Genomic DNA, 53,235 nt, shown 5'->3' with positions numbered 1-53,235 from the left:
CGAGAGCGCTGAACCAAGCCAGCCGAGGAGCGCCAAGCGCTCATCGAAAAACACGAGCCCCGCACCATAGAGCGCCATCAACATAAGTGCAGCAACCGCGCACACGCCTTCGCGGCTGAGCCAGCTTGACCGCCATTGGCTAAACGCCTTCCATGCGCGTTCGGGATGCCCGAGGTGAAAGGTCGAAGCCATGAGCCCGCCCACAGCCAGTGCATAGCCGATGGCGAAAAAGGCAAAGGCAACCCAGCCCGTGACCGCAGGCAGGCCCAGACCCAGCCAGAAAAGCAGGCCAAAACCCAAACCTGAGAGCGTGGTAAAGACGATGACGGAAGGGGCGGGATGCATCAGAGCTTCTCCAAGGTCTTGTCGAGCCAGCCAATGAAGCCCTTGGGTTCCTCAATCACGGGGGCCAGGAACGGTGCCAGAATGTCGATCTCGCCCACTGGTTTGGGTTGATCGAGCCGGTCCTTGGGGCGCGGCGGCAGGTATTTGTTGACGGGTTTGGTGCCCTGTTCCGGCATAAGGTCTAGGCCGCCGCGTTCGGCGGTCAGCTTTGAGACATTGCTTTCGGGATCGGCAAAATCGCCGAAATGGCGCGCACCGGCGGGGCAGGTCCGAACGCAGGCGGGAACGCGGTCTACCTCTGGAAGGTTCTCGTTATAGATGCGATCCACGCAAAGTGTGCATTTCTTCATGACACCTTCGGCTTGATCCATCTCGCGCGCGCCGTAGGGGCAGGCCCAGGCACAGAGACCACAGCCGATGCAATCGGTCTCGTTGACCAGAACGATCCCATCCTCCACCCGCTTGTAGCTGGCCCCGGTGGGGCAGACGGTGACGCAGGGCGCATCGTCGCAATGCAAGCAGGATTTGGGGAAATGGATCAGTTGTGCAGCGGGGTGCGGCATGGCAGAGGTTGCCAGCGGCTGCACCTCATAGCTGTGAACCCGGTTCAAGAAGGTGCCGGACGGATCGGCACCGTAGGGCTGCTGATCCGACAGTGGCGCACCGTAGTTTTCGGTGTTCCAGCCCTTGCAGGACACCACGCAGGCGTGACAGCCGACGCAGGTGTCAAGATCAATCACAAGGCCCAGTTTGCGGGTGGTGGATGCGGGAAGCGTTGTCATGCGCGGCGCTCCTCATTGATATGGGGCCGGATGCTCACCGGTTCTTCGCGGCTCTTGTCCCATGTGGCGATGAACCAGATGAACGAACCGACACTGAAGGCGACAAAGGCCAGAATGGCCAGCAATGTCAGAGTTTTGCCGCTCATTTCCCGACCTTCCATTCCAGATGGTCCGGGCCGTGTCCGACCGGCGATTTGATCGGGGCAAAGGCGGGCTGCGCCTCTGATGGCGCGGCGGCCTTGGCGATCTTGACGCGCAGGTCGAACCACGCCGCCTGTCCGGTGATCGGGTCAGAGTTGGACCATCTGAGGCCATCACCCTTGGGTGGCAAAAGCTCGTGGATGAGATGGTTGAGCAGGAAGCCGCGCGTCGCCTCGGGGGCATCGTCAGAGAGCGCCCAAGCGCCCTTGCGCTTGCCGATAGCGTTCCAAGTCCAGACCGTGTTCTCATTGAGTGCTGCCATATGGGCCACCGGCACGGTAATCTCGCCATGGGCAGAGGTGACACACGCCCAATCGCCGTCGCTAAACCCATGTTTCTCCCAGAGCTTGGTTGGCAAATAGAGCGGATTATGGCCGTGGATCTGGCGGAGCCATGCGTTTTGGGTGCCCCAAGAGTGATACATCGCCATCGGGCGCTGTGTCAGCGCGTGGACGGGGAATTCATCGGGATCGACATGCGCATCCTCGAACGGCGGATACCAGATCGGCAGCGGGTCCATCGTGGCCTTGATCCGCGCGCGCAGATGGTCTGGGGGTTGGCGGTCGCCGTGCCCTTCAGCGGCCAGTTGGAATTTGCGCATGGTTTCGACATAGAGATCAAAGACATAGGGCTGTGGCGTGTCAAAGAGACCCATGCCAACGGCCCAGGTCTGATAGGCCATGTTCCATGGTTTATAGTAATTCGCGCCGTCTGGGATGTGGCTGACGAAAAAGCCGCCGTTCTCGATGTAGCGGTTCAGCTGTTCGGGGTTGGGCGCACCGCGCCCGGTATCAGCGCCATCGCCGCGAAAGCCTGAAAGCGGACCGATGCCGAGCTTACGCTCGTGGTTGACGATGTAATCGGCGTAATCGGTATATTTCGCTGCGCCATCCTCGGCGGTGAAGCTGGGCAGCTTCATCTTGTTGGCCAGTTGCACCAGCACGGTTTGAAAGCCGCGCACATTTCGGTCAGGTTCGATCACCGGCCAACGAATGGCATCGGCGGCGGCATCCGCCTCGCAAATCGGGCGATCCAGCAGCGAGATACAATCGTGGCGTTCCAGATAGGTCGTATCGGGCAGGATCAGATCGGCATAGGCGACCATTTCAGAGCTATAGGCATCCGAATAGATGATGCGGGGAATGACATAATCGCCGCTCTCATCCTTGTCCGTCAGCATCTCGATCACGCCGCGCGTGTTCATCGAGGAGTTCCACGACATATTGGCCATGTACATGAACAGCGTGTCTATCTTGTAGGGATCGCCGGCATGGGCGTTGGAGATGACCATATGCATCAACCCATGCGCGGACATCGGATTTTCCCATGTAAACGCCTTGTCGATGCGGGCGGGCGTGCCGTCGGGCTTGAGCGCGAGATCTTCGGGGCCGCGCACAAAGCCCAGATGCGGGCCGTCGAGCGGGCAATCGGGTTGCACGCCGCAATGCGGTTTGGGATGGGCGCTGACGGGCTTTGGATAGGGCGGCTTAAAGCGGAAACCGCCGGGCACTTCGACGGTCCCGAGCAGGATTTGCAGGACGTGCAGGGCGCGTGCCGTCTGAAAGCCATTGGAATGGGCTGAAATCCCCCGCATGGCGTGAAAGCTGACCGGGCGGCCTGTCATGGTCTGATGTGTCTCGCCCCGGAAATCGGTCCATTCGTGATTTAGGGTGATTTCCTCTTCGAACGCCACGCGAGCAATCTCGGCGGCGATGCGGCGGATCTTGTCCGGCGTGACGCCGCAGCGCGCGGCCACCGCTTCGGGGGCGTATTGCGGATCGAGGTAGCGCTCTGCCATCAGGTGCATGACGGGACGGTGGGTGATGCCATCGGCCACGTGTGTGGCGCTGAGGTCGGGGCGCACACCGGGTTTATCAAAGGCGGTAAGCGCGCCGGTGGCCCGGTCGATCACCAGCGGTTTGCCATCGGCGTCGCGCAGGAAAAGGCCGTGTTCGGGCGATTTGGGGTCGGCATTCACCAGCACGGGCGCATTGGTGTAGCGGGCGAGATAGTTGAGGTCGATCTTGCCTGCCTGCATCAGTTCGTGAATGAGAGACAGGATGAAAAGCCCATCAGTTCCGGGGGTTATGCCGACCCAGTCATCGGCCACGGCATTGTAACCCGAGCGGATCGGGTTCACGCCAATGACGCGCGCGCCGCGCGCCTTGATCCGGCCAATGCCCATCTTGATCGGATTGCTGTCATGGTCTTCGGCTACGCCGAAAAGGATGAAAAGCTTGGTATGGTCCCAATCCGGCTGGCCAAATTCCCAGAAGGCACCGCCCATGGTGTAGATGCCCGCCGCCGCCATGTTGACCGAGCAAAAGCCGCCGTGCGCTGCGTAGTTTGGCGTGCCGAAATTCTGCGCCCAAAAGCTGGTGAAAGACTGCGATTGATCGCGTCCGGTGAAAAACGCGAGCTTTGAAGGATCGGATTTGCGGATCGGTTCAAGCCAATCACAAGCGATTTGCAGCGCTTCGTCCCAAGAGATTTCCTGAAACTCGCCCGAGCCTCGGGGGCCGACACGTTTCAGGGGGGCGCGCAGGCGCGAGGGGGCGTTGACCTGCATGATGCCGGCAGATCCCTTGGCGCAGAGCACGCCTTTGTTCACGGGGTGATCGCGGTTGCCCTCGATATACGCGACTGTGCCGCCCTTGAGATGCACATTGATCCCACAACGACAGGCGCACATGTAACAGGTGGTTTTGCGCACCTCATCCGAGACATGCGGCGAGGTGTTGATGCGTGGCTGATGTGTCATGGCTGGCCTTTGTCCTCTGTCGGCGTCACGTTATGGTAGATGAAACCCAATCGCGACCATCTTCTTGATTATTTTCATTTCCTGAAAACATATCTCGGGAATTCTGAATTTAACGGTCTTTTTTCCCAATTTTCACCTCAGTCGTCAGACAGCAGGCGTTGCGCATCGCCTGCAATCATGCGTTCCTCTTGGGCGGGAATGATCCAGCAGGCGATGCCAGAGCTGTGGGCGTGCAAGCGGGTGTCACCCGCTGCATTGGCGCGCGCGTCGATCTGTGCCCCGAGCCAAGAAAGCCCATCCATGATCCGGGCGCGCACGGGGGCGGCGTTTTCGCCGATGCCGCCGGTAAAGGCCACGGCATCCAGCCCCTGCATTGCGGCGATGAGCGATCCGGCGTGCCGGATGGCCCAATAGCAGAAATGCTCTACCGCAAAGGTGCTTGCCGGGGATGGGTCTGCGAGCAGGGCGCGCATGTCCGAGAGGCCGCCCGAGAGGCCGCGCAGCCCGCTTTCCTTGTTCAGAAGCGTGTGGGTGGCGGCGATACCGTCCTCCTCGGCCAATCGCAGCACCGCGTTGCCGTCGATCATGCCGGTGCGGGTGCCCATGGTCAGCCCCTCAAGAGGTGAGTAGCCCATTGATGTTGCGATAGATTCCCCGTCACGGATGGCGCAGATCGACGCGCCGTTGCCAAGGTGAAAGGCCAAGAGGCGAGAGGGCAGGGGCGTGCCGGTCAAACCGGGCAGGCTGTCAACGAGAGAGGCATAGGAAATGCCATGAAAGCCATAGCGCCGGATGCCGCGCGCCTCGATCTGAGGCGGCAGGGCATAGCGGGTGGCGACCTCGGGGTTGCTCGCGTGAAAGGCGGTGTCGAACGCGGCCACCTGCGGCAAGTCGGGGGCGAGGGCGGCCAATGTCTCGATCGCAGCGATATTGTGGGGGTTGTGCAGGGGCGCGAGCGGCGTGCAGGATTTGATCGCGCGGAGCACCTCGGGGGTGATGCGCGTGGGCTGTGTCAGTGTCGTGCCACCATGCACCACGCGATGTGCGGCGGCGGCAAAGCGACTGATTGGAAAACCTTTTGTTTCAAGCGCTTGCAGGATGGCGTGCAGGGCGGTTGCATGGTCTGGGAATGCTTGGGTCGTTTTCACGTCGCCCAGTTTGAGCGTGCCGGGGCCGCCGATACCATCGGCGATCCCGGTCAATACTTGGGTGAGCTGGCCGTCAAAAACGGCGAGCTTGATCGAGGATGACCCGGCATTCAGGACCAGAACAAGATCGCTGTTGCCGGGTTTCGACATGGGTCAGACCTGCTGCTCGCGCATGTCGGCGGGGTCGATCCCGGCGACGGCCACGGGTTTCTTCATCGCGTCGCGGCGGAAGGGCTCGCCCAGTTCCTGATTGATCATGGCCTCGATAAGCGTGGTCTTGCCGTGTTCCATCTGATCCTTGATCGCGGTGTTGAGCGCGTCGGTCAGTTCCTCCATCGTGCGGGCGATGACGCCCTTGAGGCCACAGGCCTGTGCAATCCCGGCATAGCTAACCTGTTGATCCAGCTCTGTTCCGACGAAGTTGTCGTCGAACCAAAGGGTTGAGTTGCGCTTTTCGGCGCCCCACTGGTAGTTGCGGAACACGATCTGCGTTACGGCGGGCCATTCGCCGCGACCGATGGCGGTCAGTTCGTTGACCGCGATGCCAAAGGCACCGTCGCCGGCAAAGCCCACAACCGGCACATCGGGCTGGCCGATTTTTGCACCAACGATGGAGGGCAGGCCATAACCGCAGGGGCCAAAGAGGCCGGGGGCGAGATATTTGCGGCCCTCTTCAAACGATGGGTAGGCATTGCCGATGGCGCAGTTGTTGCCAATGTCGGAGGAAATGATCGCTTCGCGCGGCAGGGCGGATTGGATCGCGCGCCAAGCCATACGGGGGCTCATCCAATCGGGTTTGTCAGCGCGGGCGCGCTCGTTCCAGCTTGTGCCGGGATCGTCATCCTCGTGGTCCATCGAGCTGAGCTGTTGTGCCCATGTCGATTTTGTCTGTGCGATCAATGCTTTGCGGTCGGCGCGGTCGGTGTCGCCCGCGCTTTCACCCAAATGGGCGAGGATCGAAGTGGCGACTTTCTTGGCGTCGCCGACGATGCCCACGGTTACTTTCTTGGTGAGGCCGATACGGTCGGGGTTGATGTCGACCTGAATGATTTTTGCCTCTTTGGGCCAATAGTCGATGCCGTATCCCGGCAGGGTCGAGAACGGATTGAGGCGGGTGCCAAGGCAGAGCACGACATCGGCGCGCGAGATCAGTTCCATCCCTGCTTTTGAACCGTTATAGCCCAAAGGCCCGGCGAAAAGCGGGTGAGAGCCGGGGAAGGCGTCATTGTGCTGATAGCCGACGCAGACCGGGGCATCGAGACGCTCGGCCAGTTGGCGCGAGGCGTCGATACCATCCGCGAGCACCACGCCCGCGCCGTTGAGGATGACGGGAAACTTGGCCTCGGTCAGCAGTTTGGCAGCATCGGCAATCGCGCCTTCGCCACCCGAGGGGCGCTCAAACTCGACAATTGCGGGCAATTCGATGTCGATGACTTGGGTCCAGAAATCGCGGGGGATGTTGATCTGGGCTGGTGCGGATGCACGTTTTGCTTTGAGAATCACACGGTTAAGGGTTTCTGCGATGCGGGTAGGGTCGCGCACCTCTTCCTGGTAGGCGACCATATCTTCGAACAGTTTCATTTGTTCGACCTCTTGGAAGCCGCCCTGACCAATGGTCTTGTTGGCGGCTTGCGGGGTCACGAGCAGCAGGGGGGTATGGTTCCAATAGGCGGTTTTGACGGCGGTCACGAAATTTGTGATGCCGGGACCGTTCTGAGCGATCATCATCGACATCTTGCCGGTGGCACGCGTGTAGCCATCGGCCATCATGCCGGCAGAGCCCTCATGCGCGCAGTCCCAAAACGTGATCCCGGCCTTGGGGAAAATATCCGAGATCGGCATCATGGCAGAGCCAATGATCCCAAAAGCGTGTTGGATTCCATGCAGTTGCAGGGTTTTGACAAAGGCCTCTTCGGTGGTCATCTTCATCGGCTGGGTCCTCTGGATCGGGCGCGCAGTGGCGGTTAAAGGGATATCTGAAGCGAAACTAGCGGTGTGTGGGGGTTACTTCTAGGGCCAGAAGGCAACGTAGGGTAAGGCCAGAAGATTTTAAAAATGAGAATAGGGGTATCAAAAATTGGAAGTTATAGTTTTCTGGCTGCTCTGATGGATGAATGGCGAAATCATTTAATATGTTGATTGTAGTCAATAATATTTGAATTCATCTCCTAAGGGCCCTGTCCGAAGGCCGAGGCCAATTCCCGCGCGATATGGGCAATTCCTTGGGGGATGCGGTCTGAAGGGATCGAGGAATAAGCGAGACGATAGAAATTGCGTGGTCTGTCGGTGCCGTGAAAGAAAGGATGCCCCGGCTCGATCAACACGCCCGACTGCCGGAGGGCGTTATCAATCTGGCCCATGTCTATGTGATCCGGGGCCTGCATCCAGATGGAGGAGCCGCCAAAAACGCCACGCCCGGCGACGTCAAGACCGTGATCAGCCAAGGCGCTCTCCATCACGCTGCGCCGGCGCGCAAAGACCTGACCCATGCGGCGCACGAGGCTGTCGTAGTGACCAAGCGAGAGGAAATAGGCCGCTGTGCGCTGAATATGGCCCGGCGGATGGCGCAGAACCGAGGCGCGCAGGGCGCGACACTCTCGAATAAATGATTTGGAACCAACAAGGTAGCCAAGCCTTAGGCCCGGAAAGATCGACTTGGAGAAGGAACCCACGTAGATCACCCGCCCCTCGGTATCGAGGGATTTCAGGGCCGGAAGGGGTGCGCGGAGAAAGGAGACCTCGAACTCGTAGTCATCCTCGACGATCAGCGCCTCCATCTCGGCGGCGCGGGTGAGCAGCGCCTTGCGCCGCGCAAGGGGCATGGTGGCGTTGGTCGGGGCCTGATGGCTGGGCGTGGTAAAGATCACGTCGGCCTCATCGGGCAGGTTTTCCGGCGGCAGACCGTCGCGGTCGACGTCCACCGGCATGAGGTGACAACGCGATTGCATGAGAATGTCGCGCAGAGCGTGATAGCAGGGGTTTTCGATCGCGGCGGTGCGGCGTTGGGTCAAGAGCACCTGCGCGGTGAGCCATAAAGCGTTCTGCGCGCCCATTGTGACAAGGATTTCATCGGGTTGCGCGATGATGCCGCGACGCGGCAAAGTGTGGCGGGCGATAAACTCGATCAGTTTAGGATCGTCTTGATCGTAGTAATCTGCGGTGAGGGCCTGAAAATCCTTGGCCCCAAGCGCCTGTAGCGCGCAGTGACGCCAGTTGGCGTGATCGAAGAGCGCGGGATCGGTCTGGCCGTAGATGAAGGGATAGGGGTAACGCGCCCAATCCTGCGGCTTTTCGGGCGTATCGCCGCCGGTGAAGCGGCGGCCAAGTGCGCGGGACCAATCAATCGTGTCGCCGCGTGGTGCGGGGGCTGTGAAGGCCGGAGGTTCTGGTGCGTTTTCAGAGACATAGTAGCCGGAACGGTCGCGCGAGGCGAGGTAATCATTGGCCTGCAATTCGGTCAAGGCCAGGGTCACGGTGATGCGGCTGACACCCAGATGTGCGGCGAGTTTGCGGGAAGAGGGCAGTTTCTCGCCCTTGCGAAAGCGGCCTGACAGGATGCCCTGCGCGATCATCTGCTGGATCTGCGCCTGAAGCGTGCCCTCAGCCTCGGGGGCGAGAAAAAAGGTTTCGACCGGAATCGCCATGGGGACAGATTAGACTGGACTTATGGCGTGCGCAATCTGGTCTGGTGTGGTGCGCGGCTGGGGATCGTAAGCTGTGTAAGGTCCGTAAGGGGATTTTGTAAGGTCGGTCACGGCGTGGGAAAGGCGGCGTTGAAGGCCGTGTCGCCCTTTGGGGTGAATCGGACGATCCGGGTGCCGGGGACGCGGTGCGCCCAACCCAGAGCCTCGATATGCGCGAGCAGGCCACGCCCCAGGCGCCCGGCCAGATGGGCGCGCCGTTCGGACCAGTCAAGACAGTCGCGGCACATGGCGGTGCGGGGCGATGGGAGGTGGTCTGGGTCAAGCCCGAGGGAGGTGATGAAGCGGTGGCCGCTGTCGGTGAGCGTGAGGGTTGTGTCGTCCTGCTGGAGAAAGCCGCGTGCGCGCAGGCTGTCATACATCCGGGTGCCCATGTCGCCCGCGAGGTGGTTGTAACAGACGCGGGCGCGGCGCAAAGCCGGGTCGCGCGGACCGGGGCGGGTGCGCAGGTGGCCCGCGCCTGCCGCGATGCCCATCAGGGCCTCAATGAGATGCGCCACCTCATCCGAGGCGAGGCGGGTGTATTTGTGCCGCCCCTGTCGCGCTTGGGTGACAAGACCGCCTGCTTCGAGACGGGCCAGATGAGCGGAGGCGGTTTGCGCGGTCACGCCCGCCTCTGCCGCCAGTTCGGTGGCGGTGAGGGCCTTGCCGCTCATCAAAGCGGTCAGGATGTTGGCGCGGGCTGGGTCGCCGATGAGGGCGGCGATGCGGGCGATGTCGGGGCCTGTTTTCATAGTTCGATGGTAGCCGAAGCATTAACGCTGCGCAATCGGGTAGATCTGGGGCTGCAACCATTTGGAAAGGAGTGCCGTGCCATGCTGACATGTGTGATTCGCTATCATATCGACCCAACCAAGAGAGAGGAGTTTGCACAATATGCCCGCAACTGGGGTGAGGCGATCCCGCGCTGTGGGGCGGATCTGATCGGATATTATGCCCCGCATGAAGGCAGCAGCACGCTGGCCTATGGCATTTACAACATCCCCTCTTTGGCAGCTTATGAGGCCTATCGCGGGCGGCTGGCCGATGATCCGCTGGGGCGCGAGAACTATGAGTTTGCGCAGCGCGAGAGGTTCTTGTTGCGTGAGGACCGCGTTTTCCTGAAGCTGGTGAGCGGAGGGGGATGATGGAAACTGTCGGGCTGGCGCGGTGGTGCGCAGGCGGCAGACGGGGGCAAGCGGCCATGGTGGAGGAGTGCCGCCCAAGCGGAAAGCCGAGGCAAAAAGCCGTGGAAGAGAGCCGAGGCCATAGGCTAAGGCATAGAGCCAAGGCAAGCGGTCACAGTATGCAGCCAAGGACCGCAGTAATGGCAAACGGCGCAGGCAAGCGGGAGGGTGTGAGATGATTGCAGTGATATTCGAGGTGATCCCCGGTGAGGGGCAAAAGGAGCCGTATCTGGAGATGGCGGCCAAGATGCGCCCGCTGGCCGAGGCGATTCCCGGCTTTATCAGCGTCGAGCGGTTTGAGAGCCTGACCCAACCCGGCAAGCTTTTGTCGCTGTCGTTCTGGGAGGATGAGGCGGCGGTGATCCGGTGGCGGCAACTGGCGGAACATCGCGGGGCGCAAAGGGCGGGGCGTCAGGTGATGTTTGACGACTACCGTTTGCGGGTGGTCAGCGTGATCCGGGATTACGGCATGCATGAGCGGGATGAAGCCCCCGAAGACAGTCGTGCGGCGCATGGCGGCTGAGCTGGGGTGCACGGTGGCGGGTGTTGACGCCAGAGGTACGGCAGAACGCTGAGACGGGGCTGGCGAGATGAGGCGCGCAAGGGCGCTGTGGCTGGGTTTCGGGTAAGGATTACGAGCGCCAAGGATTTGACTGGCATGCCCCGGCTAGGCGCAGGGCGCGGGCGTGATGGTGAGGGGCGCAGGGACGCGGTAGAACAGGAGCAAGGTGCAGGGGCTGACACAATCTTCGCCAAGCTGTGATTTGTACCCATGCGGTGATGCCGTTAGCCAATGGGTGTTTGGAACGGGGATCGGTGCATATGGCATTTCACGAAAAGATTACTCTGTCATCGCAGGACAAGATCGATGCTGTGGCGCTGTTGGTGCTGCGGTTGGGATTGGCGTGGTTCATTTTCCTGTGGGCGGCGCATAAGATCATCACGCCGGGGCAGTATCAGGATCTTGCGCGCAATTTCGACGGGGTCGAGGTGAGCCTGAGCCAAGTGTACCTTGCGGGCGGCGCGCAGATCGCGCTCTGCCTGTTGGTGGCGCTGGGGGTGCTGCGGTATTTTTCCTATGGCAGCCTGTTGATCATGCATTTCTTTACCGTGACGCGGCGCTGGGAGGGGTTTTTTGATCCCTTTGCCGTCAATGAGCGGGGGTTCCCGGTAAACCGCAATCAGGTGATTGATCTGGCGGTTCTGGCGGCGTTGATCGCCTTGGTGCTGCTGATCCGCCGGGATCATTTTAGCGTGGGCGGCTGGTTGGCGCGGCATGACCGGGCGCGGTGGTGGATGTAGAGATTGGCACTGGCGCGGGCGGGATGGGCTGCCTAAAAGGGGCAGGACCACATCTGAAAGGACATCCCATGAGTGAGATTACCCGTCTTCATACCGGCCCCCGCATGAGCCAAGCGGTTGTGCATAACGGCATCGTCTATCTGGCAGGGCAGGTTGGCAAGCCCGGTGACAATGTGACCGAGCAGACCAAAAGCTGTCTGGCGCAGGTCGATGCCTTGTTGGCAGAGACTGGAAGCGACAAGACGCGCATTCTGCAAACCATCGTGTGGCTGGCGGATATGAAGGATTTTGCCGAGATGAACGCGGTTTGGGATGCCTGGGTGCCGCAGGGCCACACGCCCGCGCGCGCGGCGGGTGAGGCGAAGCTTGCGACGCCGGATTATCTGGTCGAATTCATCGTGACGGCGGCGCAGGCGTAAGGGTTTGCCCCGTCTTTGCGTCTTGTGATGCTTGTCCCGGGGTTGATCCGGGACCTTTGCTTTGCTGGGCGAGAGGCCCCGGGTCAGGCCCGGGGCGTGAACCACGAATTAGAACCCGCCTTGGAGTGATCCGGGGCGGGTTTTCTGTTTCAAACCCTCAGTTGCGCAGGGCGGGCAGGCCGATGCCCGTCGCCTCGAACCCGCCATCGACGGCGATGATCTGGCCGGTCACGTAGCTGGCGGCGGGTGAGCAGAGGAAGGTGATGACCGATGCGATTTCATCCTCGCTGCCGTAGCGGTTGAGGGGGATCGCATCGTGGTAGGCGGCGATGATGTCGGGGGTATGCACGGCCATGGCGAGTTTGGTCGCAACCGGGCCGGGGCAGACGCAATTGGCGCGCACGCCGAATTCGCCCAATTCCGCCGCCTGTTGCAGGGTCAGGTGTTTGACGGCGGCCTTGGAGGTACCATAGGCCACGCGCAGGGTCGAGGCACGCAGGCCAGAGATGGAGGCGATGTTGACGATGGCACCGCGGGCGTCACAGAGCGCCGGGCGCAGTGCTTGGCTCATCAGGAACACACCGTCGAGATTGGTGTCCATCACGGTGCGCCAACGGGCGAAATCGGTTTCGGCGAGGGGGCCGAAATCGGCCACGCCCGCGTTGTTAACGAGGGCGTCAACCGAGGGGGCGGTGGCGGTGACATGGGCGGCCATCTGCGCCACCTGATCGGGCTGCGAGACATCGCAGAGCACCGGATCAACGCCCGAGAGCGGGTTTGCCGCCTCTTGTAGGGCTGCGGCGTCGCGGTCGATCATCACCACGCGCCAGCCCATGGCCAGAAATTGCCGGGTGGTGGCCAGGCCGATGCCGCGCGCGGCCCCGGTGACGACAGCGGTTTTCGGGGCGGCGGTTTTTGGGCTGTCGGTCATGGGCTTAGTCCTGTTGCGGGGTGGCGTCGTGGCGATAGGCGGGGCGGCCGATGCTGTCATAGGCGATGAAGCCGGCGCGTTTGGCATCCTTGACCGAGTAAATGTTGCGCAGGTCGGCCATGCGGGGGCTGGTCATCTTGCGCGCCAGACGCTTGAGGTCGAGGGCGCGGAATTCGTTCCATTCGGTGAGCAGGACCAAAAGATCGGCTTTGTTGGCGCATTTATAGGGGTCTTCTTGCCAGGACACGCCGGGCAAGAGCGCCTCGCCCTCGCGCTGGCCTTGTGGGTCGGTGACGCGGACGCGCGCACCGCCGCCGACAAGGGCGGGAATGATGGTGAGCGCGGGGGCATCGCGCATGTCGTCGGTATTGGGTTTGAAGGTGACGCCCAAGATGGCGATGGTCTTGCCGTTGAAAGAGCCGTCGCAAAGATCGAGCAGTTTGTCGATCATGCGGCGTTTCATTTCTTCGTTCACGGTGATGACTTTTTCGGTGATCTGCATGGGCAGGCCGTGATCCTGACCGATGCGGGCCAAGGCGCGGGTGTCCTTGGGAAAGCAGGAGCCGCCATAGCCGGGGCCTGCGTGCAGGAATTTGTTGCCGATGCGGCCATCAAGGCCGATGCCGTGGCTGACCTGTTTCACATCCGCGCCGGTGCGTTCGCACAGCGCCGCGATTTCGTTGATGAAGGTGATCTTGGTCGCGAGAAAGGCGTTGGCGGCGTATTTGATCATCTCGGCGGATTCGAGATCGGTGGTGACGATGGGAAAATCACGCAGGTAGAGGGGGCGGTAGATCGCGGCCATGACATCGGCGGCGCGGTCGGTCTGGACGCCGACGACGACGCGGTCGGGTTTCATGAAATCGTCGATGGCCGCCCCTTCGCGCAGGAATTCGGGGTTGGAGGCGACATCGAAGTCAAGGCTTGGGTTGGCCTTTTTGATCACCTTCTTGACCGCGCGGTTGGTGCCGACGGGGACGGTGGATTTGGTGACGATCACCACATACTCTGAGGCGGCGCGGGCGATTTCCTCGGCGGCGGCCATGACATAGGTGAGGTCGGCGTGGCCATCGCCGCGCCGGGTTGGGGTGCCCACGGCGATGAATACGGCCTCGGCCCCGGTGATGGCCTCGGCCAGGTCGGTGGTAAAGCGGAGGCGGCCCGCCTCGACATTCTTGGACATGAGCGCGTCAAGCCCGGGCTCAAAGATCGGCACCTCGCCGCGCAGGAGCATGGCGATCTTGTCGGGGTTTTTATCGACGCAGGTCACGTCATGGCCGAAATCGGAAAAACATACCCCCGAGACAAGGCCCACGTAGCCCGTTCCGATCATCGCAATTTTCATGTTACATGCCCTTTGACGCAAACCTCTGGATTAGACTGTATTGGGGGTCGACTCGGGTGTGTCAACGCGCTGTGGTGTCCTGTAGGGGAAAACAGGTAAGCCTGTGGCGTTGGGTGGATAAGGAGAGAGACGATGGCGGCAAAGCTGTTTGGGACGGACGGGGTTCGGGGGCAGGCGAATAGCTGGCCGATGACAGCGGATGTGGCGCTGCGTCTTGGGGCGGCGGCGGGGGGATATTTTCGCCGCGACAAGCAAGAGCACCGCGTGGTGATCGGCAAGGATACGCGGTTGTCGGGCTATATGATCGAATATGCGCTGACGGCGGGATTCACCTCGACGGGTATGAACGTGTTTCTGCTGGGGCCGGTGCCGACGCCGGCGATTGGGTATCTGACCCATAGTTTACGCGCCGATGTGGGGGTGATGATCTCGGCCAGTCACAACCCGGCCTCGGACAATGGGATCAAGCTGTTCGGGCCGGATGGTTACAAGCTGAGCGATGAGGCGGAGGCGGGGATCGCGCGGCTGCTGGATGAGGGCGCGCGGCTGGCGGCACCGGAGAAGATCGGCCGGGCCAAGCGGATCGAGGATGCGCGCGGGCGCTATGTGGAATATGCCAAGACCACCTTTCCGCATCGGCGGCGGCTGGAGGGGCTGCGGATCGTGCTGGATTGTGCCAATGGCGCGGCGTATCGCACGGCGCCGGAGGTGCTTTGGGAATTGGGGGCTGAGGTGATCCCGATGGGGGTGGAACCGGACGGGTTCAACATCAACCTCGATTGTGGATCGACCAAGCCGCAGGCCGCTGCGCGCCGGGTGCTGGAGACGCGGGCCGATCTGGGGATTTGTCTGGATGGCGATGCCGATCGGGTGGTGTTGATCGACGAGCAGGGGCGGATCGCAGATGGGGATCAGTTCATGGGGCTGATTGCCACGCGCTGGGCACGTGAGGGGCGTCTGGCGGGCAATACTCTGGTGGCGACGGTCATGTCCAACCTGGGGCTGGAGCGGCATCTGGAGGCGCAGGGCATTGCGCTTAAGCGCACGGCGGTGGGGGATCGCTATGTGGTCGAAGAGATGCGCGCGGGCGGTCATAACCTTGGTGGAGAGCAGTCAGGCCATATTGTGATGACTGATTATGCCACCACCGGTGACGGTTTGATCGGCGCGTTGCAGTTTCTGGCGGCGATGGTCGAGACGGGCGAAAAGGCCAGCAGTCTGGCGCAGGTGTTCGAGCCGGTGCCGCAGAAGTTGATCAATGTGCGCTTTGCCAAGGGTAAGAACCCGATGGCGACCGATGCGGTGCAAAGCGCCGTGGCTGCGGCGGAGAAGCTGTTGGGGGGCGATGGGCGGCTCTTGGTGCGGCCCTCGGGGACCGAGCCGATGATCCGGGTGATGGCAGAGGCGCTTAATCCGGGGGTTCTGGATCAGGTGATGGATTCGGTGGTGGGTGCGGTGCGGCAGGAGAGCTGAGGGGTATCACGAGATGAGCTGCGTGGATTGCTGGGCCGGGGACTAGCGACGCAACATCTGTAATTGGCAATTTATGCCAGCAAAATCCGTATGGCTTCGAAGTGTCGCGCAACGCCTCAGCATCGCTAGGCCGCGGGACGGCCCAGCGATCCGCGCGGCGGCGCGTGCCGCGCCTTGTTCCGCGCGGGGACATTCCGAGGGCTGAATAGAGTTAAAAACCTTTCCCCCCCAAACGCAAAACGGCCCCGCCGGATCGGTGGGGCCGCTTCGTGTCTGGCGCATTGCAACCGGCGCGGGGCCGGTTGCGGTTTGCTTAGCGGTCGCCCTTGAGGGCTGCGCCGAGGATGTCGCCGAGCGATGCACCCGAATCGGAGGAGCCATACTGTTCGACGGCTTCTTTTTCTTCGGCGATTTCGCGGGCCTTGATCGACAGACCCAGACGGCGGGTCTTGGCGTCGACATTGGTGACGCGCACGTCGAGCTTGTCGCCGACCGAGAAACGCTCGGGGCGCTGATCGGCACGGTCACGGCTGAGGTCGGAGCGGCGGATAAAGGACTTCATGCCCTCATATTCCACTTCGATGCCACCATCCTCGATCGCGGTCACGGCAACGGTGATCACCGAGCCACGCTTGACGCCACCGACGGCCTCGGAGAACTTGTCGCCGCCCAGAGCCTTGATCGAGAGCGAGATACGCTCTTTCTCGATGTCGACTTCGGATACAACGGCATGAACCATGTCACCCTTTTTGTAGCTCTGGATGGCATCTTCGCCGCGCTCGTCCCAGCTGAGGTCCGAGAGGTGGACCATGCCGTCGATCTCGCCTTCGAGACCGATGAAGAGACCGAATTCGGTGATGTTCTTGACTTCGCCCTCGACCTCGGTGCCCTCGGGGTGTGTTTCTGCAAACACTTCCCACGGGTTGCGCATGGTCTGCTTGAGACCGAGCGACACGCGGCGCTTGGCCCCGTCGATTTCCAGCACCATGACTTCGACTTCTTGCGAGGTCGACACGATCTTGCCGGGGTGGACGTTTTTCTTGGTCCAGGACATTTCCGAAACGTGCACCAGACCTTCGACGCCCGGCTCCAGCTCTACAAATGCGCCGTAATCGGTGATGTTGGTCACGCGGCCCGTATGGGTCGATTCCAGCGGGTATTTGGCGGCAACCAGATCCCACGGATCTTCTTGGAGCTGCTTCATGCCCAGCGAGATGCGGTGCGTGTCTTTGTTGATCTTGATGACCTGCACCTTGACGGTTTCGCCGATTGTCAGGATCTCGGAGGGGTGGTTGACGCGACGCCATGCCATGTCGGTGACATGCAAGAGGCCGTCCACACCGCCCAGATCGACGAAGGCGCCGTATTCGGTGATGTTCTTGACCACACCGTCAACGGTCTGGCCTTCGGTCAGGTTGCCGATCACCTCGGCGCGCTGTTCGGCGCGCGATTCTTCGAGGATGGCACGGCGCGACACGACGATATTGCCGCGGCGACGGTCCATCTTGAGGATCTGGAACGGCTGCTTGAGACCCATCAGCGGGCCAGCGTCACGCACGGGGCGGACATCGACCTGAGAGCCGGGCAGGAAGGCCACGGCACCGCCCAGATCGACGGTGAAGCCACCTTTGACGCGGCCAAAGATGGCCCCATCAACGCGCTCTTCGTCGGCATAGGCCTTTTCAAGACGGTCCCATGCCTCTTCGCGGCGGGCCATCTCGCGGCTGATCACGGCTTCGCCCTTGGCGTTCTCGGCGGACCGCAGGAACACTTCGACCTCATCGCCAACGGAGATGTTGGGGGTCTCGCCGGGATTTGCGAATTCTTTCAGATCAACGCGGCCTTCCATTTTGTAGCCGACGTCGATGATGGCTTGGCCCGCTTCGATTGCGATGACCTTGCCTTTGACAACAGACCCTTCCTCGGGTGTGTCCATTTCGAAGCTTTCGTTCAAGAGGGCTTCGAATTCCTCCATAGATGTATGTTGAGCCATGTGGTCTCTGGTTTCCTTTTAACGGTTTTCTGGCCGAGCGGTTGTCTCCGCCGGTCTTTCAGGGTTTCGTTGGTCGGGCGGGTCACAAAACAAAGAGGGCCGGTGGTTCCGACCCTGCTCGATCTCTTGTGTCCTGTGGCCTTATTCGCCTTTGGTGACAGGCGCGCGTATACAGGGGCTTGGCGGGATAATCAAGCCTGTCGGGGGCGGAGGCCGGAGCCGGTCGTTATCGGCAGGTTTCACGGCTGAGTTCGCCGTCAGGCATCACGGTGTTGCACAGGATCGCCCCGTCAAAGCGGGCGTTGGTGATGTCGGCGTCCTTGAGCCGGGCCCCGGACAGGTCCGCGCCGCGAAAGTCGGCGTCGCGCAGGGAGGCCCCAACAAAGGTTGCGGCCTTGAGCGAGGCATTGCGCAGGTTGATGCGGTCGGCGCGGGCCTCGTCCAACTGGGCAAGAAAGAGGTCGGTGGTGGAAAAATCGCTATCCTCGAGCGTGGCCCCGATGAGGTTGGCCCCGACGAAGGCCTGACCGGCAAAAGCCGCCTTTGTCAGATCGCAACCGGGGCAAGAGCCGGTATCGCTGAGTTCGGTCGAATCGCTGAAGGTGGGGGTTGCCAATGCCATGAGGCAGGCGGCCAAGGCGAGGGGGCGGGTCATCGCATAGGTCTCCGGGGTGTTCCAGTCAGAGGGTGAAAGAACCGGGGGCGGGGTGCCCCCGGTGCTCATAGGTTACTGGAGGGTTTCGTTCTGGGCTTGAACGCGCTTGATGATGCGTTGGTTCAGCGCCTGATCCTGGCTCGCGGCCTGCGCGATTTCGAGATAGCTGTCCATGGTTATGCCGTCCGTTGTCTCGATCACGTCGGTGATCTCGGCATTGGCCTCTTTAATGATGGCGGTTTGCTGATCCTCGGTTTCGGCGCTCTGGAGGAGGGGGGTGTATTTCTCGCGCACGCTGGCCACTTCGATCAGGGCGCTGGTGAAGGCGTCAAGCTGGTCTCCGGAATACTCTGCGGCCTCTTGCGCCACCGCACTCTGGGCGGTGAACACGGTCATCGGGGCCGCGGCAAGCGCCAAGGCGAGGGCGGCGGTGGATGCGGTCAGTGTCTTGTGGAAGGACATGCTGCCTCCTTTCTGGTCTGGTTCAAGTGCAACAGGATGGGCCTGTTGCAGACAAACCTAAGGACCATGGCCGGGCATGCAACCGGATGGGCGGCATCTCGCCGGAAGGGGCATCACCCTTGGGCGGCGGTCACGATGGCGATGGCGCGGGCTGTGGCCTCTTCGATGGTCATTTCAGAGGTGTCGAGCAGCACCGCGTCTTCGGCGGGTTTGAGGGGGGCGGTGGCGCGGGCGCTGTCGCGGGCGTCGCGGTCGCGCAGGTCTTGGGCCACCTCTTCGAGGGTCACGTCATGGCCCTTGCCGGTCAGTTCAACGTGGCGGCGGCGGGCGCGCTCGGCATCGGCGGCGGTGACGTAGAGTTTGACCTCGGCCTCGGGGCAGATGACGGTGCCGATATCGCGCCCGTCTAGCACGGCCCCGCCTGCACGCCGGGCAAAGGCGCGTTGGAAGTCGAGCAGCGCTTGGCGCACCTCGGGGATGGCGGCCACGCGGCTGGCGGCCTGGCTGACATCCGGGGTGCGCAGATCATCGGCGTCTAGATCTTCGGCGCGCAGGGATTGGGCGGCCTCGACCGGATCGAGCCCGGTGAGCATCCGCCGCCCGGTGGCGCGGTAGAGCAGCCCAGTGTCCAGATGAGCAAAGCCGAAATGCGCGGCCAAAGCACGGCCAATGGTGCCTTTGCCCGCCGCTGCGGGGCCGTCGATTGCGATGGTGAATGCCATGGGCTGCCCTTTCGTGATCGGACCCTCTGACTAGCCGATTGAGGCGCGGGCCTCAAGCATCGCTTGACGTGCGCGCAGGGCCAAGGCATCACGCCTCTATGATGATATACAAGATATTGCGTGGGCCGGAATGGGCCCAACTGCGGGCGGCGGGCGAGAGTGCTGGCGCGCCGGTCGATCTGGCCGATGGCTATGTGCATTTTTCCACCGCTGAACAGGCGGCGGAAACGGCGGCCAAGCATTTTGCCGGGGCCGAGGGCCTGATGCTGGTGGCGGTTGCCGTGGACCGGCTGGGCGAGGCGCTAAAATGGGAGGTGTCGCGCGGTGGCGCGCTATTCCCGCATCTCTACCGCGAGATGCGCCTGTCGGATGTGGCATGGGCACAGCCTTTGCCGCTGGTGGACGGCGTGCATCAGTTTCCGGCAGGTCTGGAATGAGCGGGATGGAGCGTCTTGGCCTCAGCCTTTTGCACCGGGTTGATCCGGAGCGGGCGCATGGTCTGGCGCTCCGGGCGTTGCAACTGGGATTGGTGCCCGCACCGGGGGCCTATACGAGCGCGCGGCTGCGGACCAATCTGGCGGGGTTGCGCCTGCCCAATCCGGTGGGATTGGCGGCGGGGTTTGACAAGAACGCCGAGGCGCTGGGGCCGCTTGCCCGTGCCGGATTTGGATTTATCGAGGTGGGGGCGGTAACGCCGCGCGCACAGCCGGGCAACCCGCGCCCGCGCCTCTTCAGGCTGAGTGAAGATCGGGCGGTGATCAACCGATTCGGGTTCAACAATGCAGGCATGGAAGCGGCGGCGGTGCGGTTGGCGGCGCGGCCACGCGATGCGGTGATCGGTCTTAACCTTGGGGCCAACAAGGACAGCGCCGACCGGGCCGACGATTTTGCCCGCGTTCTGGCGCATTGCGGCGCGCATCTGGATTTTGCAACGGTCAATGTCAGCAGCCCCAACACCGAGAAGCTGCGCGAGTTGCAGGGGGCGGAGGCGCTGATGGGGCTGCTCAAGGGCGTGATGGAGGCACGCGATTGGTTGCCGCAGCCGATCCCCATTTTCCTCAAGATTGCGCCGGACCTGAGCGATGCGGAATTGAGCGAGATTGCCGATGTGGCGCGGGCCTCGGGCCTGAATGGCATCATTGCCACCAATACGACGCTGGGCCGTGAGGGGCTGATGAGTGCCGCAAAGGGTGAGGCGGGGGGCCTGTCGGGGCAGCCTTTGTTCGAGAAATCAACGCGGGTATTGGCGCGGCTGTCGCAACTGACGGGCGGGGAAATGCCGCTGATTGGTGTGGGGGGGATTGCCAGCGCAGAGCAGGCCTATGCCAAGATCCGCGCCGGGGCGAGTGCCGTGCAGCTTTATTCGGCGCTGGTCTATCAGGGGATGTCTTTGGTCGCAGAGATTGCCCGGGGTCTGGAGCGGTTGTTGCAGCGGGATGGGTTTGGCAGCGTGGCGGAGGCCGTGGGCGCGGGGCGGGACGAATGGCTGTGATCACCTATTGGCACAATCCGCGCTGTTCCAAATCGCGCGCTGGATTGGCGCTGTTGGAGGAGCATGGGGCAGAGGTGGTTGTGCGGCGCTATCTGGAGGATGCGCCGGCTGTGGCAGAGTTGCGGGCTGTTTTGGTGCTGTTGGGCTGTGCGCCGATTGAGATGATGCGCCCCTGTGAGCCGCAGTTCAAGGCGCTGGGATTGGGGCGCGAGAGTGCGGCGGAGGATTTGCTGGCGGCGATGGCGGCGCATCCGATCCTCATTGAGCGTCCGATTGCGATCGGGGCCGCACGTGCGGTGATCGGGCGGCCACCGGAGGCGGTGCTGGGGGTTTTGTGACTATTTGCGCCAAGCGGTGAGCCGCGCGGTCGCTGGGCCGGGGACTAGCGAAACAACGGACGTGGATGCCAGTTTATGCCAGCCAAGTCCGTGTGACCCATCTGAATTGCGCGCCCTCTCAAAATCGCTAGGCCGCGGGACGGCCCAGCGATCCGCGCGGCACCTTCGGTGCTATTCGCGCGGGGGCTGTGGGGCGACTTACCCCTTCAACAATTCGGGATATTGACCGCGAGACCACCGAGCGAGGTTTCCTTGTATTTCTCGCTCATGTCGAGGCCGGTCTGGCGCATGGTCTCGATACAGGCGTCGAGCGGCACGAGGTGGGTGCCATCGCCGCGCAGGGCGAGGGAGGCGGCAGAGACCGCCTTGATTGCGCCCAAGCCATTGCGCTCGATGCAGGGCACCTGCACGAGGCCGCGCACCGGGTCGCAGGTCATGCCAAGGTGGTGTTCCAGCGCGATTTCGGCGGCGTTTTCAATCTGGGCGGGGGTGCCGCCCAAGACGGCGGCAAGGCCAGCCGCGCCCATGGCGGCGGCGCTGCCCACCTCGGCCTGACAGCCTGCCTCGGCGCCCGAGATGGAAGCGTTGTATTTCACCAGACCACCGATGGCGGCGGCGGTGAGCAGGAATTCTTCGATCTGGGTCTCATGCGCGCCCGGCACATGCTCGAGCCAGTATTTGATCACCGCAGGCACCACGCCAGCGGCACCATTGGTGGGCGCGGTTACAACCTGCCCGCCAGCGGCGTTTTCCTCGTTCACCGCCATGGCATAGGCGCTCATCCAGTCGTTGATCTTGTGCGGGGCGGTGAGGTTGGTGCCACGCTCGGCCACCAGCGCGTCGCGGATGCCCTTGGCGCGGCGTTTGACCTTGAGGCCGCCGGGCAGGATGCCTTCGGCGTTGAGGCCGCGTTCGATGCAGTCGTTCATCACCTGCCAGATGCGGGCCACGCCAGAGCGCAGGTTTTCAGGGCCGCCACGGGCGATTTCGTTGGCGCGTTTCATCTGGGCGATGCTTTTGCCCGAGCGTTCGGCCATTTCCAGCATCTCGGCGGCGGATTTGAACGGGTAGGGGATGGGCGTGCCGTCGTCGGTGGCCTTGCCTGCGGCCAATTCCGCGTCGGTCAGCACAAAGCCGCCGCCGATGGAATAATATGTTTCCTGCAGGATCACGTCGCCTTGGGCGTCGGTGGCCATCAGGATCATGCCATTGGCATGGCCGGGCAGGTTGGGGCCGAAATCAAAGACCAGATCTTCTTTGGGATGGAATTTGAGCGTGGGCAGGCCGGGCGGGGTGACGCTATGGCTGTCGCGGATGTGCTCTAGCGTCGCCTCGGCCTTGTCATTGTCATAGGTGTCGGGAAGAAAGCCTGCGAGGCCAAGGATGGTGGCGCGGTCGGTGGCGTGGCCCACGCCGGTAAAGGCAAGGCTGCCATGCAGCGAGCCGCGCAATCCGGCATAATGGAAGGGGGAGGCGCGCATTTTGTCCAAAAAGCGCGCGGCTGCGACCATCGGCCCCATGGTATGCGAGGAGGAGGGGCCGATGCCCACCTTGAACATATCGAAGACGGATAGAAACATGTGGCGCGCTCCCTGATCGCGGGTCTTATCGCTGCTTAACCCTTGATCTACTTGTCCGAAAGCGACGCTTCAAGGGTGGCTCCTTGCCATGTGATCGGATCAGGTGGCGCTGCCCTCGGGCGGATTGCAATACTGGGGGGCTGTGAAGGGGTGGGGGCCCAGCCCTTCGGCAGTGGCCACGCGGCTTGTGGCGGGGCGGGTTTCAAGATGCGTCAAGAGCGCGTGCAGACGTGGCCAAGCGCCTGCGTCATAGGTGCCGCGCGTGCCCTCGGGATAAAGCGCGCGCCAACGCATCAGGCAGGCGAGATAGTAATCCAGCACCGAGGGGGTTTCGGGCGAGAACCAAGGGGCAGCGCGAGTTTCCAGAATATCGAGATGATCTGCAAAGCGCGCCTGCATCGTGGCGCGCAAAAGGCCCTGTGCGGCGGGATCTGACCCCACGTATTTCTCGGGATAAAAGCTTATGCGCAGGGCGGTATGGGCGGTGTTCGCAAGGAAGAACAGCCATTTGAGAAAATCGCCACGGTCGGGCGATTGCGGCGCAGGCGCAAGCCGGGCGTGCCGGTCTGCAAGCCAGAGCAGGATCGCGCCGGTTTCGAAAATAGGCCCTTCGGGCGTTTCCAGCGTTGGGATCAGCCCGCCGGGGTTGAGCGCCAGATACGCGGGGGCGGCATGGGCCTGTTTGGAGCGTTCGAGCAAGACTGTGTCATAGGGTATGCCCAATTCCTCGAGCGTGAGGCGGATGATCACCGAGGCGTTGTCGGGGGCGTAATGCAGGCGATAGGGCGTGGTCATCCTGTCCTCTTGGGCGGGGAATTTGAGTATTTAGAGAACGATGAAAGGCGGGCTCAGTCCTTGGGGTCGACGTTTTCGGCGAAGGATTTGGTGAAGGCGGTTTTTTGCTCGGCGCTGGCCTCGGTCTGGTTCTGCGCTTTCCAGTCGTCATAGGGCATGCCGTAGAAGAGTTCGCGGGCGGCGTCTTTGGACATCTCGATGCCGCGATCATTGGCGGCCTCTTGCATCCAGCGGCTGAGGCAGTTGCGGCAAAACCCGGCAAGATTCATCATGTCGATGTTCTGCACATCCGCGCGTTTTTCCATCAGATGCGCACGCAGGGTGCGAAAGGCGGCGGCCTCGAGTTCAATGCGGGTCTGGTCGTCCATGATCATTCTCCTTGTTGGTGGGGTCAAAGGCCGGTTTGGGCGGCGACCTCTTGCAGGATGGGGGCGAGGCGAAGCGCCCAAGCGGTCTGTTGCGCGGGGGTTTCGATCAGGTCGTTGCGCAGTTCAATGAGGACATTGGGCCGCTCATAGGCAATCGCATGGCGGGCGATGGCATCGCCGGGCAGGTGGCCGGTGTAGGGCTCGTTATCGCCGACGCACAGGTCGGGTTCTTGGGCGAGGCGGGCGATGAGCGGCTTGGCCAAGCGTTGGTCGGCGGCGTAGAGCAGGCCGATATGCCAAGGGCGTGGCGGGCGTCCGCGCAGTTGCGGCGTAAAGCTGTGGACCGAGACAATGACGGTATCGGCGCGGCGTGCGGCGAGTTCGGCCAAGGCGGTGTGATAGGGGCGATAGAGCCGGTTGAGGCGGCGGTCGATATCCTCGGGTTTCGCGTGGCGATTGCCGGGAATGATCGTGCCATCATACAGGCGCATCACGAGGGTCGGGTCATCCTCGCCCCGGTTGGGGTCGATCACGAGGCGCGAGAAATTGCTGAGGATGGCGGGGCCACCCAAGGCCTCGGCAAGCGCGCGCGTCACACCGGCGGCGCCCACATCATAGGCGATATGGCGGGCCATATCCTGAGGGGCCACGCCAAGACAGCCGCCGTTGACGAATTCCGGTACGCAATTGCTGGCGTGATCGCAGGTCACGAGCCAGCGTTCGGGGCGGTCCTGACCGACAATCTGAAAGGGGTGATACATCATTGGCTTGGTTTTTCCTGTCATCGTCCTTTAGAACAGTTGCGGGATAATGTGAATTGCGCGATAAGGCGCAAAAGGGGGGTGTTAGCGTTAACATAACCCGTGATGTCAAAGATGAAGGACGCATGAGATGAGACGCAACCGCAATGTGAAGATCGTGGCCACACTGGGCCCGGCTTCGTCCGATTATGATACGATCCGGGCGTTGCACGAGGCGGGGGCGGATGTGTTTCGCCTCAATATGAGCCATGGCACGCAGGCCGATATTGCCGAGCGGCACCGGATCATCCGGCAGGTCGAAGAGGATCTGGACAGCCCGATTGCGATCCTGGGGGATTTGCAGGGGCCGAAACTGCGGGTTGGGGTGTTTGCCAAGGGCGAAGAGGATCTGGTTGCCGGGGCGGCGTTCCGGCTTGACCTGGACGAAGCAGAGGGGAATGCGACCCGTGTCTGCCTGCCGCACCCCGAAATTTTCGCGGCGCTGGAACCGGGGGCGAACCTGCTGGTGAATGATGGCAAGATCCGCCTGCGCGTGACTGCGTGCGGACCCGAGTTTGCCGATTGTGAGGTGATCGCCGGGGGCACGATTTCGAATCGTAAGGGCGTGAATGTGCCTGATGTGGTGCTGCCCTTGGCGGCGCTGTCGGAAAAGGATCTGTCGGATCTGGAATTCATCTGCGAGTTGGGCGTGGATTGGCTGGCGCTGAGTTTCGTGCAGCGCCCCGAAGATGTGACCGAGGCGCGTGAATTGGTCCGCGGCCGGGCCGCGATCATGTCAAAAATCGAAAAGCCGGCAGGGGTGAAGCGGTTTGACGAAATCCTCGCGGTCAGCGACGGGATCATGGTGGCGCGGGGCGATCTGGGCGTGGAATTGCCGGTGCAGAACGTGCCGCCGATCCAGAAACGGTTGATCCGGCGCTGCCGGGCTGCGGCCAAGCCGGTGATCGTGGCGACGCAGATGCTCGAGTCGATGATCGACAGCCCGATGCCGACGCGCGCCGAAGTGTCGGACGTGGCCACGGCGATTTACGAAGGATCGGATGCGATCATGCTTTCGGCGGAATCGGCGGCGGGGCATTACCCTGTCGAGGCGGTGCGCACGATGGACAATGTGGCGATCGAGGTTGAGAGCGATCCGACCTATCGCGAGGTGATCGAGGCCAGTCGGCGTGTGAACCGGCAGAGTGTGGCGGACGGGATCGTTGCCGCCGCGCGCGAGATTGCCGAGACCGCCGATATCAAGGTGATTTGTTGCTATACCGAATCCGGGACCACCGCGCTCTTGACCGCGCGCGAGCGTCCGCGCGTGCCGATTCTGGCGCTGACCAGCCTTTTGGGCACGGCGCGGCGGCTGGCGCTGACCTGGGGTGTGACCTGCGTCATGACCGGCGAATTGACGCGATTCAAGATGGCGGTGATCAATGCCGCGCGGGCGGCGCGGGCGCATGGCTATGCGACCGAGAGCGATCAGATCGTGGTCACGGCGGGCGTGCCCTTTAACATACCGGGCACGACCAATATCCTGCGCGTCGCCCCCTGTCAGGAAAGTTTGATTTACGCGACCGATCCGGGTTAAACTTGGGCTGTTGAGTTCAAGGTATTTCCCGGAGGTATGTGATGGACCCTGATCTGGCGATGGCCATTGGCATGGTGTTGGGGGTGTTTTCCATACCTTCGATCATTTCCGCCTTTTCCGAGGGACATCCGCCGCGTGTGGCGACGTTTACGCTTATGGCATCGGGGGGGCTGATGGTCTGGGCGATCAGCACCAAGCCGGGTGGCTACAGCTTTGGTGATCTGCCCGAAGTGTTGGTGCGGGTGATTGCGCGCTACGTGAGTTGAGGCGCACAAACTCTACCCGCCAAACCCTCTTGAACAATCGAGCGGTGCCGCGTATACGGCGCGCTCATCCCGCAGGACCGGCCAGATGTGGCATGCCGAGTCGTGCGGTTCTACCGACCTAATAGAGGAGCCGGAAATGCCCAAGATGAAGACCAAGTCGAGCTGCAAAAAGCGGTTCAAAGTGACGGCCTCTGGCCGCGTGGTGGCCGCACAGGCCGGCAAGCGCCATGGCATGATCAAACGCAGCAATAAATTCCTTCGTAACGCTCGCGGTACGACCACGTTGTCAAAGGCTGATGAAGGTATCATCAAGCCAATGATGCCCTACGCGCGCTAAGGAGGATTTAGGATATGTCACGCGTCAAAGGTGGGGTAGTTACCCACGCCCGTCACAAGAAAGTCATCAAGGCCGCCAAAGGTTACTATGGCCGCCGCAAGAACACCTTCAAGGTGGCCGCGCAGGCCGTCGACAAGGCCAACCAATACGCGACCCGCGACCGCAAGAACCGCAAGCGCAATTTCCGCGCGCTGTGGATCCAGCGGATCAACGCGGCTGTGCGCGCGCATGATGAATCGCTGACCTACTCGCGCTTCATCAACGGTCTGGCATTGGCCGGAGTCGAAGTGGACCGTAAGGTTCTGGCCGATCTGGCCGTGCATGAGCCCGCCGCGTTCGGGGCCATCGTCGAGCAAGCCAAGGGTGCGCTGGCCGCCTGAGCCGGTTCACATCGTGATTGAAACCGCCGTCCGGTTGGCCCGGGCGGCGGTTTTTTCACGTGCGCAGGATGCCGGAATAGAGCAGAAGGCCGTGATCGGCCAAGTCGCGCTCGATCCGCGCCCAGAGGCTGCCAAAGGCAATGGGATCGGTGCCGGTTGCCTGAGCAATTTCTGAGAGGCTGCGCCGCCCGTCGATGGCGGCAAGAAGGGGGGCGGCGTGTTTTGGCAGGCTGAGCCGCGCCTCGATGCCGTTGAAGCTGAGTTTGGGCGTCTGGCCTTGGGCGATGGCACGCGCCAGATCCGGGGCGCGCAGGCCCTTGAGATGCGGGATCAGCGCGCGGTCTTGGCCCCTTGCAGGGCTGCGCGCCTCGCTCGCGCGGGTGGCATAGCCCACATGGGTTTTGATCGTGCCGCGCAGTTTTTCGGCTAGGGCCATGGCTTGGGTTGCGGTCAGATGCGAGGGCACGGCAGTGATGCGGCTGAGGTCATAGAGCACCGGCAGAGCAAAGCCTGAGAGCGCCCAGCCGGTTTGATCGAGTGTCTCCACCAGTGTTGTCACATCAAAGGCGCGGTCCTGCGAATGCAGGAGTAGGTCGTAAAAGCCTGCGTCGCTATCCTTGTGATCGCCAAGGTTGGGGTTTGATCGGAAGGGATGCCCCTCGGGCAGGGTGGCCACCACCTCTTTGGCGGCCTTCAGCCGTGCCTCGGGCGGCAGGCCCGCATAGAGCGTGCCGAATGCCTCTTGCAGCGGGTAGACGCCCGCGCGCCCATAGGGGGCATAGACCATGAACCCCATGCCGCCGCCGGGTGCCAGCGCCGCCAGAAGTGCTGCAAACCCTGCCGCCGGGTCGGGCAGGTGATGCAGCACGCCGCAGCAGTCGATATAGTCGAACTGTCCAAGGGTTGCGGCCTCTAGCAGGCTGCCGGTGACAAAGCGCAGGCCACTCAAGCCGCGCACGCGGGCGCGCTCTTCGGCAATGGCGCGCGAGGCGGTTGAGAGATCGAGATAGGTGATTTCGGCGGCGCGACCTGCGTTTTTCAGTTGCTGCGCCAGTTGGATCAGCCCGTCGCCGGTGCCGCCGCCTGCCACCAAGGCGCGCAACGGTTTGCGCCAATCGCGCCGCCCCTGAAACAGGAAATGGTCAATTTCCAGCACATGCGAGGGCGAGCCGGTGATCAGGCGCTTGGCCTCGTCTGCCGGATCGCGGGCGGGATAGGGGAAGGCTTCGTATTGCGCCTTGACCTCACTCATGGGCGCGGCCCCCGTTCTTCTTGGCAAAAATACTCAATTCTGCGCGCGCCTCATTCGAAGAGCTTGCGCAGTTGCCGCGCGGCCTTGTCCTCGATCTTTTGACGCAAGGCATCTTCAAGGTTCTGGCCCTCTTGCGGGGCGAGGTCGAGGCGTTCTTGCAGTTCGCGTTCCAGCCGGTCCTTGGCCTCTTGCTCCAGCTTGTCGCGCTCGGCCTTGAGGTTCATACGCACCGCTTTTTCCAGATCCGGTTTGATGCGCGGATTGGCCCATGGCCCCTCGATCCGCACCGGGATGGCTAGGCCGCGCGTGTTCTCGCCCTCGAGCAGCACGGGGGTAAAGAGATAGTCGATATCGCGCACCCCAAGCCCGATACGCCCTTGGCCCGAGGCGCGGGCGAGGGGCAGTTTCATGGCGAGGTCTTGGTTGATGAGATTACCGTCCGCCATCGTAAAGCTGGCGGTCATGGCGTCAAAGATCGTGGTGCCGCCCGTCACATCGCCCGCGCGCATGAGCCGGTCAAGGTCTATGCCCGAGATCACGCCGCGCCCAGTGCGCAAGCTGCCCTTGCCCGAAAGCGAGCGCATGATCGCATCCACCGAATTGCCAACGCCCAGAAACTCTACCTCGCCGTTGCCGGCGGCGGCAAAGCGGGTGATGCCTGCGGCATCGGTCAAGAACCGTTCGAGGTTGAGGTCGCTCACATTGAGCGTGCCACCGACCGAAAGGCCAGAGCGGTTGTTGGCCACGAACTGCCCGGTGATGAGCCCGTCATAGGCGCGCAATTCGCGCAATTCGAACACGGCGCGGGCGCGGTCGAGTGTCATCAAGCTGCGGGTCTTGCCCAGTTTCAGATCGCCCAGATTGACGCTATCGGCGACGAGGGCGATTTCGCCATTGGCGAGGGCAAGGGCGCTGGCGTCGATCGGGCTGGTGGACCAGCCGCTGTCGGGGCTGGCCGATCCAGTGCTGTCGGCCCCGGCAAAGCGTGAGAGGTCAAGCGCGCCTGCGTTGATCTGGGCGTTGATGCGTGGCACGTCACCGCCAAGCGCAATATCGGCGGCCCCGGCAATGGCATTGCCGCCGAGGTTCAGCGTTAGATTGCGCAGCGAGAGATCGAGCGCATCAGTGAGGGTGAGATCCGTGCCGCCCTTGATGCTGGCCCCAAGGCTGGGGGGCAATTCCAGCCGGTCAAGGCCAAGGGCCGCCAGAAAGGCATCGGTATCGCCAAGGTCGATGTCGAGCCGCCCCTGGAGTTGCGGTTGCGCCCCGCCGCGCCCGGCAAAGGCCACGCTGCCCCCCGGCCCCGATAGCCGTGCCGACAGGCCGGTGACAGCCCCGTCGATGAATTGCCCCACCTGATCGAGATGGCCCGCGAGGGTGACGGGGGCGCTGCCCTGACGCAGCACCGCCTCAAAGGTGGCGGTGCCATCGTAATCGGGCCAGCGCAGGTCGAAATCCAAGTTCGAGAAGGCCTGCACCGTGCCGGTGGCGTGATCGGTATAGCTGAGGCTGGCACCGGTGATGAGCGCGCGGTCAAGCGTGAGCGCGAGGCGGTTGGAGGTGGCAAGGGGGCCATCGGATTGACCCGAGGGGGCCACGCCTTCGACCCCCAGTTCCCAATTCACCTGCCCGTCGCGGGCGCGTTCCAGACGGATCGCGGGATTGACCGCCTCTAGCCCCGTGATGCGGATATCGCCGCCAAAGAGCGCCTGTGGTTCCACCCCGATCTTGAGGCTGTCGGCGCGCAGCATCGGGCCTGCGTCGGACCAATCGGCATTGGCGATTTCAACCGCGCCGGTGGACACGCCGAGGATGGGATAAAAGCTGATCTTGGTGTCGCCGGACATCGTGACCTGACGGCCCGTCGCCTTGGTTATCTGATCGGCGGCGATGCGCGCGATCCGCTCGCCCGGCAGGAAAAAGAGCGCACCAAGGACGATGGCCAGCATGACCATGACCAGCCCCAAGGCCCGGAATATCCAGCGCATGGCATCGCCCCCTTTGCCTGCTTGTCTCGGGCATAGTCTAGGCGTGTGGCATGGGGCGGGGCAACCGCTTTTGGGCTTTGCGGGCGGGCGGGGGCAAGCTATATCGCGCCCATGGCTCAGAACCCTCCCACCCTCCGCCCCGATCTTGCGCCGCGTGCGCGTTTGACTGACACGCCCCGCGCAGGCCAGCCGACCATCGGCATGGTCAGCCTTGGCTGTCCCAAGGCGCTGGTGGACAGTGAGCGGATTTTGACGCGGTTGCGCGCCGAGGGCTATGGCATTTCGCCCGATTACACCGGGGCGGATGCGGTGATCGTCAACACCTGCGGTTTTCTTGATAGCGCCAAGGCCGAGAGCCTTGAGGCGATTGGCGAGGCGCTGGCCGAAAACGGGCGGGTGATCGTGACGGGCTGCTTGGGGGCAGAGCCCGAGTATATCACCGGGGTGCATCCGCGCGTCTTGGCCGTGACCGGCCCGCATCAATATGAGCAGGTGTTGGATGCCGTGCATCTGGCGGTGCCGCCCAGCCCTGATCCTTTCATTGATCTTTTGCCCGCCTCTGGTGTCAGCCTGACGCCGCGGCATTACAGCTATCTCAAGATTTCCGAGGGCTGTAACCACAAGTGCAAATTCTGCATCATCCCCGATATGCGCGGCAAGTTGCAGAGCCGCCCGGCCCATGCGGTGATCCGCGAGGCGGCCAAGCTGGTGGAAAGCGGCGTCAAGGAACTCTTGGTGATTTCGCAGGATACCTCGGCCTATGGCGTTGATATCCGCCACGCCGAAGAGCGGGGGCACCGCGCCCATATCACCGATCTGGCGCGGGATCTGGGGGGATTGGGCGCTTGGGTGCGGCTGCATTATGTCTATCCCTACCCGCATGTGCGCGATCTCATTCCGCTGATGGCCGAAGGGCTGGTGCTGCCGTATCTGGATATTCCGTTCCAGCATGCGCATCCCGAGGTGCTGCGGCGCATGGCGCGGCCTGCGGCGGCGGCCAAGACATTGGACGAGATCGCGGCATGGCGGCGGGATTGCCCCGAGATCGCCCTGCGCTCGACCTTTATCGTGGGCTATCCGGGCGAGACCGAGGCGGAGTTTCAGACGCTTCTGGACTGGCTGGATGAGGCGCAGTTGGACCGGGTGGGCTGTTTTCAATATGAGAATGTCGCCGGGGCCCGGTCAAATGCCTTGCCCGATCATGTGGCGGCCGAGGTCAAGCAAGAGCGCTGGGATCGGTTCATGGAAAAGGCGCAGGCGATTTCCGAGGCCAAGCTGGCGGCCAAGGTGGGGCAGCGCATGGAGGTGATCGTGGACGAGATCGACGCCGACGGCATCGCCACCTGCCGCACCAAGGCGGATGCGCCGGAGATCGACGGGAACCTGTTTATTGATGAGGGGACAGAGGAGGTGTCGGTTGGGGATATCGTTTCGGTCGTCGTAGATGAGGCGGGGGAGTATGATTTGTGGGGGAGGTTGGGGGAGTAGGGAGCCTGAGGGTAGGCAGTTCTGGGATATTCTTTTCGGCAATTAAGTGTTTGATAATAATTCAAGTGTAATCATGTAATTCAGACGCTATATTATCTACATGAGCATCCATGATGGGCAGTTTCAAAATGAAAAAGCGACAATCAGATACTCCCGTTTTCCGCGTTCAAAAAACTGGTCATGCGACAGATGGCACATTCGTTCGTAGGACGGCGCCGTCAGGTAAAATCGTCGTTTCAATGAGCAAGCGGAGTTATGCATCAGCTAAAAGGGCGGCAGCTTCTGCTTTTAGCAAAGCCAAGCAGCCTGCATGATACCTTATGTCATTCAAGAACAAGGTCTTTGACCTGCTCACTCAGGATGGTGAGGATGACATTGAAGCTCTTGCGGCTTATGGGCTGTATAAGCGTCATAAGCGGATGTGGGCCAAGGACTTCGAGGCCGAAAATGGTAAACCACCGACTCCTGAGGATGATGCACAGTTCGCGCGTGCCGTTTGCACCACAGATCAGCTTGCAAGATACAGGAAAGACGCTCAGGATATATTGATTGCCTTCGCAAATCAGTCGATCGAAGATGCAACGCCGCAGATTGAAGTTGGGGCCATTACCACGCGAATTGAGAAAGCGGCGGCATCCATTGAGCAACAAAGCTCCTTTAAACAGCAGATCGTTTCCGGCCTGATATCAACTCTGATAACGACAGCGGCATTGATACTTTTGGCAATAGGTATTCGATTGTTCGGGATTGATGTCATAGATGGCGTGCGCGAACTGCTGCCTGTCCATTCGCCATGACAGAAGTTTGCAACCGGGTGCTGAAAAATTCGTAGCTCTATCAGGGCTGCTTCGCCAGACTGCGGCCCGCCGAGCGCGCGTCATCACCCCGCACCCTTCGCCCCCGTCATCCTCGGGCTTGACCCGAGGATCTCTTGCGAGGCTGGAGAGTCCCGCTTTCGCGGGAATGACGTGTGAAAGGGTTGTGCTCGCAAGCGCGACATTCTGCGCCTCTTCCCCTGCCTGCCTGTCACCCTACCTCCCCTCCACAGGAGGCCCGCGATGACCCAACACACCCAAGTGCTTTATAATGCCCGCTGTCCCGTCTGCCGGGCGGAGATTGCGCATTATGCGGGGTATGTGGAGGCGAAGGGATTGCCTGTGACTTTTCAGGATCTCAACGCGGGCGGGTTGGAGCAGTGGGGGATTGACCCGGATCAGGCGGCGCGGCGGTTGCATGTGCGGCAGGATGGGCGCGTGCTCTCTGGTGTTGAGGCGTTTGCGGCGCTCTGGGCTGCTTTGCCGCGCTATCGTTGGGCGGCGCGGATCGTGGCCTTGCCGGGATTGCGGCAGGTGGCCTCGCTGATTTACGAGCGGGTTCTCGCACCGCGTCTTTATGCCAAGCATCTGGCACGAGAAGCCAAGCGCGCCGCGTCCTGAGGGCTTTCGCAGGGTCGCGCCCCGCGATAGGGTGCGCGCGAGAGACGCGGAGACCCCAGAAACATGACCGATCCCCAGAGCCTGTTGCGCCGCCTGTTTGACCGGGCGGTGGCCGTAGCCGACCCGATGCAAAGCCTTGCCCCCTATCTGCCTGCGCGCCCTGAGGGCCGTGTCGTGGTGATCGGCGCGGGCAAGGCGAGTGCGCGCATGGCCGAGGCGGTCGAGGCGGAATGGGGGCCGTGCGAGGGGCTGGTGATCACGCGCTATGGCTATGCGCGCCCCTGTCAGGGCATCGAGATTGTCGAGGCGGCGCATCCGGTGCCCGATGCCGCCGGGCTGGCGGCCACGGCGCGGATGCTGCAACTGGTCGAGGGATTGGGCGAGGGCGATATGGTGCTGGCGCTGATCTCTGGCGGGGCGTCGTCGCTGCTTGTTCAGCCTGCGGGCGAGATGACGCTGGAGGACAAGCAGGCGGTCAATGCCGCGCTTTTGGCCTCGGGGGCGCCGATTGGGCAGATGAACGTGCTGCGCAAACATCTGAGCCGGGTCAAGGGCGGGCAATTGGCGGCGGCGGCCTATCCGGCGCGGCTGCATGCGCTGCTCATTTCCGATGTGCCGGGGGATGATCCGGCGATGATCGGATCGGGGCCGACGGTGGGCGAGGGCAGCACGCGCGATGACGCGCTGAAGATCGTGGCGCGCTATGGCATTGATCTGCCCGCGTCGGCGCGGGCGGTGTTGGCCGGGCAGAGCGGCGCGGTGCCGCCGGGGGATGCACGGCTGAGCCGGGTTGAGAATGTGATCTATGCCGCCCCGGTGCAATCGCTGGAGGCTGCGGCAGAGGTGGCGCGCGCCCAAGGGATCAGCGTGCAAATCCTTGGCGATGCGCTGGAGGGTGAGGCGCGCGATGTGGCGCGCGATCATGCCGCGCTTGCGCGTGAGGTGCAGGCGGGTTTGGCACCGGGGGCGGCACCTATGCTGCTGCTGTCGGGCGGTGAATTGACGGTGACGCGGCGGGGCGATGGTGTGGGTGGGCCCAATGCGGAATATGCGCTGGCCTTGGCGCTGGCCTTGCAGGGGGCGGCGGGTATTCACGCGCTGGCCTGTGACACCGATGGCGTCGATGGCGCCGCCGAGGTGGCGGGGGCGGTGATCGGGCCGGACACGCTGGCTGAGGCCCAATCCGCCGGGGTTGACCCTGCGCAGGCCCTGGCGATCAACGATGCACATGGGTTTTTCGGGGCCGTTGGCGGGCAGGTGGTGACAGGGCCAACGCTGACCAATGTCAACGATTTCCGCGCCATCCTGATTGCGCCTGTTTAGGTTACAGCACCTTGCGTCTGATCGGGTGCATATCGCCTCGGTGAGGTCCCGGGTCAAGCCCGGGACGGGCGGGATTTCGATGGGGCGCACTGCGCCCTAAAACTGATCCCAGATCGTGCGGCCCAGATTATCCAGCCGCTCGGGCGAGCAAAAGAGCGAGATTGTCATGGTCGCGGTCCAGTCGCGCCCGCCAAGGCGGACCAGCGTGCCGTCGGCCAGTTCCTGACGGATCGAAAACTCTGGCAGCCACGCCAGCCCAGCGCCCGCAAGCGTGCGCCGCTTCAATGCCTCGGCCAAGGCATCCATGTAGCGCAGGTCAAGTGCCGGGCGGCGGTTGCCGATGGTCTGATCGACCACGGTGCCAAGGAAGGTGTTGGGATCATAGCTGAGATACGGAAGCTCTTGCCCTGCGCGCGGTGGCAGGGACCAGCCGTTGCGCGCGGCGGCCTCGTGCTGGGCCACCGGGATCAGACGCTCTTCGCAGATGTCCTTGCGCTTGAAGCGGGTCTCGTCAAGGATCGGGGCCACGTCCTGATGCCGGTAATAGAGCAGGAATTCGCAGCCGCCTTCGCTGAGCAACTGGCAGCAAGCGGTCAGGCTGTCGGAAATGACGCGCGTGCGCATTTCGGGATACTCGCGTTCCAATGCCGCCATGCGCGGTTGCAGGAAATTGACGGAAATGGCGTGTAATGCCGCAAAGCGTTGAAAGCTGGCATGGCCGCGTGCGCGTTCGCGGATTGCCTGACGGGTATCGGTGAGATCCGCCACCGTCTGTTGCGCGACTGGCAGGAATTGCCGCCCCGCCTCGGACAATTGCACCGGATAGCTGGCGCGGTCGATCAGCGGCACGCCGATCCACGCCTCGAGCGATTTGATGCGGCGGCTAAAGGCGGATTGCGTGATGTTGCGTTCCTCTGCGGCGCGGGTGAAATTCAGTGTGCGCCCCAGACAGACGAAATCGCGCAGCCAGTTGATATCCATTTCCGCCCCCCTTTTTGTCGCCAGACTGCGCCAGTCGAGGTAACCATGCAAGATCGGAATAGTTTTATGAGATGTTTGAATTGGCCGACTCGTGGGGGTCTGTCCTAGCATTTCAGCCAAGACCAAAGGACGAAGACCGCAAGAACGGTCTCGCGCTGCACCAAAAAAGATGCATCCAACAAGGAGAAAGACATGAGAACTTCGTTGAAAGCACTGATTGCCACCACAGCGCTTGGGCTGACGGTGGCGATGCCTGCCATGGCCGAGACCACGATCCGGCTATCCACCTATGTGAACGAGTCCGATATCCGCTATGACGGCTTTGTGCATTTTGCCGAATTGGTCGCGGAAAAGACCGGCGGCAGCGTTGAGGTGCAGATTTTCCCATCTGCCACGCTGCATGGCTGGTCTGAGGGTGTGGATGCGGTGCAGGGCGGTGTGTCGGACATGAGCTGGATGCCTGCCGATGAGCGGTTGCCCTGTTACCGTGTGACCTCGCTCTATCCGGTGGCGGTGGATTTGGAGGGGCAGATCGAGATGGACGCTGCCTATGCCGATCTGGTGCGCGATGAGGCGGCGGCGATCAACCTCGTGCCGGTGTTCAACTCGAATTATTCCTACGATCAGGAATGGTGGTTTGAAGATGCGATTGACGATCTGGGCAATCTTGCGGGCAAGCAGGTGCGGTCCATCGGCCCGCTGGTCAGCCTGATGATCGAGACATGGGGCGGCGCGCCGGTGTTTGTGGCCCCCAAGGAGGTGTTTCAATCCGCCGAGCGTGGTGTGGTTGATGGGATCAACATGGGGGTTGCCACCTATTCCAGTTGGAAGCTGTGGGATGTGATGCCCTATATGGTCAAGGCGAGCCTGTTTTACGGCAATATCCAATACATGATGAATAAGGAAAAGTTCGACGGCATGACCGCCGACGAACAAGCCGCTGTGATGGCTGCCGCCAAGGAAACCGAGGAATGGCTCAAGCCCCGTTATGAGGATTGGGTGGATCAGCGCGTTGGCAATGCGGTGATGAAAGGCGGTGGTGCGGCGGTGGCGATCCCCGAAGACAAGCGGATGGCGCTGATCGAGAGCGTGCAGGGCAAGTGGGACGAGACCGTTGATGCGGCCTGCGGGCCGGAATTGGCTGGCAAAATCCGCGACCTCTTTGCGCAGCACGCGCCGTGATCTGACAGGTCCCCCGCGTCATCCATGCGGGGGGCCACCTTTTTTGCACAGGGAGGCACGCCATGCAAAGCGGTCTTGACCGATGGATTGGCCATGTGGAGCGCGCGGTTATCTGGCTCGCGGGGGCGGGGGCCGTGGTGGTGCTCGTGCAGATGGTGTGGATCAGCTACGGCGTCTTTACCCGCTATGTGCTGAATGCGCCGGACCGGATCGTGACAGAGGCCACGGCGCTTTTGCTTTTCCCGGTGGCCTTTGCGGGCCTTGCCTATGCGATGCGCGAGGATGCTTATCCCAAGGTCACGATGCTGACCGATACCCTGCCCGCCGGTCTGCGCAAGGCGGTGGCCGTGTTCAATCTCTGCGTGATGTTGGGGGTGGGGCTGTTTTTCTCTTTGGCGGGCGTGAGCGCCACGATCCGGTCATTCAATTCAGGGGCGTCGTCGGAAATCCTGCTTTGGCCGCGCTATGCGTTCTGGGCACCGGGGGCCTTGGCGCTGGTGCTTTTCTCAATTTACGCGGTGCTGCGGCTGGTGCGGCTGTTGCGCACCCCGGCGGCGGAGGTCTGAACGATGGAATGGTATGAAGTCGGCCTTGGCCTTTTGGGTCTTTTGATGTTTCTGATCGCAACGGGGGTGCCGATCCCCTTTGCGCTGGCGGCGGCCTCGCTGCCGTTTCTGTGGCAAATCCAGACCTTTGAGACCTCGATCGCATCGGCAGAGTTGAAGCTCTGGGGTGTTTGGATCGACTATATCCTGCTTGCGGTGCCGCTGTTTGTGTTCTTGGGCGAGTTGATCGGCAAATCCAATATCGGCCCCAATCTCTATCAATTCCTGCATCAAGGGGTGCGCGTGCGCGGCTCTGCTGCCTATGGCTCTATCGGGGCCTGCGCGGGGTTTGGCGCGGTCTGTGGCTCGTCCATGGTCGGCGCGCTGACCATTGGCGGCGTGGCTTTGCCGGAGATGCTCCGGCTGGGCTATGGCAAGCGGCTGTCGTCCGGCGTGCTGGCGGCGGGGGGCACGCTGAGCGTGCTGTTGCCGCCATCGCTGATCCTGTTGTTTTACGGCATCGTCACCGATCAGAGCATTGGGGATCTTTTCATCGCGGGCGTCATTCCCGGATTGATCCTTGTGACCTGTTTTTCGATTGTGGTGTTGGTCTGGGGTATTTTGAAGCCGGGCGATATTCCCGACCGCGAGGATGCGGTGAAAATGGGAATCCTTCAGATTGCTGCCACTATCGCGCCCATTGGCCTGATCGGTCTGGTGATCACCGTGGCGATCTACGCCGGTATCGCCACGCCGACAGAGGCGGCGGCGGTGGCGGCGCTCTTGACCGTGATCCTCGCCTTTGGCGTGGGTGGTCTGACTTGGCAGGGGTTCAAGGACTCGCTCTTTGCCACCATGCGGACCATGGGGTATCTGGGCCTGCTTCTATCGGCGGGGGTGCTTTTTGGCTTTGTGCTGACCTACTACCGCGTGCCGCAGCAATTCACCGAGCTTTTTCTGAGCTTTGATCTTTCGCCCTATGTGGTGCTGACCATTGTGTTGATCTTTTACATCGTGCTGGGGATGTTTCTTGAACCTGTCTCGATGACCTTCATCACCCTGCCCACGATCTTTCCGCTGATGGCCGCCGCCGGGTTCGACCTTATCTGGTTTGGGGTGGTCTATACGATCACCATGGAGATTGCGGTGCTCACGCCACCTGTGGGGCTCAATCTCTATGTCATCCAAGGGATTGGGCGCGGGCAGGTCAGCATTGGCGATGTGATCATTGGCTGCCTGCCGTTCATCGGGGCGCTTGTTTTCTTGATTGTCCTTCTCATCCTCATGCCGGAGATTGCGTTGTGGTTGCCCGAACAGATGCGCTGATTGCGCGCAACGGCCTTAGCTATCGGCGGGCGGGGGCGGGCACGCCGCTGGTGTTGGTGCATGGCTATCTGGGCGGGTCGGCGCAATGGCAGGCCGAGATTGCCCGCTTTTCCGACCGCTTTGATGTGATTGCCCCTGATCTGCCGGGCTATGCCGGGTCAGCGGGCCTGCCGCCTGCGAAACGTATCGCCACATTCGGCGCGGCAGTGGTCGAGCTTTTGGACGAGCTGGGGCTGGGGCAGATCACCCTTTTGGGGCATTCCATGGGCGGTATGATCGTGCAGGAAATAGCCGCCACCCATCCTGACCGGATCGCGCGGCTGATCCTCTATGGCACTGGGCCCTTGGGGGCCATGCCGGATCGGTTCGAGCCGCTCGACACCTCGCGGGCACGGATCCGCTGCGATGGCGTGGCCCAGACGATCCGGCGGATCGGGGCCACGTGGTTTCGCAAAGGGGCCGCGGCGCAGGGGTTCGAGATTGTGGCCGAACTGGGCGCGCAGGCTACTGAGGCCGCAGCGCTGGCGGGCCTCGACGCGATGAGCGATTGGGATGGGCGCGGCGCGCTTGGCCGCCTGACCATGCCGACCCTCGTGCTTTGGGGTGACGGCGATCGGTCCTATCGCTGGCCGCAGGTCGAAACCCTCTGGCAGGGGCTGCCCGATGCCGTGCTGGCCGTGGTGCCGGGCACCGCCCATGCGGTGCATCTGGAAAAGCCGAGCCTCTTTCACGCGCTGGTCGAGGATTTCGTGGGAGGGTGACACGCACTGCCCTCCCTTGCGGCACCTTCCCATTCCATCCACAATATATTGCTTCCCCCCTCAACAAATAGCTTTACAGGCGGCGCTAAACCTCGCACCATATATTGTATGGACGAGGGGAATGGCCCCCGTCCGTAGAGCAGGCACCTAGCGCTAGGGGTGCAACGCCACCCCCGCGCTACAGCAAATGAGGCGGCGCCATGGCACTTTCCGAGCAGTTCTTGCATGACGACATACACCCCATTGATATTGTTGAACATATTGCAGAGCACCATGACTGGGAGTTCGACCGTATCGGCGACGATCAGATTGCCATGGCTGTTGAAGGCCAGTGGCGCACCTATTCCTTGACCCTCGCGTGGTCCGGCTATGATGAGACCCTGCGTCTTGTCTGCACCTTCGATATGGAGCCGCCCGCCGAGAAACTGCCCGTGCTCTTTGAAATCCTCAATGAAATCAATGATGAGTGCTGGGCCGGTGCCTTTACCTGGTGGGCCGAACAGAAACTTATGGTCTATCGCTATGGTCTCGTGCTTGCCGGTGGGCAGGTGGCCAGCCCCGAGCAGATCGACACGATGCTGCATGCCGCCGTGTCGAGCGCCGAGCGCTATTACCCGGCGCTGCAACTTGCGATCTGGGGCGATCAATCGCCCCGCGATGCGATGCAGGTCGCCATTGCAGAGGCCTTCGGTCGCGCGTAACACTGTCCCCCGCAAACCACGGGAATGAGCGGGGGCACCACCATGACGATGGACGATCTGGCCGAAAAAGGCCTTGTTTTACTGGGCTGTGGCAAGATGGGCAGCGCCATGTTGCAAGGCTGGCTGGCGGGCGGGCTGCCGCCCGCGTCGGTTTGGGTGAGTGACCCCAACCCCTCTGACTGGCTGCGCGGCACCGGCGTGCATCTTAACACCGACCTGCCCGGCCAACCCGCTATCGTTCTTGTCGCGGTCAAGCCGCAGATGATGGGCGCGGCCCTGCCCAGCCTTGCCGCGATGGGCAATGGCACGACGCTGTTCATCTCGGTGGCCGCAGGCACGCCGATTGCGGGGTTTGAAACCGTGCTGGGGGACAAGACCCCGATCATCCGTGCCATGCCCAACACCCCCGCCGCCGTGGCGCGCGGGATCACCGCCATCATCGGCAATACCCAAACCAGCGCCGCGCATCTCGACCTTGCCGAAGCGTTGTTGCGCGCGGTGGGGCAGGTGGTGCGGCTTGACCATGAGGATCAGATGGACGCCGTGACCGGCCTTTCTGGCTCTGGTCCGGCCTATGTGTTCCATATGATCGAATGTATGGCCAAGGCCGGCGAGGCGCAGGGGCTTGCGCCCGAGTTGGCGATGCAATTGGCGCAGGCCACTGTGGCCGGTGCCGGTGCCTTGGCCGAGGCCGCCGAGGAAACCCCGGCGCAGTTGCGCCAGAACGTCACCAGCCCCAATGGCACGACGCAGGCGGGGCTAGAGGTGCTGATGCATCCTGACACGGGCCTACCGCCTCTGATGCTGAAAACCGTCGCCGCCGCGACCGACCGGTCCAAGGCGCTGCGCAATGGCTGAGATCAGTTTTGACGATTTTCTTGCCGTCGATATTCGTGTGGGCCGCGTTACCCGCGCCGAACCCTATCCCGAGGCGCGCAAGCCTGCGATCAAGCTCTGGGTCGATTTCGGCCCCGAGATCGGTGAGAAGAAATCAAGCGCCCAGATCACCGCGCATTACACGCCAGAGGCGCTGATTGGCCGTCAGGTGCTGGCGGTGGTCAATTTCCCGCCCCGTCAGATCGGCAAGTTCCGGTCGGAAATCCTTGTGCTGGGGCTGAGCGATAGCAATGGCGATATCGTTCTGATACGCCCTGACCAAGATGTTCCCATCGGAGAGAGACTGCATTGAAACGGATACTTGTCACCCGCCCCATGCCCGACCGCGTGCTTGAAGAGGCCCGCCGCCATTTCGACGTAGAAATACGCGACGACAATACTCCTCTCAAGCCGGGCCAGATGCGGGGCGCGCTGGCGCTTTATGATGGCATCTTGCCGACGCTGGGCGATATGTTTCAGGCCGATGTCTTTGCCGAGGCTGAGAATTCTCGCTGTCGTATCCTCGCCAATTTTGGCGTGGGCTATAACCATATCGACGTCGCCGCCGCCCGTGCCATGGGCATCGCGGTCAGCAATACGCCCGGTGCCGTGACCGATGCCACCGCCGATATCGCCATGACGCTGATGCTGATGACCGCGCGCCGCGCGGGCGAGGGCGAGCGGCTGGTGCGCGCTGGCAAATGGCCGGGTTGGAACCCGACGCAGATGCTGGGCCTGCATGTGAGTGGCAAGACGGTGGGGATCATCGGTATGGGCCGCATCGGGCAGGCGATTGCCAAGCGCTGCCATTTCGGGTTTGGCATGTCGGTTGTCTATCACAACCGCTCGGCCAAGCCGCTTGATTTCGACGCGCGCCAGCTTGGCTCGATCGAAGAGGTTGCGGCCACGGCGGATATTCTTGTTGTGGCGGTGCCCGGTGGGGCGGAAACCCGGCATCTTATCAATGCCGAGGTGTTTGCCGCGATGCGCCCGACCGCGCATTTCATCAATATCGCGCGGGGCGATGTGGTGGATGAGGCGGCGCTGATTGCGGCCTTGCAAGAGGGGCGCATCGCCGGGGCGGGTCTCGATGTTTACGAGCGTGAACCTATTGTGCCGGACGCGCTCAAGGCGATGGAGAATGTCGCGCTTCTGCCGCATTTGGGCACCGCAGCGCTTGAGGTGCGCGAGGCGATGGGGCTGATGGCGGTCGAAAACCTTCGCGCCTTTTTTGCCGGGGAAACGCCGCCCAATCTGGTGAACTGAGTTTGGGAAAGGTCGCTCGCGCTTTTAGGGCGCGGGCGCTTACTCGATCTGGCGCCCGTTCAGAATCTCGAAGGGTTCGAGCCGGTCGCCATTGATCCAGGCATAGCCGCCTGCCTCGGTGCGCACCATGGCGTAGGGGGTCCAGCCGGTGCTGCGCCACCAGCTTTCATAGTCGTTGGTTTCGGCGTTTACGCGCCATTGTCCATCGTCGCGGCGGCCATCGCCCAGCATATAGACCGTGCTGCCATCGGCAGCAAAATACTGCTGATAGTCAGTGCCTGACCAGCTTCCGACAATGGTGTTGCCGGACAAGAGCGCGGTGATTTCGGCCGCGTTCATCTGCGTGGGCTGTGCTGCGACAGGCCAGCCAAGGGCGAGCATTCCGGCGCTCACCAGACCCAGAACATGACGGCGTTGCATGATCACACTCCTTTATTTCAGAGGGCAGTATCGCAAATCCTGCGGCGGGGTGCGACTCGATTCTAGGGCACGCTGTCTTGGGATTGCCGCAACGTCACGCTCAAAACATCAAGAATTTTGGAAAACTCCGGCCATATCGTGAGACAACGCATAGAAAAATTAATACTCTTCTGCCAAACAGACCGGATGATCGATATGTCCTATCCTGCCTATTCCCGTGCCGAACGTCTTGCTGACGGGGCGGTGCATATTGCTGGTCTGCTGGCGGCGCTTACCGGTGTTGCCGTGCTATTCGCCATGTGGGCGCTGCGCATGGACGGGGTGACGCTGGCCTCGACCATCGTCTATTCCGGTGCGCTTTTGATGATGCTGGGGGCCTCGGCGGCCTATCACCTTTATGCCCATACCGCCGCGCGGCCCATTTTGCGCCGTCTGGATCATGCTGCGATCTATGTGAAAATTGCGGGCACCTTCACGCCGCTCAGCGTGCTTTTGGGCACTGCCTTTGGCTATGTGGTGCTTGCGTTGGTCTGGGTGCTTGCCATCTTTGGGGCCGCGACCAAGATCCGGGCCAAGCGCGGGCAGATGCCAACGGGATGGTTGCCCTATGTGGCGCTGGGATGGATCGGCGTGGCGCTGTTTATCCCGCTTACGCCGATTCTTCCGGCACACAGCCTTGCGCTGTTGCTGGCGGGGGGGCTGCTTTATACGTTTGGGGTGGTGTTTTACAGGTGGGAGAGCCTGCGGTTCGCTACTGCCATCTGGCACCTCTTCGTGGCCTTTGCCAGCGGGTGCTTTTTCCTTGGCATCGCATCGGCCCTCGCGACCCGCCTCTGACGGGGCGCAAGGGCGTTTTGGATCAGGGCCAGAGCGCGCGCGCTCAGGCGTGCTTGCCCGCCATCAGCAGGGAAAAGACATCAGTGTTCCGGCAAAAATCCGGCGTTGCCGTCGCGGTCTTGTTCTGCTGGAGCCATTTTTCGCAGGTCTCGGGATTGACGCAGCCGGTGCAGGCCAAGACCACATCGCCCAAGGTGTCAAAGGTCATCTGACCTTCCATGATTTTCTGTTCCAGATCGACGCCCAAGCTATTGGCCATCCGATCCACCAATTGCGCGTGGCGTTTCAAGGTTGAAGTGCTTTGCATGTGATTGCCCCTTTGCTGCGCCCTCACTGTGCCCTGAGTTTGGGGGGGCTGCTTTGACCTGAATCAAATCGCCCCGTCCTCAAGGTAAAGTCGCACGCAGTCCTGCACGTGGCGAAACCGGTCGCCGCCCAGTTTCTTGCCGCCATACCAACGGGTTACGACAATCACATGATCGCGCAAATCGGCGCGTTCCAACATGCGTAGGATCACCTGTCCCGCCCCGGCCTCGCCGTCGTCGCCTTTTAGCGGGGTGCCATCCCTGAGCAGCACAGCCCAGGTGTTATGCGTGGCGCGGGCGAATTTCTTGTCTTTCTTCAAGGTCTTGAGGAAATCGTCTACTTCCGCGCGGTCCTGTGCCATGCAGCCAGAGACCGCATAGGTCGACCCCCGGTCGCTGACGACGCCCTTTAACTGCCGCATGTCACAGACCGGCGGCCACCCGGCGCACGGTTTCGATACGCTGTGCGTTGGGCGGATGGGTGCCCAAAAAGCGATTGCCGGGATCGGGAAGCTGGCTAAAGAACTCTGCGCCGCGCACCGGATTATACCCGGCGCGATGGGTGATGACCGTGCCAAGGGCATCTGCCTCAAGCTCGAAATTCTTGGAATAGCTGCGCGCGCCCACCCCGGCACCGATGTCGAGGGCCTGATCCACCACTGTCTGGCTTGCGCCGGTGATCGCCGCCAAGCCACCCAAAAGAATCGCGCCTGCTGCGGCGTTTTGCTGTTGGCGCGGGATATGCCCCGAGATGTGATGCGCCGCCTCATGACCCATGACAAAGGCCAGTTCATCCGGATTGCGCACCTGCGCGATCAAAGGCAGGGTAAAGGCCAGAATGGGCTGACCGTTGCGATCAAGGGTCTGATAGGCATTGGGCGGCTGCCCGGGCCGATCATCCACGACGATGCGGAAATCGCAATTGGACTGCGGCGAGCGCGCGCGGCATTCGCGTTCGGCCACCGGTTCAACCCTTTGAACAACCGTGATGAATTGCTGGACCTGCGCGCGCGATGGGGTCGCCGCCACGGGGCGTTGTGTTGCTTGAGGTGCGGGCCTGTTGACCGGCCCTTGGTCGACCACCTCGACGCAGCCCACCAGGGCGACCAGCCCGAGCACTGTTATCCAACGCATTCCAAACCCTCTGCTAGCCCTCGTCTATTTACTTGTTCTAGCAGGGTTTCGCAGCTCTGACAGGTCTTTTCAAGCACACCAGTCCGGGCTTGCAAAGACCCGCCAACGCGGTAGGCTGGGGGTATGTTTTCCATCGAGCACGAATTCGACGCCACTGTGATCACCCTTGTTGACGAGGGGGCAGCCCCCTTGGGTGAGGATGTGATCATCAACGCCTTTGAGGAATGCGTGACGATCGAGCAATATGATCCGCGCACTGATAGCCTGCACAAAATCACCCTGTCGATGGGGCAGTTGCGCGATTTGCGCGCGGCGCTGGACCTGCCCGAGGGGGTCTATATCCAAGCGCCGGACGCCAAATAGAGCCTCAGCCGCCGATCTGGCGGAGCACCTCGGCGGCGGCAATGGTGGGTGTCATATCGCCCGCTGCTACACGGGCCGCATAGTCCTGCATCGTGGCGCGGGCTGCCGGGGTTTCGAGCCGCGCCAAAAGGCCCTGACGCACCTCTTGGCCGAACCAGTAGCGGGCCTGTTCTGCCCGCCGACCGTCAAAATGCCCGGTGTCGCGCCGCCAGTTCACCAATGCGGTCATCTCATCCCATGCCCTGTGCAGGCCCTCGTCCTGAAGCGCTGAAACGGTCATCGCCTTGGGATAGCCCTCTGGGTCCTGCGGTCGTTTGCGCAAAAGCCGCAATGCGCCTGCGTAATCCGAACAGGTTCGCATCGCCGCCGGTTTGAGATCGCCATCCGCCTTGTTCACAAGGATGAGATCGGCCATTTCCATGATGCCGCGCTTGACGCCCTGCAACTCGTCGCCACCGGCCGGGGCGAGCAAGAGGACAAAAAGATCGGACATTTCCGCAACCACCGTTTCGGATTGGCCAACGCCCACCGTCTCGATCAGGACCACGTCGAACCCCGCGGCCTCGCAGAGGGCCACCGCCTCGCGGGTGCGGCGCGCGACGCCGCCCAGATGGCTCTGGCTGGGGGAGGGGCGGATAAAGGCCGCCGGATCGCGGCTGAGCCGTTCCATCCGCGTCTTGTCGCCAAGGATCGACCCGCCCGAGCGCGCCGAGGACGGATCAACTGCAAGCACGGCCACGCGCAGGCCCTGCGCCGTCAGCATCAGGCCAAAACTCTCGATAAAGGTGGATTTGCCCACGCCGGGCGTGCCCGAGAGGCCGATACGCACCGCTTGCTTGCCGGCGGATTTCAACGCCTCCATCAGGGCTGCGGCCTGCGTTCTGTGATCGGCCCGCGCGCTTTCGATCAGGGTGATCGCGCGGGCGAGCGCTCGCCGGTCGCCGGAGATGATCTTTTGTGCGATGTCGGCGGTATCCATGCGCTGCCCTTCTTGCTGTCGCCTGCCTTCATGCCTTGGGCCACCGGCCCTTGTCCAGAGGTGAGGGCGGGCAACCCTCTGGCCAAGGGCGCGCCGATGCCCGATAACGCGGGCATGACGCCCGATCTTCCCATTCAAGAGGCCATTCCAGCCCTTATCGACGCGCTGCGCGCGCGGGGGCGTGCCGTGCTTCAGGCCCCGCCCGGTGCGGGCAAGACCACGGTGGTGCCGCTTGAGATGTTGCAAGCTGGCCTGACTGAGGGGCGCATCCTGATGCTGGAGCCGCGCCGTCTTGCTGCCCGCGCCGCCGCCGAGCGGATGGCGCAGAGCCTTGGGGAAAAGCCCGGTGAAACCGTGGGCTACCGGGTGCGCGGCGAGGCCCGAGTGGGGCCGCAGACCCGGATCGAGGTGGTGACAGAGGGGATATTGACCCGCATGGTCCAATCGGACCCCGAGTTGCGCGGCGTGGGTGCGGTGATTTTCGACGAGTTTCACGAACGCTCGCTGAATGCTGATCTGGGGTTGGCGCTGTGTCTTGAGGTGGCGGGGGCGCTGCGCGACGATCTGATCCTGTTGGTGATGTCGGCCACGCTTGATGCCGCGCCGGTGGCGCAGCTTATGGGGGATGTGCCTGTCATCACCTCGGAGGGGCGCAGCTATCCGGTTGAGATCCGCTGGCGCGACCGTCCCCGGCCCAAGACGCGGCGGTTCGAGGACGCGCTGGCCGATCTGGTGAGCGAGGCGGTGGCCGAGACAACCGGCGGCGTTCTGGTGTTCTTGCCCGGCGAGGGGGAAATCCGACGCCTTGAAACGCTGCTGCGCGCTCGCTTGCCCGGTGATTGCCAGGTGCGGCCACTTTTTGGGGCGATGGATTTTGCGGCGCAACGGGCCGCAATTGCGCCGGTATCAGAGGGGCGCAAGATCGTGCTGGCAACGTCGATCGCCGAAACCTCGCTGACCATCGAGGATATTCGCGTGGTGATCGACGGCGGGTTGGCGCGGCGCGCGCGGTTTGATCCCGGTTCCGGTATGTCGCGCTTGGTGACAGAGGCGGTGACGCGCGCCGAGGCAACGCAGCGCGCAGGGCGCGCAGGCCGTGTGGCCGAAGGGCGCTGCTACCGGCTCTGGACGCGCGGGGAAGAGGGGGCGTTGCAGGCCTTTGCCCCGGCAGAGATTGAGGCGGCGGATTTGGCGGGGCTGGCGCTGGAGCTGGCGCTTTGGGGCGCTGCCCCTGAGGATTTGCCGCTGCTGACGCCGCCCAATCCCGGCGCCTATGCCGAGGCGCGCGCGCTCTTGGAGATGTTGGGTGCGCTCGATGCCACGGGCCGGATCATCCCGCATGGCAAGGCGTTGGCGGCGCTGCCTCTGCATCCGCGCTTGGCACATATGCTGGCCTCTGCCGGGCCAGACGCGGCGGCGCTGGCGGCGCTTTTGGCCGAGCGTGATCCGTTGGGGCGCGGTGCGCCGGTTGATCTGGCGCTGCGGCTGAGTGCGGTGCGCGACCTGCGCGCCTTTGAGGCGCGCTATGTCCATGTGGTCAATCGCGGTCCGCTCGAGCGGATCAAGACCGAGGCGCGGCGTCTGGCGGCGCAGGCCAAGGGCAGGGGCCAAGGCAGGCGCAGCGATGCCGAATGTGCCGCCCTTGCCTATCCTGACCGGATCGGGCTGCGTCGCAAAGGGGATGCTCCGCGCTATGTGCTGTCGGGGGGCAAGGGCGCTGTTCTGCCCGAGGGCGACCCGATGGCGCAGACCCGGCTGATCGTCGCCACCGATCTGGATGGCGACCCGCGCGAGGCGCGCATCCGTCAGGCTATCGCGATTTCCGAGGCAGAGATTCGCGGGCTTTTTGCGGACCGGATCGCGTGGCAGGATGTCTGCCTCTGGGATCGGCGCGAGCGGCGGGTGATCGCGCGCAAACAGGAACGGTTTGGCGCGCTGGTGCTGGATGATCGCCATTGGCTGGATGCGCCAGAGGAGCGTGTCGCGCGCGCCATGCTGGACGGGGTGCGCGATCTGGGGCTGGCGTGGAGCGATCCCGCCCGGCGTTTTGTGGCGCGCGTTCAGCTTGTGCGCGACGGGGGGGCGGATCTGCCGGATATGTCAGAGGCGGCGCTGATGGCGGGGCTGGACGAGTGGCTCTTGCCCTATCTTCGGGACGTGCGCAGCGCGCCGGAGTGGAAGCGGTTCGAGATGCTTGATGCGCTGCGCGCGCGGCTGGATTGGGACCAGATGCAGATGCTGGACCGCGCGGCACCGGCGCAGTTCACCACGCCGCTGGGCCGCAAGATTCCGATTGATTATAGCGGCGAGTATCCCGAAATTACCCTGCGATTGCAGGAAATGTTCGGCCAGACCACGCATCCCACGGTCGGGCGCACACCGTTGCGCGTGACGCTTTTGTCGCCGGGACATCGCCCGGTGCAGACCACGCTTGATCTGCCGGGGTTTTGGTCCAGCTCTTATGCGGATGTGCGCAAGGATATGCGCGGGCGCTATCCGCGCCACCCCTGGCCCGAGGACCCGACCGAGGCTGACCCCACCTTGCGTGCCAAACCCCGAAATATCCCGTGATTTGTATTCTGTGGTGAAATGTCTTATATCCTTGAGGCAGATAAATTTGCCCGAGCAGAGCAAAACCACAATGAACCAACTCTTTCCTCAGACCGCGCCCGGCGCGGTCGATGCTGACGCTGTTCTGCCCCGCAGGCAGGTGGCGGCGCTGTGCTGGCGCAAGCACAAGGGGCGCAAGGAGGTTCTGCTGATCACCAGCCGCGACACGGGCCGATGGGTTGTTCCCAAGGGCTGGCCCATCGAGGGACTGACCGCCGCGCAATCCGCGTTGCAAGAAGCGTGGGAAGAGGCGGGCGTGCGCGCCGATGCCGATAAGGCGCGGTTCATCGGGCGCTTTGCCTATCACAAGGGTTTGCGCGATGGGCGCACCCTTCCGGTCGAGGCGGAACTCTACAAGGTGCGCCTGCGCGACGATGAGATGCGCGACCGTTTCCCCGAAGCGCGCGAGCGTCGGCGGCTTTGGGTCACGCCGCGCAAGGCGGCGAAACTTGTCGATGAGCCCGAGTTGCAGGATATCTTGCGCCGGTTCTGAGCCGGTTTATTTCGGCATCAAGACCCAGTAATCCAGATCCAACAGAACATGCGGCAGATGTTTGCCATCCGCGCCGCGCAGGTCAAAGGGCGCGCCGCCCTTGGTTGCCACCAGCCGCAGCCGCAATGCGCCCACCCCCGGTGCGGATGTGTCGGCCCGGTCCAGAACCTCGGACCAGGCGCGCACGGTATCGCCCGCAAAGCACGGGTTGGCGTGGCTTCCTGCGTTGATCGCCGCGATCATCTGCGCATTGGCAAGGCCATTGAACGACAGCGCCCGCGCCATCGAGATCACATGCCCGCCATAGATCAGCCGCTTGCCATCGGCGCGCGGTGTGGCGTCGAAATGCGTTTTGGAGGTGTTCTGCCAGAGGCGCGTCGCCATCATATGCTCGGCCTCCTCGATGGTCACGCCATCGACATGGTCGATCTGCTCGCCAATCTCGTAATCGCCCCAGCGATGCGGCTCTCCGGCGAGGGTGAAATCATACTGCGTGAAATCAAGGCCTGCGGGGATGACAAGATCACTGGCGGCCACCGAGGCCGCGGTGTGCGGCACGGTATCGGCGGGGGCCGGGGCCGTCTCATCGCGCTTGCGCACCATGACCCAGCGGACAAATTCCATCACCGGCAGGTCGTGTTGGTTAAAGCCGGTGGTGCGCACATAGACGACCCCGGTCTTGCCCGAGGAATTCTGCTTGAGCCCGATCACCTCGGATTGCGCGCGCAGCGTATCGCCAGAATAGACGGGGCGCAGCCAGCGTGCCTCGGCATAGCCGAGATTGGCCACGGCATTCAGCGAAATGTCGGGCACCGATTTGCCGAACACGATATGAAACGCCGCCAGATCATCAATGGGGCTGGCAGGCAGGCCGCAGACCTGAGCGAATTCATCCGAGGAATAGATCGCATGGCGCGCCGGATAGAGCGCGTGATAGAGCGCGCGCTCGCCCCCCGATACGGTGCGCGGCACCGCATGGCGGATCACCTGCCCGATGGTGTAATCCTCGAAAAACCGGCCCGGATTGGTCTTGGCCATGCTCACTGTTCCCCCAACTTCATGTCGGGCGTATAGGTGCCGTCCTTGTCCTTGACTACGGCCTGCCCGCAGCGCATCACGCCATTGGCCGCGTCAAAGGCATAGGTCGGATCGCCGTAAAGCGCCCATCCCTTGTTGAGCGCAGCCGTCACCTTGTGACAGAACTCGGACGTGTCATCGGCGCTGAGAAAACGATAGAGTTTCATGGATTACCCCGGAAACGGCCAGACGCCCAGCCAGTTGTGAATAGCGGTCATGACGAGGAACAGCACGATCGTAATGACCACGAGAATGATGTCGCGCTTGGCCTCGCCCGGTTTGGGACGGTTCCACGTCTCGGATTTGTTGATCACCACCACCTCAAGCACCGCCCAGAGCAGCAGGCCGCCAAAGAGGATGAGCGAGGCCAGATCGCCATTGACCAAGAGATGCGCCACCGCCCAGACCTTGACCGCTGTCAGTTGCGGATGCCGCATGGCCCCGCGCAGCCGCCCTTTGGTGGCGCTCATGCCATAGAGAAACACCGCGCCCAGCATCATCAGGTTGTTGATATGCACGGTCCAGCTGGGTGGATACCAGACGTTGATAAAATCCGCCTGTCGATAGCCGATCACCATCAGCACCAGACCGGCAAGGATGCCGAGGGCGGCAACGCCCTTGCCCGCGTTCCCCATCCTTGCGCGCAGATCGGGGGCCACCCGTTTGAAGAGATGCGCCGCGATCCAAAGGATCAGCCCGAGGATGAGGTAAAACATGGGGGTTACTCCGCTGCCATTTCCCGTATCGCCTGTGCTTTGGCCAAGATGCGCTGCGCGGACACAACGTGCAAATTCTCGACGATCTGCCCGTCTACCACGGCAATCCCCTGACCCGAGGCGCGGCTTTCTTCATAGGCTGCGATCTGACGTCCCGCCAGTTCAATTTCGGAATTGGTGGGGGCAAAGGCGGTATTGGCGATTTCAAGCTGCGCGGGATGGATCAGCGTCTTGCCGTCAAAGCCGAGGTCGCGCCCCTGTTCACATTCGAACTTGAGCCCGTCCCCATCGCGAAAGCGGTTATAGACCCCGTCCACCGCCACGATCCGTGCCGCGCGCGCCGCCATCACGATCATTTGAAGCGAGGCCCAGAGCGGCATGCGGTCGGCGCGTACCCGGCAGCCCAGATCCTTGATCAGGTCATTGGTGCCCGCCACCAACCCGGTTACCTGTCGGTGGGCCGCAATTTCGCGGGCGTTGAACACGCTCACGGGGGTTTCCATCATGGTCCAGACGGGCAGGTCGGTGCCGATCACATCCGACAGGTTGTCAATGTCCGAGGGAGTATTGACCTTGGGCAAGAGGATCGCATCGGCCCCGGCATCGCGCAGGGCGCGGGCATCCTCTAGCCCCCATTCGGTCGTCAGCGCGTTGATCCGCACGATCTTGTAGCGATAGCCATAGCCGCCTTGGCGCAGGGCCTCGACCAATGTGGCGCGTGCGGCTGCCTTGGCATCGGGGGCGACCGCGTCTTCAAGGTCAAAGATGATCGCGTCCGTGGGCAGATCCCGCGCCTTTTCCAGCCCGCGCTCTTTCGAGCCGGGGATGTATAGCACCGAACGGTAGGGATGCATGCTGCTGTCCATGGGTCTGCCCTTTGATGGATTCTGACTGCGGTAATAATCTTGCGCAGGAATGGCATTTTTTGGCGGAAATGTTCAAGCGCTTTTTCGCCGCAATGCAGCGATGCCGCTGCAACAGGGGGCGGATGGGGCCGTTAACGCCCTGTTCATCTTTGTTTCGGCATGATCGGCCCTGCAACGGTCGGGAGACCAACCCAAGAGAAAGGGTGACGGATGATCAAGACAGTGATGGCCGGTCTGAGCGCTGTAGCGCTGGCACATGCCCCGGCACAGGCGCAATCGGGCCAATGCGCGCCGCGCGACAGGGTGGTCGAGCGTCTGGCCGATGCCTATGGCGAAACGCGGCATTCCATGGGGCTTGGGGCCAATAACATGGTGGTCGAGGTTTTTGCCTCGGACACCTCTGGCAGTTGGACGATCACGGTAACGGGCAGCGATGGCATCACCTGCCTTGTGGCCAGCGGTCAGGCGTTCGAGGCCACGGCCGACACCGCACCCAAACCGGGCAAAGGGGCCTAGAATACGCCATCCCAGATCAGCTTGGCCCCGGTGATCGTGAGCAACACATAGGTCACCGCGAAAAACGCGCGTTCCGGCATGATCCGGTGCGCGCGCACGCCGATCCACGCCCCCAAAAGGGCAAAGGGGGCCAAGATCAGGTCGATCATCAGCGTTTCCCGCGTGAAAAGCCCCAGCATGCCATAGGGCACCGCTTTGACGATGTTGAAGACAAAGAACATCAAGACCGTGGTCGCCTGATAGCGCGTCTTGTCCAGCCCGCGCGACAGCAGATACACCGCCGCAGGCGGCCCGCCTGCATGGCTGACAAAGCTGGTGAACCCGGCCACCAGCCCCGCCAAAACCCCGCTCCAGCCCGGCAAAGGGGCCTGCCCCCGGCGCATCACCCGCGCCTTTAGAACCGTCTGCCAAAGCACAAAGATCAACGCGATCCCCCCGATCAAAAGGCGCAAGAGATCGGCATCGGCGCTGCGATAGAACAGCATCCCAAGCCCG

61 protein-coding genes (2 of these 61 running past the window's edge) are annotated in these 53,235 nt (G+C 62.5%); 30 read left to right on the top strand and 31 right to left on the bottom strand.

Features of this window, described 5'->3' with window-relative positions; all coding sequences use genetic code 11:
- From RAK1035_RS03555 to RAK1035_RS03525, 8 genes are all read right to left on the bottom strand, one after another.
- Window positions 1-345: the start of a dimethyl sulfoxide reductase anchor subunit family protein gene (locus tag RAK1035_RS03555; protein WP_008279551.1), read on the bottom strand. It extends 528 nt beyond the left edge of the window; 345 of the gene's 873 nt are visible here — the first part of the coding sequence; it begins with the start codon at window positions 343-345; its stop codon lies beyond the left edge, outside the window.
- Window positions 345-1,127 (bottom strand): 4Fe-4S dicluster domain-containing protein, encoded by a 783-nt coding sequence (locus tag RAK1035_RS03550; protein ID WP_008279550.1) that lies wholly within the window; start codon window positions 1,125-1,127, stop codon window positions 345-347. Before RAK1035_RS03550 ends, RAK1035_RS03555 begins: the two co-directional genes overlap by 1 nt.
- A complete protein-coding gene (locus RAK1035_RS20350; protein WP_198133556.1) occupies window positions 1,124-1,273 on the bottom strand; it encodes a hypothetical protein in 150 nt (49 codons plus the stop codon). The genes RAK1035_RS03550 and RAK1035_RS20350 overlap by 4 nt, the downstream gene beginning before the upstream one ends.
- Window positions 1,270-4,089, bottom strand: a complete 2,820-nt coding sequence (locus tag RAK1035_RS03545; RefSeq protein WP_008279548.1) for a molybdopterin oxidoreductase family protein — start codon at window positions 4,087-4,089, stop codon at window positions 1,270-1,272. The genes RAK1035_RS20350 and RAK1035_RS03545 overlap by 4 nt, the downstream gene beginning before the upstream one ends.
- Window positions 4,090-4,226: 137 nt before the next feature.
- Window positions 4,227-5,387, bottom strand: coding sequence for an acetate/propionate family kinase (locus tag RAK1035_RS03540; protein ID WP_008279547.1), 1,161 nt, complete (start codon window positions 5,385-5,387; stop codon window positions 4,227-4,229).
- Between the two features lie 3 nt (window positions 5,388-5,390).
- Complete coding sequence (gene xsc, locus RAK1035_RS03535) at window positions 5,391-7,166, bottom strand: sulfoacetaldehyde acetyltransferase (protein ID WP_008279546.1); 1,776 nt, start codon at window positions 7,164-7,166, stop codon at window positions 5,391-5,393.
- 239 nt (window positions 7,167-7,405) lie between these two features.
- Window positions 7,406-8,881, bottom strand: a complete 1,476-nt coding sequence (gene pdxR, locus RAK1035_RS03530) for a MocR-like pyridoxine biosynthesis transcription factor PdxR (RefSeq protein ID WP_008279545.1) — start codon at window positions 8,879-8,881, stop codon at window positions 7,406-7,408.
- A 107-nt stretch (window positions 8,882-8,988) separates the two neighbouring features.
- Window positions 8,989-9,672 carry an ArsR/SmtB family transcription factor gene (locus tag RAK1035_RS03525; protein WP_008279544.1) on the bottom strand — a complete coding sequence of 228 codons (684 nt, stop codon included), beginning with the start codon at window positions 9,670-9,672 and terminating at the stop codon, window positions 8,989-8,991.
- 81 nt (window positions 9,673-9,753) lie between these two features.
- Here RAK1035_RS03525 and RAK1035_RS03520 point away from each other — a divergent pair, with 81 nt between their 5' ends.
- The 4 genes from RAK1035_RS03520 to RAK1035_RS03505 all read left to right on the top strand — a co-directional run bounded on the left by RAK1035_RS03520 (window position 9,754) and on the right by RAK1035_RS03505 (window position 11,825).
- The gene (locus RAK1035_RS03520) at window positions 9,754-10,065 is read left to right on the top strand and encodes an NIPSNAP family protein (protein WP_008279543.1); all 312 of its coding nucleotides are present in this window, start codon (window positions 9,754-9,756) and stop codon (window positions 10,063-10,065) included.
- Between the two features lie 214 nt (window positions 10,066-10,279).
- Window positions 10,280-10,627, top strand: a complete 348-nt coding sequence (locus RAK1035_RS03515) for an antibiotic biosynthesis monooxygenase family protein (RefSeq protein ID WP_008279542.1) — start codon at window positions 10,280-10,282, stop codon at window positions 10,625-10,627.
- 299 nt (window positions 10,628-10,926) lie between these two features.
- Window positions 10,927-11,406: a hypothetical protein gene (locus tag RAK1035_RS03510; RefSeq protein ID WP_008279541.1), complete on the top strand. Its 480-nt coding sequence runs from the start codon at window positions 10,927-10,929 to the stop codon at window positions 11,404-11,406.
- A 68-nt stretch (window positions 11,407-11,474) separates the two neighbouring features.
- Entirely contained in the window at window positions 11,475-11,825 is a 351-nt protein-coding gene (locus tag RAK1035_RS03505; RefSeq protein WP_037296808.1) for a RidA family protein, read from the top strand.
- A gap of 157 nt (window positions 11,826-11,982) precedes the next feature.
- Here RAK1035_RS03505 and RAK1035_RS03500 read toward each other — a convergent pair whose 3' ends face one another.
- A complete protein-coding gene (locus RAK1035_RS03500) occupies window positions 11,983-12,756 on the bottom strand; it encodes an SDR family NAD(P)-dependent oxidoreductase (RefSeq protein ID WP_008279539.1) in 774 nt (257 codons plus the stop codon).
- Window positions 12,757-12,760: 4 nt separating this feature from the next.
- Window positions 12,761-14,101, bottom strand: coding sequence for a UDP-glucose dehydrogenase family protein (locus tag RAK1035_RS03495; protein WP_008279538.1), 1,341 nt, complete (start codon window positions 14,099-14,101; stop codon window positions 12,761-12,763).
- Window positions 14,102-14,233: 132 nt separating this feature from the next.
- Here RAK1035_RS03495 and glmM point away from each other — a divergent pair, with 132 nt between their 5' ends.
- Window positions 14,234-15,574, top strand: a complete 1,341-nt coding sequence (glmM, locus tag RAK1035_RS03490; RefSeq protein WP_037296805.1) for a phosphoglucosamine mutase — start codon at window positions 14,234-14,236, stop codon at window positions 15,572-15,574.
- A 313-nt stretch (window positions 15,575-15,887) separates the two neighbouring features.
- Here glmM and rpsA read toward each other — a convergent pair whose 3' ends face one another.
- The 4 genes from rpsA to RAK1035_RS03470 form a co-directional block, all read right to left on the bottom strand.
- On the bottom strand, window positions 15,888-17,567 hold the full coding sequence (rpsA, locus tag RAK1035_RS03485) for a 30S ribosomal protein S1 (RefSeq protein ID WP_081507470.1): 1,680 nt from the start codon (window positions 17,565-17,567) through the stop codon (window positions 15,888-15,890).
- Between the two features lie 226 nt (window positions 17,568-17,793).
- Complete coding sequence (locus RAK1035_RS03480) at window positions 17,794-18,222, bottom strand: pentapeptide repeat-containing protein (protein ID WP_008279535.1); 429 nt, start codon at window positions 18,220-18,222, stop codon at window positions 17,794-17,796.
- A gap of 72 nt (window positions 18,223-18,294) precedes the next feature.
- Complete coding sequence (locus RAK1035_RS03475; RefSeq protein WP_008279533.1) at window positions 18,295-18,684, bottom strand: DUF4168 domain-containing protein; 390 nt, start codon at window positions 18,682-18,684, stop codon at window positions 18,295-18,297.
- 113 nt (window positions 18,685-18,797) lie between these two features.
- A complete protein-coding gene (locus RAK1035_RS03470; protein ID WP_008279532.1) occupies window positions 18,798-19,406 on the bottom strand; it encodes a (d)CMP kinase in 609 nt (202 codons plus the stop codon).
- A gap of 98 nt (window positions 19,407-19,504) precedes the next feature.
- On the opposite strand from RAK1035_RS03470, the gene RAK1035_RS03465 reads away from it, so the two are divergent.
- Genes RAK1035_RS03465 through arsC form a run of 3 tightly spaced genes read left to right on the top strand, consistent with a single transcriptional unit; the run spans window position 19,505 to window position 21,236 of the window.
- On the top strand, window positions 19,505-19,843 hold the full coding sequence (locus RAK1035_RS03465) for a DUF952 domain-containing protein (protein WP_008279531.1): 339 nt from the start codon (window positions 19,505-19,507) through the stop codon (window positions 19,841-19,843).
- Window positions 19,840-20,898: a quinone-dependent dihydroorotate dehydrogenase gene (locus RAK1035_RS03460; protein WP_008279530.1), complete on the top strand. Its 1,059-nt coding sequence runs from the start codon at window positions 19,840-19,842 to the stop codon at window positions 20,896-20,898. Before RAK1035_RS03465 ends, RAK1035_RS03460 begins: the two co-directional genes overlap by 4 nt.
- Window positions 20,889-21,236, top strand: a complete 348-nt coding sequence (gene arsC, locus RAK1035_RS03455; protein ID WP_008279529.1) for an arsenate reductase (glutaredoxin) — start codon at window positions 20,889-20,891, stop codon at window positions 21,234-21,236. Before RAK1035_RS03460 ends, arsC begins: the two co-directional genes overlap by 10 nt.
- 206 nt (window positions 21,237-21,442) lie before the next feature.
- Here arsC and RAK1035_RS03450 read toward each other — a convergent pair whose 3' ends face one another.
- The 4 genes from RAK1035_RS03450 to RAK1035_RS03435 form a co-directional block, all read right to left on the bottom strand.
- Window positions 21,443-22,816, bottom strand: coding sequence for an L-serine ammonia-lyase (locus tag RAK1035_RS03450; protein ID WP_037296801.1), 1,374 nt, complete (start codon window positions 22,814-22,816; stop codon window positions 21,443-21,445).
- 99 nt (window positions 22,817-22,915) lie between these two features.
- The gene (locus RAK1035_RS03445) at window positions 22,916-23,611 is read right to left on the bottom strand and encodes a glutathione S-transferase family protein (RefSeq protein WP_008279527.1); all 696 of its coding nucleotides are present in this window, start codon (window positions 23,609-23,611) and stop codon (window positions 22,916-22,918) included.
- Between the two features lie 53 nt (window positions 23,612-23,664).
- Window positions 23,665-23,979, bottom strand: coding sequence for a DUF1244 domain-containing protein (locus RAK1035_RS03440; RefSeq protein ID WP_037296793.1), 315 nt, complete (start codon window positions 23,977-23,979; stop codon window positions 23,665-23,667).
- A gap of 23 nt (window positions 23,980-24,002) precedes the next feature.
- A complete protein-coding gene (locus tag RAK1035_RS03435) occupies window positions 24,003-24,764 on the bottom strand; it encodes an N-formylglutamate amidohydrolase (protein WP_085976963.1) in 762 nt (253 codons plus the stop codon).
- Window positions 24,765-24,870: 106 nt separating this feature from the next.
- On the opposite strand from RAK1035_RS03435, the gene pyk reads away from it, so the two are divergent.
- The 4 genes from pyk to rplT all read left to right on the top strand — a co-directional run bounded on the left by pyk (window position 24,871) and on the right by rplT (window position 27,299).
- Window positions 24,871-26,316 (top strand): pyruvate kinase, encoded by a 1,446-nt coding sequence (gene pyk / locus RAK1035_RS03430; protein WP_008279524.1) that lies wholly within the window; start codon window positions 24,871-24,873, stop codon window positions 26,314-26,316.
- Window positions 26,317-26,357: 41 nt separating this feature from the next.
- Window positions 26,358-26,582: a hypothetical protein gene (locus RAK1035_RS03425; protein ID WP_008279523.1), complete on the top strand. Its 225-nt coding sequence runs from the start codon at window positions 26,358-26,360 to the stop codon at window positions 26,580-26,582.
- A 136-nt stretch (window positions 26,583-26,718) separates the two neighbouring features.
- Window positions 26,719-26,919 carry a 50S ribosomal protein L35 gene (gene rpmI, locus RAK1035_RS03420; protein WP_008279522.1) on the top strand — a complete coding sequence of 67 codons (201 nt, stop codon included), beginning with the start codon at window positions 26,719-26,721 and terminating at the stop codon, window positions 26,917-26,919.
- A 14-nt stretch (window positions 26,920-26,933) separates the two neighbouring features.
- Complete coding sequence (rplT, locus tag RAK1035_RS03415) at window positions 26,934-27,299, top strand: 50S ribosomal protein L20 (RefSeq protein ID WP_008279521.1); 366 nt, start codon at window positions 26,934-26,936, stop codon at window positions 27,297-27,299.
- Window positions 27,300-27,354: 55 nt separating this feature from the next.
- Here rplT and RAK1035_RS03410 read toward each other — a convergent pair whose 3' ends face one another.
- Window positions 27,355-28,551: a class I SAM-dependent methyltransferase gene (locus RAK1035_RS03410; RefSeq protein WP_008279520.1), complete on the bottom strand. Its 1,197-nt coding sequence runs from the start codon at window positions 28,549-28,551 to the stop codon at window positions 27,355-27,357.
- Window positions 28,552-28,601: 50 nt separating this feature from the next.
- A complete protein-coding gene (locus RAK1035_RS03405; protein WP_008279519.1) occupies window positions 28,602-30,539 on the bottom strand; it encodes an AsmA family protein in 1,938 nt (645 codons plus the stop codon).
- A gap of 111 nt (window positions 30,540-30,650) precedes the next feature.
- Here RAK1035_RS03405 and rimO point away from each other — a divergent pair, with 111 nt between their 5' ends.
- The 5 genes from rimO (at window position 30,651) to RAK1035_RS03385 (ending at window position 34,786) form a co-directional block, all read left to right on the top strand.
- Window positions 30,651-32,027, top strand: a complete 1,377-nt coding sequence (gene rimO / locus RAK1035_RS03400) for a 30S ribosomal protein S12 methylthiotransferase RimO (RefSeq protein ID WP_037296788.1) — start codon at window positions 30,651-30,653, stop codon at window positions 32,025-32,027.
- Between the two features lie 110 nt (window positions 32,028-32,137).
- Entirely contained in the window at window positions 32,138-32,341 is a 204-nt protein-coding gene (locus tag RAK1035_RS20115; protein ID WP_151977135.1) for a hypothetical protein, read from the top strand.
- A 6-nt stretch (window positions 32,342-32,347) separates the two neighbouring features.
- Complete coding sequence (locus RAK1035_RS03395) at window positions 32,348-32,824, top strand: hypothetical protein (protein WP_008279517.1); 477 nt, start codon at window positions 32,348-32,350, stop codon at window positions 32,822-32,824.
- A gap of 261 nt (window positions 32,825-33,085) precedes the next feature.
- Window positions 33,086-33,463: a thiol-disulfide oxidoreductase DCC family protein gene (locus RAK1035_RS03390; RefSeq protein WP_008279516.1), complete on the top strand. Its 378-nt coding sequence runs from the start codon at window positions 33,086-33,088 to the stop codon at window positions 33,461-33,463.
- Between the two features lie 63 nt (window positions 33,464-33,526).
- Complete coding sequence (locus RAK1035_RS03385; protein ID WP_008279515.1) at window positions 33,527-34,786, top strand: glycerate kinase type-2 family protein; 1,260 nt, start codon at window positions 33,527-33,529, stop codon at window positions 34,784-34,786.
- Window positions 34,787-34,882: 96 nt separating this feature from the next.
- Here the strand turns inward: RAK1035_RS03385 and RAK1035_RS03380 are convergent, their stop codons facing one another.
- Window positions 34,883-35,767, bottom strand: coding sequence for a LysR family transcriptional regulator (locus RAK1035_RS03380; protein WP_008279514.1), 885 nt, complete (start codon window positions 35,765-35,767; stop codon window positions 34,883-34,885).
- Between the two features lie 192 nt (window positions 35,768-35,959).
- Here RAK1035_RS03380 and dctP point away from each other — a divergent pair, with 192 nt between their 5' ends.
- The 8 genes from dctP (at window position 35,960) to RAK1035_RS03340 (ending at window position 42,424) form a co-directional block, all read left to right on the top strand.
- Window positions 35,960-36,949 carry a TRAP transporter substrate-binding protein DctP gene (dctP, locus tag RAK1035_RS03375; RefSeq protein ID WP_037296785.1) on the top strand — a complete coding sequence of 330 codons (990 nt, stop codon included), beginning with the start codon at window positions 35,960-35,962 and terminating at the stop codon, window positions 36,947-36,949.
- 62 nt (window positions 36,950-37,011) lie between these two features.
- Window positions 37,012-37,515, top strand: a complete 504-nt coding sequence (locus RAK1035_RS03370) for a TRAP transporter small permease (protein ID WP_008279510.1) — start codon at window positions 37,012-37,014, stop codon at window positions 37,513-37,515.
- Between the two features lie 3 nt (window positions 37,516-37,518).
- Window positions 37,519-38,820 (top strand): TRAP transporter large permease, encoded by a 1,302-nt coding sequence (locus tag RAK1035_RS03365; RefSeq protein WP_008279509.1) that lies wholly within the window; start codon window positions 37,519-37,521, stop codon window positions 38,818-38,820.
- Window positions 38,796-39,581: an alpha/beta fold hydrolase gene (locus RAK1035_RS03360; RefSeq protein WP_008279508.1), complete on the top strand. Its 786-nt coding sequence runs from the start codon at window positions 38,796-38,798 to the stop codon at window positions 39,579-39,581. Before RAK1035_RS03365 ends, RAK1035_RS03360 begins: the two co-directional genes overlap by 25 nt.
- A gap of 200 nt (window positions 39,582-39,781) precedes the next feature.
- On the top strand, window positions 39,782-40,282 hold the full coding sequence (locus RAK1035_RS03355) for a YbjN domain-containing protein (RefSeq protein WP_008279507.1): 501 nt from the start codon (window positions 39,782-39,784) through the stop codon (window positions 40,280-40,282).
- 42 nt (window positions 40,283-40,324) lie between these two features.
- Window positions 40,325-41,140, top strand: a complete 816-nt coding sequence (gene proC / locus RAK1035_RS03350) for a pyrroline-5-carboxylate reductase (protein WP_037296783.1) — start codon at window positions 40,325-40,327, stop codon at window positions 41,138-41,140.
- Window positions 41,133-41,471, top strand: coding sequence for a tRNA-binding protein (locus tag RAK1035_RS03345; protein WP_008279505.1), 339 nt, complete (start codon window positions 41,133-41,135; stop codon window positions 41,469-41,471). Before proC ends, RAK1035_RS03345 begins: the two co-directional genes overlap by 8 nt.
- Window positions 41,468-42,424 carry a 2-hydroxyacid dehydrogenase gene (locus RAK1035_RS03340; protein WP_083803297.1) on the top strand — a complete coding sequence of 319 codons (957 nt, stop codon included), beginning with the start codon at window positions 41,468-41,470 and terminating at the stop codon, window positions 42,422-42,424. The genes RAK1035_RS03345 and RAK1035_RS03340 overlap by 4 nt, the downstream gene beginning before the upstream one ends.
- A gap of 39 nt (window positions 42,425-42,463) precedes the next feature.
- On the opposite strand, the gene RAK1035_RS03335 is transcribed toward RAK1035_RS03340, so the two are convergent.
- Window positions 42,464-42,844: a hypothetical protein gene (locus tag RAK1035_RS03335; protein WP_008279503.1), complete on the bottom strand. Its 381-nt coding sequence runs from the start codon at window positions 42,842-42,844 to the stop codon at window positions 42,464-42,466.
- A 186-nt stretch (window positions 42,845-43,030) separates the two neighbouring features.
- Between RAK1035_RS03335 and trhA the strand changes: the two genes are divergently transcribed.
- The gene (gene trhA, locus RAK1035_RS03330) at window positions 43,031-43,681 is read left to right on the top strand and encodes a PAQR family membrane homeostasis protein TrhA (RefSeq protein ID WP_008279502.1); all 651 of its coding nucleotides are present in this window, start codon (window positions 43,031-43,033) and stop codon (window positions 43,679-43,681) included.
- Window positions 43,682-43,724: 43 nt separating this feature from the next.
- Here trhA and RAK1035_RS03325 read toward each other — a convergent pair whose 3' ends face one another.
- The 3 genes from RAK1035_RS03325 to RAK1035_RS03315 form a co-directional block, all read right to left on the bottom strand.
- The gene (locus RAK1035_RS03325) at window positions 43,725-43,988 is read right to left on the bottom strand and encodes a DUF6455 family protein (RefSeq protein WP_037296779.1); all 264 of its coding nucleotides are present in this window, start codon (window positions 43,986-43,988) and stop codon (window positions 43,725-43,727) included.
- Window positions 43,989-44,051: 63 nt separating this feature from the next.
- On the bottom strand, window positions 44,052-44,408 hold the full coding sequence (locus tag RAK1035_RS03320; protein ID WP_008279500.1) for a YigZ family protein: 357 nt from the start codon (window positions 44,406-44,408) through the stop codon (window positions 44,052-44,054).
- Window position 44,409: 1 nt separating this feature from the next.
- Entirely contained in the window at window positions 44,410-45,120 is a 711-nt protein-coding gene (locus tag RAK1035_RS03315; protein WP_008279499.1) for a M48 family metallopeptidase, read from the bottom strand.
- A gap of 123 nt (window positions 45,121-45,243) precedes the next feature.
- Here RAK1035_RS03315 and RAK1035_RS03310 point away from each other — a divergent pair, with 123 nt between their 5' ends.
- A complete protein-coding gene (locus RAK1035_RS03310) occupies window positions 45,244-45,483 on the top strand; it encodes a hypothetical protein (protein ID WP_008279498.1) in 240 nt (79 codons plus the stop codon).
- A gap of 4 nt (window positions 45,484-45,487) precedes the next feature.
- Here the strand turns inward: RAK1035_RS03310 and meaB are convergent, their stop codons facing one another.
- Complete coding sequence (gene meaB, locus RAK1035_RS03305; RefSeq protein WP_008279497.1) at window positions 45,488-46,462, bottom strand: methylmalonyl Co-A mutase-associated GTPase MeaB; 975 nt, start codon at window positions 46,460-46,462, stop codon at window positions 45,488-45,490.
- Between the two features lie 96 nt (window positions 46,463-46,558).
- On the opposite strand from meaB, the gene hrpB reads away from it, so the two are divergent.
- Together hrpB and RAK1035_RS03295 are read left to right on the top strand one after the other, a co-directional pair.
- Window positions 46,559-49,033 (top strand): ATP-dependent helicase HrpB, encoded by a 2,475-nt coding sequence (gene hrpB, locus RAK1035_RS03300; protein ID WP_441346850.1) that lies wholly within the window; start codon window positions 46,559-46,561, stop codon window positions 49,031-49,033.
- Between the two features lie 70 nt (window positions 49,034-49,103).
- Window positions 49,104-49,565: an NUDIX hydrolase gene (locus tag RAK1035_RS03295; RefSeq protein WP_008279495.1), complete on the top strand. Its 462-nt coding sequence runs from the start codon at window positions 49,104-49,106 to the stop codon at window positions 49,563-49,565.
- Window positions 49,566-49,571: 6 nt separating this feature from the next.
- Here RAK1035_RS03295 and RAK1035_RS03290 read toward each other — a convergent pair whose 3' ends face one another.
- Genes RAK1035_RS03290 through RAK1035_RS03275 form a run of 4 tightly spaced genes read right to left on the bottom strand, consistent with a single transcriptional unit; the run spans window position 49,572 to window position 52,224 of the window.
- The gene (locus RAK1035_RS03290) at window positions 49,572-50,603 is read right to left on the bottom strand and encodes a MaoC family dehydratase (RefSeq protein WP_008279494.1); all 1,032 of its coding nucleotides are present in this window, start codon (window positions 50,601-50,603) and stop codon (window positions 49,572-49,574) included.
- Between the two features lie 2 nt (window positions 50,604-50,605).
- Complete coding sequence (locus tag RAK1035_RS03285) at window positions 50,606-50,809, bottom strand: DUF1737 domain-containing protein (protein ID WP_008279493.1); 204 nt, start codon at window positions 50,807-50,809, stop codon at window positions 50,606-50,608.
- Window positions 50,810-50,812: 3 nt separating this feature from the next.
- Window positions 50,813-51,358 (bottom strand): NnrU family protein, encoded by a 546-nt coding sequence (locus RAK1035_RS03280; RefSeq protein ID WP_008279492.1) that lies wholly within the window; start codon window positions 51,356-51,358, stop codon window positions 50,813-50,815.
- Between the two features lie 5 nt (window positions 51,359-51,363).
- The gene (locus RAK1035_RS03275; protein WP_008279491.1) at window positions 51,364-52,224 is read right to left on the bottom strand and encodes an HpcH/HpaI aldolase/citrate lyase family protein; all 861 of its coding nucleotides are present in this window, start codon (window positions 52,222-52,224) and stop codon (window positions 51,364-51,366) included.
- Between the two features lie 210 nt (window positions 52,225-52,434).
- Between RAK1035_RS03275 and RAK1035_RS03270 the strand changes: the two genes are divergently transcribed.
- Window positions 52,435-52,740: a hypothetical protein gene (locus RAK1035_RS03270; protein WP_008279489.1), complete on the top strand. Its 306-nt coding sequence runs from the start codon at window positions 52,435-52,437 to the stop codon at window positions 52,738-52,740.
- On the opposite strand, the gene RAK1035_RS03265 is transcribed toward RAK1035_RS03270, so the two are convergent.
- On the bottom strand, window positions 52,737-53,235 hold the 3' portion of the coding sequence (locus RAK1035_RS03265) for a sulfite exporter TauE/SafE family protein (protein ID WP_008279488.1). The gene runs 248 nt beyond the window's last position; 499 of the gene's 747 nt are visible here — the last part of the coding sequence; the start codon falls outside the window, past its right edge; its stop codon occupies window positions 52,737-52,739. The two genes, RAK1035_RS03270 and RAK1035_RS03265, sit on opposite strands and share 4 nt — an antisense overlap.

It is taken from the genome of Roseovarius sp. AK1035, assembly GCF_003288315.1.
Taxonomy (GTDB): domain Bacteria; phylum Pseudomonadota; class Alphaproteobacteria; order Rhodobacterales; family Rhodobacteraceae; genus Roseovarius; species Roseovarius mucosus_A.
The sequence above is the reverse complement of the archived record's forward strand: the minus strand, read 5'-3'. Positions and strand labels throughout refer to the sequence as shown.

What these genes read in the sequence shown, in the direction of transcription:
- RAK1035_RS03550 (WP_008279550.1), bottom strand. Translation starts at nt 1,127, where the DNA reads ATGACAACGCTTCCCGCATCCACCACCCGCAAACTGGGCCTTGTGATT.
- RAK1035_RS20350 (WP_198133556.1), bottom strand. Translation starts at nt 1,273, where the DNA reads ATGAGCGGCAAAACTCTGACATTGCTGGCCATTCTGGCCTTTGTCGCC.
- RAK1035_RS03545 (WP_008279548.1), bottom strand. Translation starts at nt 4,089, where the DNA reads ATGACACATCAGCCACGCATCAACACCTCGCCGCATGTCTCGGATGAG.
- RAK1035_RS03540 (WP_008279547.1), bottom strand. Translation starts at nt 5,387, where the DNA reads ATGTCGAAACCCGGCAACAGCGATCTTGTTCTGGTCCTGAATGCCGGG.
- xsc (WP_008279546.1), bottom strand. Translation starts at nt 7,166, where the DNA reads ATGAAGATGACCACCGAAGAGGCCTTTGTCAAAACCCTGCAACTGCAT.
- pdxR (WP_008279545.1), bottom strand. Translation starts at nt 8,881, where the DNA reads ATGGCGATTCCGGTCGAAACCTTTTTTCTCGCCCCCGAGGCTGAGGGC.
- RAK1035_RS03525 (WP_008279544.1), bottom strand. Translation starts at nt 9,672, where the DNA reads ATGAAAACAGGCCCCGACATCGCCCGCATCGCCGCCCTCATCGGCGAC.
- RAK1035_RS03520 (WP_008279543.1), top strand. Translation starts at nt 9,754, where the DNA reads ATGCTGACATGTGTGATTCGCTATCATATCGACCCAACCAAGAGAGAG.
- RAK1035_RS03515 (WP_008279542.1), top strand. Translation starts at nt 10,280, where the DNA reads ATGATTGCAGTGATATTCGAGGTGATCCCCGGTGAGGGGCAAAAGGAG.
- RAK1035_RS03510 (WP_008279541.1), top strand. Translation starts at nt 10,927, where the DNA reads ATGGCATTTCACGAAAAGATTACTCTGTCATCGCAGGACAAGATCGAT.
- RAK1035_RS03505 (WP_037296808.1), top strand. Translation starts at nt 11,475, where the DNA reads ATGAGTGAGATTACCCGTCTTCATACCGGCCCCCGCATGAGCCAAGCG.
- RAK1035_RS03500 (WP_008279539.1), bottom strand. Translation starts at nt 12,756, where the DNA reads ATGACCGACAGCCCAAAAACCGCCGCCCCGAAAACCGCTGTCGTCACC.
- RAK1035_RS03495 (WP_008279538.1), bottom strand. Translation starts at nt 14,101, where the DNA reads ATGAAAATTGCGATGATCGGAACGGGCTACGTGGGCCTTGTCTCGGGG.
- glmM (WP_037296805.1), top strand. Translation starts at nt 14,234, where the DNA reads ATGGCGGCAAAGCTGTTTGGGACGGACGGGGTTCGGGGGCAGGCGAAT.
- rpsA (WP_081507470.1), bottom strand. Translation starts at nt 17,567, where the DNA reads ATGGCTCAACATACATCTATGGAGGAATTCGAAGCCCTCTTGAACGAA.
- RAK1035_RS03480 (WP_008279535.1), bottom strand. Translation starts at nt 18,222, where the DNA reads ATGACCCGCCCCCTCGCCTTGGCCGCCTGCCTCATGGCATTGGCAACC.
- RAK1035_RS03475 (WP_008279533.1), bottom strand. Translation starts at nt 18,684, where the DNA reads ATGTCCTTCCACAAGACACTGACCGCATCCACCGCCGCCCTCGCCTTG.
- RAK1035_RS03470 (WP_008279532.1), bottom strand. Translation starts at nt 19,406, where the DNA reads ATGGCATTCACCATCGCAATCGACGGCCCCGCAGCGGCGGGCAAAGGC.
- RAK1035_RS03465 (WP_008279531.1), top strand. Translation starts at nt 19,505, where the DNA reads ATGATGATATACAAGATATTGCGTGGGCCGGAATGGGCCCAACTGCGG.
- RAK1035_RS03460 (WP_008279530.1), top strand. Translation starts at nt 19,840, where the DNA reads ATGAGCGGGATGGAGCGTCTTGGCCTCAGCCTTTTGCACCGGGTTGAT.
- arsC (WP_008279529.1), top strand. Translation starts at nt 20,889, where the DNA reads ATGGCTGTGATCACCTATTGGCACAATCCGCGCTGTTCCAAATCGCGC.
- RAK1035_RS03450 (WP_037296801.1), bottom strand. Translation starts at nt 22,816, where the DNA reads ATGTTTCTATCCGTCTTCGATATGTTCAAGGTGGGCATCGGCCCCTCC.
- RAK1035_RS03445 (WP_008279527.1), bottom strand. Translation starts at nt 23,611, where the DNA reads ATGACCACGCCCTATCGCCTGCATTACGCCCCCGACAACGCCTCGGTG.
- RAK1035_RS03440 (WP_037296793.1), bottom strand. Translation starts at nt 23,979, where the DNA reads ATGGACGACCAGACCCGCATTGAACTCGAGGCCGCCGCCTTTCGCACC.
- RAK1035_RS03435 (WP_085976963.1), bottom strand. Translation starts at nt 24,764, where the DNA reads ATGACAGGAAAAACCAAGCCAATGATGTATCACCCCTTTCAGATTGTC.
- pyk (WP_008279524.1), top strand. Translation starts at nt 24,871, where the DNA reads ATGAGACGCAACCGCAATGTGAAGATCGTGGCCACACTGGGCCCGGCT.
- RAK1035_RS03425 (WP_008279523.1), top strand. Translation starts at nt 26,358, where the DNA reads ATGGACCCTGATCTGGCGATGGCCATTGGCATGGTGTTGGGGGTGTTT.
- rpmI (WP_008279522.1), top strand. Translation starts at nt 26,719, where the DNA reads ATGCCCAAGATGAAGACCAAGTCGAGCTGCAAAAAGCGGTTCAAAGTG.
- rplT (WP_008279521.1), top strand. Translation starts at nt 26,934, where the DNA reads ATGTCACGCGTCAAAGGTGGGGTAGTTACCCACGCCCGTCACAAGAAA.
- RAK1035_RS03410 (WP_008279520.1), bottom strand. Translation starts at nt 28,551, where the DNA reads ATGAGTGAGGTCAAGGCGCAATACGAAGCCTTCCCCTATCCCGCCCGC.
- RAK1035_RS03405 (WP_008279519.1), bottom strand. Translation starts at nt 30,539, where the DNA reads ATGCGCTGGATATTCCGGGCCTTGGGGCTGGTCATGGTCATGCTGGCC.
- rimO (WP_037296788.1), top strand. Translation starts at nt 30,651, where the DNA reads ATGGCTCAGAACCCTCCCACCCTCCGCCCCGATCTTGCGCCGCGTGCG.
- RAK1035_RS20115 (WP_151977135.1), top strand. Translation starts at nt 32,138, where the DNA reads ATGATGGGCAGTTTCAAAATGAAAAAGCGACAATCAGATACTCCCGTT.
- RAK1035_RS03395 (WP_008279517.1), top strand. Translation starts at nt 32,348, where the DNA reads ATGTCATTCAAGAACAAGGTCTTTGACCTGCTCACTCAGGATGGTGAG.
- RAK1035_RS03390 (WP_008279516.1), top strand. Translation starts at nt 33,086, where the DNA reads ATGACCCAACACACCCAAGTGCTTTATAATGCCCGCTGTCCCGTCTGC.
- RAK1035_RS03385 (WP_008279515.1), top strand. Translation starts at nt 33,527, where the DNA reads ATGACCGATCCCCAGAGCCTGTTGCGCCGCCTGTTTGACCGGGCGGTG.
- RAK1035_RS03380 (WP_008279514.1), bottom strand. Translation starts at nt 35,767, where the DNA reads ATGGATATCAACTGGCTGCGCGATTTCGTCTGTCTGGGGCGCACACTG.
- dctP (WP_037296785.1), top strand. Translation starts at nt 35,960, where the DNA reads ATGAGAACTTCGTTGAAAGCACTGATTGCCACCACAGCGCTTGGGCTG.
- RAK1035_RS03370 (WP_008279510.1), top strand. Translation starts at nt 37,012, where the DNA reads ATGCAAAGCGGTCTTGACCGATGGATTGGCCATGTGGAGCGCGCGGTT.
- RAK1035_RS03365 (WP_008279509.1), top strand. Translation starts at nt 37,519, where the DNA reads ATGGAATGGTATGAAGTCGGCCTTGGCCTTTTGGGTCTTTTGATGTTT.
- RAK1035_RS03355 (WP_008279507.1), top strand. Translation starts at nt 39,782, where the DNA reads ATGGCACTTTCCGAGCAGTTCTTGCATGACGACATACACCCCATTGAT.
- proC (WP_037296783.1), top strand. Translation starts at nt 40,325, where the DNA reads ATGACGATGGACGATCTGGCCGAAAAAGGCCTTGTTTTACTGGGCTGT.
- RAK1035_RS03345 (WP_008279505.1), top strand. Translation starts at nt 41,133, where the DNA reads ATGGCTGAGATCAGTTTTGACGATTTTCTTGCCGTCGATATTCGTGTG.
- RAK1035_RS03335 (WP_008279503.1), bottom strand. Translation starts at nt 42,844, where the DNA reads ATGCAACGCCGTCATGTTCTGGGTCTGGTGAGCGCCGGAATGCTCGCC.
- trhA (WP_008279502.1), top strand. Translation starts at nt 43,031, where the DNA reads ATGATCGATATGTCCTATCCTGCCTATTCCCGTGCCGAACGTCTTGCT.
- RAK1035_RS03325 (WP_037296779.1), bottom strand. Translation starts at nt 43,988, where the DNA reads ATGCAAAGCACTTCAACCTTGAAACGCCACGCGCAATTGGTGGATCGG.
- RAK1035_RS03320 (WP_008279500.1), bottom strand. Translation starts at nt 44,408, where the DNA reads ATGCGGCAGTTAAAGGGCGTCGTCAGCGACCGGGGGTCGACCTATGCG.
- RAK1035_RS03315 (WP_008279499.1), bottom strand. Translation starts at nt 45,120, where the DNA reads ATGCGTTGGATAACAGTGCTCGGGCTGGTCGCCCTGGTGGGCTGCGTC.
- RAK1035_RS03310 (WP_008279498.1), top strand. Translation starts at nt 45,244, where the DNA reads ATGTTTTCCATCGAGCACGAATTCGACGCCACTGTGATCACCCTTGTT.
- meaB (WP_008279497.1), bottom strand. Translation starts at nt 46,462, where the DNA reads ATGGATACCGCCGACATCGCACAAAAGATCATCTCCGGCGACCGGCGA.
- hrpB (WP_441346850.1), top strand. Translation starts at nt 46,559, where the DNA reads ATGCCCGATAACGCGGGCATGACGCCCGATCTTCCCATTCAAGAGGCC.
- RAK1035_RS03295 (WP_008279495.1), top strand. Translation starts at nt 49,104, where the DNA reads ATGAACCAACTCTTTCCTCAGACCGCGCCCGGCGCGGTCGATGCTGAC.
- RAK1035_RS03290 (WP_008279494.1), bottom strand. Translation starts at nt 50,603, where the DNA reads ATGGCCAAGACCAATCCGGGCCGGTTTTTCGAGGATTACACCATCGGG.
- RAK1035_RS03285 (WP_008279493.1), bottom strand. Translation starts at nt 50,809, where the DNA reads ATGAAACTCTATCGTTTTCTCAGCGCCGATGACACGTCCGAGTTCTGT.
- RAK1035_RS03280 (WP_008279492.1), bottom strand. Translation starts at nt 51,358, where the DNA reads ATGTTTTACCTCATCCTCGGGCTGATCCTTTGGATCGCGGCGCATCTC.
- RAK1035_RS03275 (WP_008279491.1), bottom strand. Translation starts at nt 52,224, where the DNA reads ATGGACAGCAGCATGCATCCCTACCGTTCGGTGCTATACATCCCCGGC.
- RAK1035_RS03270 (WP_008279489.1), top strand. Translation starts at nt 52,435, where the DNA reads ATGATCAAGACAGTGATGGCCGGTCTGAGCGCTGTAGCGCTGGCACAT.